A 56,434-nucleotide genomic window follows, 5' to 3' on the forward strand; every position below is an offset into this window, starting at 1 on the left:
CTGACGCCAGGTTGAGGCATGCCTCAATCTGACGGTAGCGAGTCGCAGGCGTTCGGATCGGCATCGGTTTCGTTCCCTGTCTTGGCACGCGCTTCGAAGCGTTGATAACACTCCAACCCGCAGAAGTGCTCGACGTATTCCGCGCCTTCCGGGGTGAAGGCGGCATCGAGCGGGATTTCCTTGCAGCACACGCAGCAACTGGTGGTGGTCGAGTCACTTGCATTCATGGTGGCACCCCTCCATTGACTGACGAAGACGGCGAATGCCGCCGCCGGCATTGGCTTCGCGAACAGGAAGCCTTGTCCTGTGTCGCAGTCCGCTTGTCGCAATAGATCAAGACTCGCCGATGTTTCCACGCCTTCAGCCACCACATCCATGCCCAGCCCGTGCGCAAGCTGAATCACGGTGTGCACGATGGTTTGGTCGCGGCGGTCGTTGGCGAGCCCGGCGACAAACGATTGGTCGATCTTGAGCGTGCTGATTGGGCAGCACTTCAGATGTTGCAGACAGGAATACCCCGTCCCGAAGTCATCGGCGGCGAAGCGCACACCGATCTGCCGCAAGGCGTCCAGGGCGGGGAAGATCGCCGGATCACCAAACGCGACCGATTCGGTCAGCTCGATTTCGAGATACTCGGCGGGCAACTCGGCATCAGCCAGCACGCCCTTTACCCACCCGTCGAAGTCCGGTCCCACTTGGCTCGCCGAAGCATTGACGGCCAGCCGGAACGGTCGCCATGCCAGCATTCGCCAGTCACGCATCTGGCGGCAGGCTTCGCCCAGCACCCAAGCGCCGATTTCAGGCATCAGGCCGGACGATTCGACCACGGGCAGGAACTGGCCCGGTGGCAATAGTCCAAGCGTCGGATGACGCCAGCGCAACAGGGCTTCCGCGCCGACAATCCCACCACTGCGCAGATCGACGACGGGCTGGTAGTGCAGTTCAAGCTGCCCGCGCTCGACCGCTTGGGCCAGTTCCGGCGTCGTCCATCCATCCGGCCGGAAAGCGCTCATTCTCTTTCCCNNTTCCCTGAATGCCCGCAACGCCCGCGACAGGGACAGAAGGAACAGGCCGGTTAAACCGAGCGCCGCGATGACCCAATGCTCGCCGAGGAAAGCACCGGCGGTTGTGCCGGCCAGCACGACAGCGAGGATGGGCAGGTGGCAGGGGCAAGTCAGCACAGCCAGTCCGCCCCACAGGTAGCCGGTGATCGGTTTGTGCGTCTCGGACGGCAAGCGCTCGGGGTTGTTCATGGCAGACTCTCCGCGTGCTGTGCCGGCTCGGTCGGCAGGGTGGCCAACTGCACTTCCAGATCGGCCAACGCTTCGCGCCGACGCTCGACGAACTGACGCAGCAGGGCAAGCTGCGCGGCCGCTTCGTCGCCGTCCGCCGCATCCAGCGCCCGGCACAGCCGCGCCAGCGCGTCGAGGCCGATGCCCGCCTCGAAGGCCGCCCGCACGAAGCACAGCCGTTGCAAGGCGGCGTCATCGAACAAGCCGTAGCCGCCTGGTGTGCACGCCACCGGGCGCAGCAATCCGCGCAGCAGGTAGTCGCGCACGATATGCACGCTCACCCCGGCATCAAGAGCCAGCCGGGACACCGGGTAGGCGTTCATTGAACACCTCCTTTTTCTCACCCGGCGCAGCAGGAAAGCTGCTTCACATCCTTGTTGAAGGTCTGCGCCGCGAGCTTCAACCCCTCGACCATCGTCAGGTAGGGGAACAACTGGTCGGCCAGTTCCTGCACCGTCATGCGGTTGCGAATGGCCAGAGCCGCCGTCTGGATCAGTTCACCCGCTTCCGGCGCGACCGCCTGTACGCCGATCAGCCGATGGCTGCCTTCCTCGATAACCAACTTGATGAAGCCGCGTGTGTCGAAGTTGGCGAGCGCACGCGGCACGTTGTCCAAGGTCAAGGTGCGGCTGTCGGTCTCGATCCCGTCGTGGTGGGCTTCCGCCTCGCTGTAGCCCACGGTCGCCACTTGCGGATCGGTGAACACCACGGCCGGCATTGCGGTCGGGTCGAGCGCCGCATCGCCGCCGGTCATGTTGATCGCGGCACGGGTGCCGGCCCCTGCCGCCACATAGACGAACTGCGGCTGGTCGGTGCAGTCGCCGGCCGCGTAGATGTTCGGGTTGCTCGTGCGCATGCCTTGGTCGATGACGATGGCACCTTGCGCATTGACAGTGACCCCCGCTGCGTCCAGCGCGAGGCTGCGCGTGTTCGGTGTCCGACCGGTGGCAACCAGCAGTTTGTCGGCGCGCAATTCACCGTGCGTGGTGGTCAGCACGAATTCACCGTCCATATGGGCGACCTGGCTGGCTTGCGTGTGCTCCAGCACCTCGATGCCCTCGGCACGGAAAGCGGCTGTCACCGCCTCGCCGATGGCCGGGTCTTCACGGAAGAACAAGGTATTGCGCGCCAGGACCGTGACCTTGCTGCCCAGCCGGGCAAAGGCTTGCGCCAGCTCCAGCGCCACCACCGACGAGCCGATTACGGCAAGGCGTTCGGGAATGGTGTCGCTCGCCAGGGCCTCGGTGGAAGTCCAGTAGGGTGACTCTTTCAACCCCGGAATCGGCGGGACCGCCGGGCTGGCACCCGTGGCGACCAGGCAGCGGTCGAACATCACGACGCGCTCGCCACCCTCGTTCAAACGGACGGTAAGGCTCTGGTCGTCCTTGAAGCGCGCCTCACCGTGCACAACGGTGATGGCCGGATTACCGCCCAGGATGCCTTCGTACTTGGCGTGCCGCAGTTCGTCGACGCGGGCCTGCTGCTGGGCCAGCAGCTTACTGCGGTCAATCGTAGGCACAGTTGCCGCAATACCGCCATCGAACGGGCTTTCCCGGCGCAGATGGGCGATGTGGGCGGCGCGGATCATGATCTTGGACGGCACACAGCCGACATTGACGCAGGTGCCGCCGATGGTGCCGCGCTCGATCAGCGTGACCTGCGCGCCTTGCTCGACGGCCTTCAGCGCCGCCGCCATCGCGGCTCCACCGCTGCCAATGACCGCTACCTGCACCGGGGGCTCGTTGCCACTGTGCTTTTCGGCGGCGGCCATCCATCCCCGCACCTTGTCGAGCAGTCCGACGCGGTTGTCCGCCAGTGGCGCATCGGCTAGCGTTGCCTTGTAGCCCAGTCCGGCCACGGCGGCAGTCAGCGCGTCCGGCGATGTGCCCGGCACGATGGCGAGTTGCGCTGTGCCCTTCGGATAGGACACCAGCGCCGACTGCACGCCTGGCACTTTTTCCAGCGCTTCCTTGACGTGCGCCGCGCACGAGTCGCAAGTCATGCCGGTGATTTTTAGATGGGTCATGCAACAGATCCTTTATCGTTTGTGGCGCCAGACAATGACGTCCGTTGTGCTGCGGTGCCGTTTTCAGTGACTCACTGCTTGACGCTGGACGGATAGCCCGCGTCTGCGGTTGCCTTGGTCAGCTTCTGCACGCTGGTCTTGGCATCGTCGAAGGTGACGACCGCTTGGCGTGTCTCGAAAGTCACGTCAACTTTGCTGACGCCTTCGACCTTGGAAATCGCCTTCTTGACAGTGATCGGGCAGGCGGAGCAGGTCATGCCCGGTACGGACAGCGTGACGGTCTGGGTGGCGGCCCAGACGGGGGCAACAACGGCGGCGAGGGCGAGGGAGGCAAACAGTTTCTTCATGGTGAACTCCGATCAGTAGAAAAATGGCATGACGTAGGGAAATCCGAGCGCGACCAGAACCAGCGCGGCCACGATCCAGAAAATGAGCTTGTAAGTAGCTCGCACTTGGGGAATCGCGCAGACCTCACCCGGTTTGCAGGCCGCTGCCTGCCGGTAGATGCGCCGCCAGGCGAAGAACAACGCCACCAGCGCCACGCCGATAAAGATGGGGCGATAGGGTTCCAACACCGCCAAGTTGCCGATCCAAGCGCCGCTGAACCCCAAGGCGATCAGAACCAACGGCCCGAGGCAGCAAGCCGAGGCGAGGATGGCGGCAAGCCCTCCAGTGAAGAGCGCGCCGCGCCCGGTTTTTGGTTCAGACATGCGCTTGTCCTTTCGAATTGAAATTGGATAGCGTAACCTTACTTCCGTACTCATGTACGGAGTCAAGCGATATGGAAAACAATTTGGAGAACCTGACCATTGGCGTTTTCGCCAAGGCGGCCGGGGTCAATGTGGAGACCATCCGTTTCTATCAGCGCAAGGGCTTGTTGCTGGAGCCTGACAAGCCCTATGGCAGCATCCGCCGCTATGGCGAGGCGGATGTAACGCGGGTGCGCTTCGTGAAATCAGCCCAGCGGCTGGGCTTCAGCCTGGATGAGATCGCCGAGCTGCTGCGGCTGGAGGATGGCACCCATTGCGAGGAAGCCAGCAGTCTGGCCGAGCACAAGCTCAAGGACGTGCGCGAGAAAATGGCTGACCTGGCGCGCATGGAGGCCGTGCTGTCTGAGTTGGTGTGCGCCTGCCATGCGCGAAGGGGGAACGTTTCCTGCCCGCTGATCGCGTCACTACAGGGTGGAGCAAGCTTGGCAGGTTCGGCTATGCCTTAGCGTGCTTTATTTTCCGTTTTCTGAGACGACCCCTTAGAAAGCCTAGTCAAAGAGCTGTCACGAGAACACCGTTAGCTTAGCGTACGATTTTTTCCGAATTCTGCGGTTCCCCCTCCAAGAGGTGCTGCGGCAGAACAGCGAGCTTATGACTCGCTTGAGCCCGACCAAAAGCCGGCATAGCAGTGCGACGGAGAAGCCTTCTGCCGGCAAACCTGATGAACCCAAGTAAGGATGCCCGGAAGGCGACCTTGAAAAATGGACTTACAGGGAAGTGAACACAGCATGAAAACGTCTACAAAGTTGATCCTGATCGGCACGTTCCTCATCGTCGGATATGGGCAGCAGAGGTACGAAAAGACAGCTGACCAGGCTGCGTATGAGGCGGAGTGCGCGGCGATAGCGGCTAACCCAAATCACCCCGCATCGCCGTGCGTGACTCCGAAGCGACCCGATCACCCGTTACCTGCACGCGGGTAGCGAATTGGAAACCCTTGTTGATGGAGGTTTTTATGACTCGTTCAGCAGCAATCATTGAACGGTTGACGACCGAAGAAGCCGAGCATCCCGGGCTCCCGCATTACGACTGCAAACCTGATGTATCGTGCTGGCCACTACAACCTGATGACGTCAAAACCGCGGGGTATTGGAAGAAGGAAGGTCGACGCGTCCCCAAGGGGGCGGATCCAGTTGCATTTGTGATCAGTGGCCAAGGCAGCTCTTTCCATGGGATCAAGCTGCTTACCCGCTGGATGCCCGCCTATCACCATAACCAGACTCTGCCGGTGAAGGCCAAGGCTAAGGCTGAATGATGAAAAAGGGGCCGCGCAATCGGCCCTCGGGGTTTCAGGCACTGACCGACCCCTCCTCCCTCCCTCCCCTCCTCTTACCAGCCCCGAGCTGGACCCGAAATTCAACTACCTAAGTTGATATCAACTGCGTTTGCACCAGGTGTCCGTGGTGAAATCTATTTGCTCTTTGCGTACGTACGTACGTATGTTATTCTTTGTTTTGAAGCGTTCCTGCTTCCCCGGCGGCTACCGGGTTGAATTTCTCTAGGAGTGCAGAAGATGAATCCTGTGCAAATGGGCTTGAGTTTTGATGAAACTGTCGCTGAAGCTGCTTTCGGCGGTAGCGAGAGCTGGTGCTCGCCTGAATATACCCATGATGCCTATAAGGCGATGCTTGACACTGCAGCTGCCCGATTGCATGACGTACCCGCCGAAGTCCGACCGCTGTTCGAGCAGAGCATCGAATCATGTCTTCAAGCATTGCTTCAGGAAAAGCGCTGCGGTACCGACACCGTTCAAACTGGCTCGTTTATGTGGCGATCGGCATTGCCTGTGTCCATGGACCAATGGGCGGATTTGTCATTCCTTGCAGACGCTGGTGGTGTGAATGGTTGCCGTTTCAAGCAGCGCCGCGCACCGCGCTCGCAAACCTTGGGCATCCATGTTCCTGGCGTCGGCTCAATAGTCGTGCAGGCCTGGCTGAAAAGCGCTGAACAGCGTTGCTGGTGTGAGTTCGTACCGTGGGAGTCGAGTTTCTTTCGGGCCAGTCATCGTGACGTTGTCCACCTGCATAAGCTTGACTCTCACCGCTGGGATGGTGCTGTTTGCCCTGCAGCGTTCGCAGAGGCGGGCGACAAGGTCCCGACTGTTCCAACGGTGAAGGTTAATGGCCGACAATTTGTGATCATGGGCGCTTCATATTCCCGTGAGTTTCGGGATAGCCATGGTTGGACGTTCGTTCGGCATTGTGACTGGCCGATGCAGACTTACAGCTATGCGGAGCTGTGCAAATTGTGGGATGCAGGTGTCCTGGAGCGAGGCGATTGCCGCGGCTTAATGGCCAAGGTGCAGGGGGAGCTGTGTGTAATGGCTGAGATGGTCATGCTCTACGACGATAAAGTCTTGCCGTAAGCAGAGCGAAGCCCGGTCGGCGGCTACCGGTTCCGGGCTTCTACCAGAAATGAACTCGTCTAGGAGCGTCTGGGTTCGCACATGATAACGACTGCAACCAGGTACCTCAACCGACCCTATTACGCTAGATGGGAACGTGGTGCGCGTTTCTACGAGCTGCGGATCCTCGTCGATCTGATTGGTCACACCGTGGCAATGCGGAACTGGGGAATCTCTGGAGAGCACGGTGTCGGTGAAATACGAACCGTATTGGCCTCGGATGAGGCCTGCACAAAACTGATACACAGGGTGAGTCGGCAGCTGCACAAGCGTTGCTATCTACCTGTGTACAATGGCGGGAACGCGTAATGATCGAGATGAAGATGGCCGATATGGCAGCGGAAGATGATAAGCCTCTCAAGAGAGGTCGAAAAGCGAACGTAGTACCCTACGTACAGACCGACATGTTCCAGGCGAACATTGTTGAATGGCCAGTTAAGGATGACCTGGCCAGCATGGAGTTTCCGCTTTTCAGCTTGTCGACCAAACCAGATACGAGCGTTCGTGAGTACAGCCAGCCCGGAACGAACAAGCGGGTACGCATCATCCCGCCAGTGATCGGTGCCGCCACCGTTTTCGACAAAGACCTATTGCTGTTCCTCGGATCGCAGATCATCGAGGCACGCAAAGCAGGGATGCCAATTTCCAAGCGCGTTAAGTTCGACACATACGATTTTTTGACAGGTACATCCCGCGATCCTGGTGGAAACGCGTATTCGAACGTCCTGGACATGCTTCGGCGATTAAAAGGGACTCAGCTCGAAACCAATATCGTTACTGGTGGTCAAGAGCAGACCAAGGGATTTGGCTGGATCGAGGACTACACCGTCACCAAGACCGCATCCAATGGCAAAGGCGTGTTGGAATGCGAAGTCGTGCTGTCAGAGTGGATCTACAACGCCTTCCTGCATTTTGAAGTGATGAGCATTGATCGGCGCTACTTTGGGCTGCGGATGCCTCTTGAACGGCGGTTATATGAACTCGCTCGTAAGCACTTGGGTAGCAAGATGATTTGGGCCGCGGACATTGTTGCGCTGCAGCAAAAATGTGGCTCAAAACAGAGCCTCACCCATTACAGAGCGGAGATCCGCAAGATTATTCAGCGAGACCTGTTGCCGGACTATCACATGGGGTTGGATACCAGTGTGAAGCCTCATCGGATCGTGTTCTACACGCGCGATGAGCAATCGCTCCTCGAGGAGCTGGCTGCCAAAGGGGAATTGGATTGGTTCGCTGCGCTTGAAAAGCGAGACATGGAGGGTTGAATGCCGGCGCGATCTAGGCTTGAGCAATACGATCATTTGATGGGGGAACGGACTGACCAGGCCATTGCTGAATTAGCTGACTGCAGCACGGAAGCTGTTCGGCGGCGCAGGCTCAAGATTGGCAAAGAACGATTTGCCCTCGCCGAGTCCACCCCCCCTGCCCTTCTCAAGTATCAATATCTTCTAGCAAAGCGCCCTGTGGCTGAAATCGCCGAGCTCGCTGGCGTATCGGCCTACTTCGTCATCAAGCGTATGAAGCAACTGGAGAAGCCCACCTTCAAGCGATCAGCAATCGCTAACTTCGACCATTTGCAGGGGGCGATGTCTGACCAGGCCTTGGCTGATCTTGCTGGCTGCTCAAAAGAGTGCGCACGGAGGCGTCGGCTCCAGCTAAATGTCTCAGCAAACCGCGACACCCGATAGAAAAACTAGCCGAGTCGTCGTATATCGCCGACAAATAGTGTTGTATGCGTACGTACATACGTATAGTGTGTGTAAGGAAACCCACCGAGTTGTGCCTGGCGGCTACCAGGCTAACCAAGCGTCTAGGAGCAATATCATGAAGCGCATTTCGCTATGGTCCGTTGATCGCGACGATACCCTCCACATCGATGATGAAATCAAAAAACTGGAAGAAGCCCATTCAGTAATGATCTCCGCGAATCGTGCCCTAGTAGAGGGCGATGATTTGGGCCTTACTCGTTTGGGATTCGATAGTGACCACATCGACGATCTGAAAGTGCGTCATTCCGAGGGTAAACCAGGCTTTCCTGCATATGTCTTGCGCAACCTCCAGGACACTATCCAACAGCTGTCCGACTTGAAGCGTGGCGCCAATGACGGCCGCGGTGCGAGGTTGGTTGAGCAGCAGTAAGGGGCTTAAATGATGCGTACGCATTGTACGTGCGTACGTATCTATAAATAAGCAAACGGTTTATCATTGTCGCGACTTCAATCCATATGGGGGCCTGTTCATGGCATCACGTAAAGACGCTGCGCCAGCACCTTCGCAACCTAAGCGGAGCGCCAAAACGATCACCATGCGCGACGACTACCATGAGCGCCTTCGCAAGCAGGCATTCGAACAAAACACTGCTATGTCATTCCTGATCGAGCAGGCACTTGAGATGATGTGGGGCATCGAGTCAACTCCACCCACGAAGTAACCCCTCAAAGCGGGTTCGCAATGAGCCCTGCTTAGCGCCTTTTTGCCACAAATCCCCTCCCCCTCCCCTTTCAGATGCTCTCAGCCTTCGCTTGCTGCGGCGTAGGCGCCTGCGCGAGTGCTTGGGCCGCTCATATCGTTGCTACTAGCAACACAATCGGCCAAAAGATTCAGGTTATCAGGCTAAAAAATGAAAATAACCTGAATTCCACGGTTTACAACAGGAGTTCAGGATCTATACTGAATGCAACAGCAAAACGGAGAAGTGCTATGAACTCGAATGTGGAAATGGTCGAAGATGTTGCAACCTACGTGGATTTCAATGAGTTGTTTTTCACGCCCCGTTTCGCCGCGGACTGCTTTGGCCTTACGACTCGGCGCCTGAAAGACATCGAAGAATCGAACAACATCGAGATCCGTCGTGTGCCGCGCGGAACCGTGACCTCCCGGGTTTATACGCCATCGGACCTTTTCGATTTGGCAGCACTTCGCCGTGAACTTGGTCACTTGAAGGGCTTGGCGCGCCAGGTGGTCATGTCCACCTACATCTCGAAGGGTGGCACCAACAAAACCACCACAGCGGTCGGCCAGGCCATTACCTGTTCTCTCGCCGGGTTGCGCGTTCTTTTGGTCGACAATGATCCCCAGGGTGATACGTCGAGCATGCTCGGCTACGACCCGGACGCTACTCCAGAAGATCTGCAGGAGCTTGGAATTCCTGCTGACCGCATCGTTGATGGTCACCTCGGCCACTTGATCAGCCCAATGCTTCGCATGCGTTCGTTCCAACCCAAAACGCTTGATGAAGTCATCAAGAAACCCTTTGGTGAAAATGGCCCCCACCTGATCCCAGCCGACGCATCGCTAGAAGACCTGGGCGTGGCGTTGGACGCAGCCAATAATTCGGATATGTGGTACGCGAAGTGGGTTGAAGATGGTAAAGCCGGCAAGATTTCAGGCTGCGACCTATCGCAATACGACGTCATCATTTTCGATAACGCCCCCGCAGGCTCGCGCCTGACCAAGAACTCGGTAGCGGCAAGCGATCTGCTCATGAGCCCAGTTCGAATGGACAAATTCTCATTCAAGGCGATCTTGCGACTGCATGACTGGTGCGCTGGTTTCGCACGCGAATACGGTTTCGCCCCTGAACTGGTAGCTGTGCCGACCATGTTTGCAAAGGGGCGTCCTCGGATGTTGAACAACCTGTACAGACTGAACCAGCTTTTCCCAGGTCGCGTGACAGAGGAAAAGATTTATCACTCTGCAGACTATGTGAACTCCCTCGATGACGGTGTCCCCCTGATGTTCTGGAAGGGTGCTAATCGGGACACCATCGACAACGCTCGCGCAGTGCATGCCGAGGTTCTGGAGAAGATCCGCCGTGTTGCTGCTCAGCCCCAAGAGTGAGTGTTGCTACTAGCAACAGGGCTCATATTCTCAAAGGTGTTGCTACTAGCAACACGCAACGATTTTGTTGCTAGTAGCAACAGCAGATTGGAGTGTTGCTAGTAGCAACACAGGAGGGTGATTAATGAAATCCACCGACTACCCAGGCAAGCCAAGCACGGCAATGGCATCACTGCGCAAGCCTACGGAAATGCCGCCAACCACAGGTAGCCGTGGCAGCAGGGCGGCGATGCTCCAGCAGGCCATGGGATCTGAGCATGAGACTGATAACAAGCATCTCATTGCTCAAGGCGCTCAAGAAGGTCAACTCATACTCAAGGACGAATGGCTCGAGGAGGTCCTGGTTGAGCAGATCGATCCCTCGCCGTATCAGCCAAGGATGTTCTTCGATCAAGCCAAGCTTGAAGAGCTCGCTGGCTCGATTGACTCTGTGGGCCTGGGTAAACCGATTACAATCCGGCCTGTAGGGGAGCGTTTCGAGCTTATCGGCGGTGAATGCCGATGGCGGGCTCACAAAATGCTGGGTCGCGACAAAATCATGGCTCATGTAAAGCCAATGTCAGACGACATGGCGATGCTTTTGGCAATCACCGACAACCTCCAAAATGAGCTCACTGATTACGAAAAAGCTGTGAGTTATCAGCGATACATGCTGAAAGGCGCTGATAAAAGCCAGCGGGCATTGGCTCGACGCCTTGGTGTAGATCACACAGTCGTGAACCGCTGCCTTGACCTTATTCAGCTGCCCGAACAGATCAAGGAAATTCTGGACACCAAACCCCACTTGATTACAGCGAACTATGCGAAAAAGTTTGTAGAGCATTCAAAGGCGGATGTGAACATCGTCCATCGCATTGTGATTCAAATGGCCGAGAAGGGGACTGGCCAGGAGGCCGCGCTTCGCATGATTGGGCAGAAGCTTGCTGCTTGTAGCGGTCCTAAGCCCATGATGGCAGAACCTCGGAAGCTGCAAGGGGTTGGCTCAGTTCGTTTGAATGGGCGCAAGCTTGAATTCAAGATCGATAAGGAAGTGGACCCTCAGAAAATCATGGACAAGCTCGCAGCTTTCCTTGATTCGATTGATGCTTCTGAATTTGCGACACAAGGCACGCGAAATTGAGCATGGCCAAGCCCGCCCCGATCGGGGTGGGTTCAATCAGCTAACGGAGCGAAACGCATGGGAATGCCTAGTGAACCACATCACGTCAGGTACGTTCTGAGCCTGGCTAGGCAATGTCCGTTTCCAGACTGGCTCTTGCTAGAGCTGCCAAGCGGCGAGTGGGGTGCATTCTGGCAAGCAGGGCTTGATGGAACATGGGCGACCGCTGTGTGGGAGGGGGATTTTACCGCGTGCTCGTTGGTGCATGCTGATAGACAAGTAGTGCTTAGCCACATGGAAAAGTACCAGACAATGTAACTCGGGCCAGCGTGGCATACTCGCATTAATATCATTGAATGCGTACGTACGTACGTGTAAAATGTTCTTGTGTTAGACATCCTGCAGGCGAGGCGGCTACCTCCCCTGCAGGCCCACCAGTCTAGGAGCAAGAGCATGAATGGTTTTTCTCCCGTCCGATCTTCCCCAAGCAGTGCCCCAGAGCATCAGCGCTCACTCACACCAATTCCAGTGAGCCAATTTGTGACCCCATATGCTTCAGTTCTTCAGCAAATGTCGGAGGAGGGCGTTCATCGCCTATTCACAGCCCCTTTGGCAAGAGAGGTTATCCGACTCAGCGCCAAGGCTCGGACTCACGGCATGCTGTCCCTGGACGATGCTGCTGATGTCATCAGCACCTGGAGACAAGAGGCTGTGTCTCAAGGTTCGACGGGCGATAACAGCGATAAAGTTGTGCTGTCGCTGTTTGATAAGAGCGGGCAATGGTCTGACCCTTGGGTTGAGGCCGGCTACCAGGTATACCGGTTTGATATTCAAGACAACCCAGAGCTGGGTGACGTCAGCAAATTCGACGTTGAGTTCTTCATGGAGTACTTCGGCGACTTCGAAGGGGCAGAGGTGTACGCGATCATCGCAGCTTGCCCTTGCACTGATTTTGCGAACTCAGGGGCAAGGCACTTTGCAGCCAAGGATCTCGATGGGCGCACTGCGGCCTCAATAGAGCTGGTTCATCAGACTCTGCGACTGGTCGAGTATTATCGGCCGTCGATCTGGGCGATTGAAAATCCAGTAGGTCGAATCGAGAAGCTAGCTGGTCTTCCACCGTGGCGCCTCAGCTTCAACCCCTGCGATCTCGGCGAGCCTTACACGAAGAAAACCCTCATATGGGGCCGCTTCAACGCAGACTTACCCGTTGCACCTGTCCATCCCACCGAGGGCTCAAAAATGCACACGCAGTACGGTGGGAGCAGCCTGGCCACGAAGAATGCACGTAGCGTGACACCAGCAGGATTTGCTTACGCCTTCTTCATGGCCAACAACGCCTATCACCATCCAGCCTTGGAAATTGCCGGGAAATATGACCGCATCGATCCTCGGCTCCTATCGATGGCCATTGAGAACGGTTTGAAGCTTCAAGATCTCTCCAACCTCTTGGACGATGCCTACTATGACTGCGATGACGATGCCGTGACCAAGCTGTTGAGTGACCTTCTGGTCGAAAAGTCCTTTTCGGTGGTCGAGTCCACCGGGCAATTGGCAATGCTGATCTAGGTAGACGCCTGATCCGCCTAGTGCGCCGGGCGGATCTTTCCAAGTGTTGCTAGTAGCAACAGCTGAATGTTGCTACTAGCAACAGCCTGAATGGCTGTTTTTACAGAGTGCGAAAGGGCAGGGCACAGGCCTTTTTTTGTATGCTATATTCTGTATTCAAGACATTATACGGAATTAGCAATATGTCACTTGAAACCTTCAACCACGACGAATTGCTCCAGGAAGTGAAATTGATCCTGGATGGCTCTCATCCCACCTACAAAGGCAGAGAAGGTGCCGGCCGGTTCCTGCGGGGTGTAGGCCGAGACTTCAATTCGGAAGAGTTTGCCAAAGATCTCGACCAGCACCGGGACGATTACGCCCAGCGGTTCGGACTGGACACACCCCAAATCGAATGGATCGCGCAACAGGTGAGGGCTGGGTGTGAAACCCCGGATCGTCCTCGCCGCCGTATGCGCTGAGATGTGCTTTGCAACCATTTCGAAACCCATGAAGGAGGTGCCTCGTGCTTCTACCTTTTGAGCTTGACCCGCAGATCATTCATCACATCATCTACAGCCAGGCCGGTTCCATCGGCAAGGCAGTGATCGAGTTGATCATGAACTCGGTTGACGCAAAGGCCACCACGGTGAGGCTCACCATGACCAAGGCTGGATTCGATTGCGTCGACGACGGTACCGGTTTTGCGAGCCGTGAGGATGTTGTGCGCTACTTCGGCCGATTCGGCACGCCGCATCAAGAAGGCGATGCGACTTACGGGCGGTTCCGTCTGGGGCGCGGCCAAATCATGGCGCATGCCAGGACTGAGTGGGTATCCAATCGCTGGTCGATGCAGGTTGATACTCGGGTCATGGGGTACAGCTACGAGCTTGAGGATCTCCAGGAACCGTCTAACGGGTGCAGTATCACCGGCACCTGGTACGAAGCCCTCAATGACCTTGAGCTGATGTCTGCGGTGCAGGAGATACGCGATTTGGTTCGTTACACGCCCATTAGCGTTGAGCTGAACGGGCGTGTCATTACGCGCAATCCGGCAAGTGAAAAATGGGATTTCGAGGACGACTTTGCTTACTACCGGGCCAAAGAAGAAGGCCCCGTCTCGATCTACAACCAAGGTGTGCTGATTCGACATGATTCTTCTCATGTCTGGGGAGCTGGAGGCCTGATCGTCTCGAAAAAGGCTATCAACCTTAACGTTTCCCGCACAGAAATCCTGCGCAAAACCTGCCCCGTATGGAAACCGATCGCCAAAGAGTTCAGGCGCCTGGCCGAGGCTGTATCGGCAAAGCTAGGGGATCACCGTAAGACCGAAGCCCGTCGGGAAAAATCGGCGCGATCGTTGCTCAGCGGTGACGAGAATATCTGTGAAGTGTTTGCAAAGGAGGAGGTGATCACGCTGCTCCCTGGCAAGCGGCACATCACGCTGATGGAGTTCCGACTCAAGGCATTCAACTGGCACAAGGGAACATACACCCTGATCGAGCATGGGGACGATATTCCCAAGGGCGAGGCTATTGCTCGTGAAGGTCTGATTCAAATTGTCCACCCTAAGACCTTGGAACGGTTCGGCTGCCACAATCACATCGATTTCGAGGAAGCGCTTGATCGCGCCCTTTGCAACGTCAGTGAGGCAGCACAGGCCTTCGAAGAACGCGGCGAACGTGCTCCATGGTTCTGGCGTGGAAAAGCGCTCGATGCGCCATCTCTGGCCGCATATTCCACGTTCCGAAATGCCTTCATCGAAAGAACGCAGATCGTTGACGACCGCCAAACGCTGGACAAGGAGACGCGCAGAGCGTGGACAGCGCTGCGGTGGTGCCTCCAGCACTATGCCGGCGCATGTATTGGGGCAGAACGATACAGGGATGGAACCCTTCGCCACGGCGAAAAGCGGATGCAAATCCTGCTGGGTGAATCGAACACTGCTGAGGCTTGGACAGATGGGCGAACCTACTTGGCTATCGGTAGCGATATTGTCAAACGGCTCAATAGCAAGCCACTAGAGACAGTTGCTTACATCTTCGGCCTGGTCGAACACGAAGTTGCTCACCAGGGCGACAGCATCGCATGTGGCCATGATGAGGCCTTCTATCAGCGTTACCACGATATCTCGATCCGAATGGCCCCCGAGCGTCAGCGGTTCATGCACAAATGGCTCATGAAATACACCATGAGCTTGGAGCGGGAAGGGCAGAAAAGCCGGGGCAGGGCATGGAGCGAGCGATATCTCGTCGACCGAGTAGGCAGCGGCCGTATGAAGCGCGGACTTTCCCCGGTCATTGAGGACGTGTCGGCAGATCCTATTGTCACCGAAGCCGTTCCAGAGCAAAGCATGGCGTTGCTGAATATCATCAACGCTTCATTGGTTCAGACAGGTGCATGCCCCGAGCCGCCGAACTGGGAGGCGGTTCGGGAGCAGGCGCGCATCGATCAACAGGCTGTTACTGAGCGTGCGCGTGATGCGCATGAAAAACGAAAAGCGGAAGACGCCGAGTTGGAGCGCTACATCAACAGCGTTGAAGACGACGCCGCCGCCGATGTGCAAAAACTCCTCGAGCTCGAAGCGGCAGAATTCCCCCAGGGCGTCCTGGCTTATCTGGTCAGTTCCATGGTGTATGGAGGGTACTCTGATGACGACATCAAACGCGCTTGGGCAAACAAGGAATGGGAACAGCAAGATCACCCAGGTGAGTATTACCACGAAGACTTCGACCCAGACGAACCTATCGATCCGGAGCTTGAAGCCGCTATGGAAGCAGAATTCGAACGCGAAATGGCGAAGGAAAAGCCGATCGCGGACGAGCTATGGCGCGTCGACGAGGATTGCCGCGAGTTCGTCTATGAAGGTGAGAATTTCTGGTTGCTTGAGCGTAATGCCGCAGCTGCTGGATTCAGTCGCGTCGAGACTTATTTGAAATGGCGGCACCAAGAGTCCGAGGCCTAGCGCGCCAGGTGGCTTGCTGGCCGGTGCTATCCAGCGCGACAAGTCACCCCGTCTACCACCGGCTCTACCAACAGTAATTGGCACGAGGTCGTGTCGAGAAGAGGAGAGACATCATGGCTCGAGGAGTAAACAAAGTCATTCTGGTCGGCACCTGTGGCCAGGATCCCGAAGTCCGCTACCTGCCTAATGGCAACGCCGTCACCAACCTTAGCTTGGCTACCAGCGAGCAGTGGAATGACAAGCAGTCGGGCCAAAAGGTCGAGCGTACCGAGTGGCACCGTGTGTCGCTGTTCGGTAAGGTAGCCGAAATCGCCGGAGAATATCTGCGCAAGGGTTCGCAGGTTTATATAGAAGGCAAACTGCAGACCCGGGAGTGGGAAAAGGACGGCATCAAACGCTACACCACCGAGATCATTGTCGACATCAACGGCACCATGCAGCTGCTCGGTGGCCGTCCGCAAGGCCAACAGCAGGGCGGCGATCAGCATTACCAGGCTGGCCACCAGCAAACACCACGTCAGCCGCCGCGCCGGGCTCCCGACCAACCAGCACCCCAACCGGAGCCTGACTTTGATAACTTTGATGACGATTTGCCGTTCTAGCCTTTAGGGTCTGCCGTTTCGCATTTAACCTGGCCCCTATTCAACTATCCGTTGAATAATCGCTCAGGGGTTGGTAGAGTTTGTCTTGAGGACTGCAAACGCGCATTTCCGGGCTTGGCTGTCCAGTATTGGCCCCCCGGACTTTCGGCAGCAGTGAAACTGGTACTCACTGACGTAGGGACAATCGATAGGCCACCTTCGTATGGCTGCTTGACTCGATTGGATTCTGACCCAAGAGACACGGAAACGAGCCTCAAAGCTAAAGAATCGCTGCGACTATAGCCTCTCGAACCAAGAAGAAAGCGGCCCTCGGGCCGCTTTTTTCATGCCCGGTTTTTGGCAATGGTGCCAACCTGAATGCCCATGGGCTTGGTGCGCGGCGTCCAGGTGACCACTGAATAGTGAAACCCCAGGTTGCGATCCATCAGCGGCTCCAGCAGCAATGTCCCATCCTGCGTGCGCAGGATCGTGATGCGATTCATCGCCGCTCGAGGATGCGCGGAATCATGGTAAAGCTCTGCGCCCAGGACAATGAGATTCGCCACGAACAGCGGCACATCGTCAGCCTTGGTGCAGCCTCGACTGCGCAGCTCCTTTTTCTTGCCTTCCCAGATGTGCTTGACACCGTAGCCAGCGGCGGGCTGTCCGGGCCTCATCCGGTGCAGGCCGGCCTTCAGGTAGACGGAAGCTTCAGCAGCGCCCAGACGGACAATCTCCGGAATCACGCCGAACACATGGCCCCCATTCGGGTGCTCGATCAGCTGGTTCGGCTTGAGTTTAAGAATTCCTGTCACGCGGCCCCCGAGTCATTGTGGTGGCATATTACCTTCAAGCCTGTCTGTGCGGGCTTTGTTTTATCTCCCCCGCATGCCTTGAGGATGCTTTTTTTGTCACCGGCATCCGACCTTCCAAAGTTGGTCCCAGCTGGTCATATAACTGGGGCTTAGCAGAGCCCGGCGCATACCCCAGTCCGGCGTCAGCGGAACGGCAGCAGTGCGCAAGCAGTCATGCCCCCACCGACGATTGATCCGATCCATGGCAGCCATGAGTGCGTCGGAGCGCTCAGGCTGGCTCGGGCTGAAAAGGTCCTGCGTGAACTCCCCTCGCTTGCGCAGATCCATCAGCAAGACTTCGGCCTTGCTGTACGCGAAACCTGGCCGGTAGATCTGCTCGACCGCCTGCAGGGCGCATTTGGTCAACTGGCGTACATCGTCGGTAGGGTAGGGCGGTATGCACGTTGCCGCGTTCGCATACTTCGCCCCGTCCCCGTGAAACGAAGTCTGGATGCCTATCCGCATGGCCCCGCACAGCGAGCGCTGCATGCGCAGCTTCTCGGCGGCACGGTGTATGTATGTCGCCAAGGCCTCCTGTAGGCCTTTGAGCGTATGGACGCGCTGACCGAACATTTTGCTTGAGCAGATCGATTGCTTGGGCGCTACGGATTGCTCCAGGTCCATGCAGGACTCGCCCTGCAGCTCACGTATCGTACGTTCAAGCACTACGCTGTATTTGCGTCCCATGGCCCTGGCGTCCGCCCGGGAGAGCTCCCAAGCTGTGCTGATACCGTCGCTTGCGAGGTTTTCCCGCATGCGTCTGCCAATGCCCCATACCTCATCGACCGGCATGCGTCTGAGCAGCCATTCAACGGCTTCCGGCTTGCGCAGGTCGACGACGCCGCCAGTTCTTTCCCGCCAAACCTTTGAGGCGTGCTGCGCAGCCTTGGCTAGGGTCTTCGTGTGACCGATGCCAATGCCGACCGGCAGCGCTGTCCACTGCAGCACGCGGGTTTGAATGGCCCTGCCAACATCAGCGATCGGCTCAGGTAGCCCGTCCAGTCGAACAAACAGCTCATCGATGGAGTATCGCTCCCAGTCCGGCACCAACGACGCGATGGCGACACCGCATCGATGACTCAATTCCCCGTAGAGGGTGTAATTACTGCTGAACACGGCGACGCCATGCCGCTCCAGAAACGAGCGCACCTTGAAATAGGGATCTCCCATTTTCAGACCGAGCGCTTTCGCTTCAGGGGTACGTGCCACGATGCAGCCGTCCGAGTTGGACAATACGACGACTGGGCGCTGTCGCAGCTCTGGTCTGAAAATGCGTTCACAGCTGCAGTAGAACGAGTTGACGTCCACCAGGCCGAAGATAGGCTGATGATTAGTGTGCATGGGGCGTCAGGTCCCATGTCACGACGCCGAACACTTCAATGGTGCCATATTCGCTGGGAGCGATGCTCTTGTACGCTGGATTTGCCGACTCCAATACCCACCCTGCAGCTGACCTGGCCAGCCGCTTCACTAGAGGTTGATTGTCGACGTAAGCTAGTACGATATGGCCGGCAGTCGGAGAAATTGATCGGTCGACTACCAGGAGGCTACCATCGAAGATGCCGGCGTCGCGCATGCTGTCACCTTCAACCTGGACGATCCAGACGTGAGGAGCACGAATATTCATGCGCTCATCCAGGGACAGAGGGGCTTCGTAGTAGTCAGCCGCGGGGCTTGGGAAACCGCCCGCTGCAGTACCAGCCAAGACTTGGAGCAGCTGCGTCGACGGCGCCAGTGGATACGGCGTGAGGGCATTCATAAAAGACACCAGCAATTACTGTTTGCATATACAGTAATCCAGCAATCGCTGCGCGACTAGCGTCGGTTAGACAAAAGGCGTTTCCAGGAGCTGACAGTCCCTGAGATTTCCGCCTATAGTACCCTAACAGATATATGCTTTAGTTAGGGCAAAACTATGCAAGTGCTCGAAAAAGAAAGGCTGTTACAGATCTATGAAGAGGAGATAGAGGCCGCGTATGCCGAGCTTCTTGATGCGTTTATGAACATGCTGACGCTTGGGGTAGGGGATCCCAGGTCTATGGCTGGTCGATGCGGCGCACGGGTTGCTGCAGCGCACAAGCGGTGCAAGCGAGGATTAGTGTTTTCCGAGCTGGTGATTGCTCGTGATGCTGGCTTGGACATCACCCCTACAGTTGCTGAGCACGTGTGTGAACGGCTAATCGGCCGTGGGGTAGATTTCCGAAAGGCGCTAACTTTCTTTGGTACGCCTGGCCGTACCGCAGCGCAAAAATCTGGCGTGGTCCAGGAAGACATGGCCAGTATTGAAGCGCAGCTGTCTCCGCAGGTGAGTTTGCTCATATACGAGATGACGGTGATCCGTGAGCGCCACAAGGAAGAGTACGTCGACCGCGTCGAGGCCGCGGTCAAAGAGCTCCAAGGAAATTCAGGAGCCTAATAAATAGATGCGTTAGTTAGCCTAAAACATATATGTTTTAGGCTATAAATGGGCAACCGTCGCGCTAGGGAGGACAGGCTTCACACGATCAGTCTCTTGCGGCGCTGGGCGACAGCTTGTCTGGAGCAGCCTGCGCGGCGTGCAATCTCCGCGTTACTTGTGGTCGGGAGAAGATGATCGAAATCTTCCAGCTTTTGCCCTTGGCGGGGTTCGTAAATATCCACTTTCAATAGCCGTCGCCGGCGGCCAATTTCGTACGCAGTGACGCAGAATATTTTTGCCAGGGCTACGTCCGACATAGTGCCCAAGAGCGGGTCATAGGGTTTGCTGATCGTTTTGTCGTCCGCATATGGTGGGATGCCTTTATTGGCCCGACGGATCTGGACCGCATTAGTAGTCGTGCCCGCCAGGTAGGCCACAATGCGGTCGTAGCATTGGCCAAGAAGCCAGTCGTAGGGTTCGATCTTGGAATATTTGGGCATCGCTGCTTCCAGGCTGGATGTGACCGGTTGAAGTGCTTGAAGACGCGCACGGTAGCGCAGTAGAAGAAACTTAGCCTAATACATATATGTGTTAGCTATGCCGCCGCGCCATTGCCTTCACATAAAAGTATGTACATACGTACGTACGCATATTATCATTTGTGCATTCTCACCAGGTAATCGGAGGCTGGAATGTACGACGCAGTGATCGCCAAAGAAGCGTGCTCCCTTGGGCACGCTACACATTCCCATGAGCGCCACCATGCTGATCAATGATGGGCAGCACCGGCGCCTGGCTATCGAAATGGCACTGCGCAACGACGAGACGCTGCGCCATGAAACGGCGCCGGTACAGATTCACTTTGACCAAGGCCTGCAGCGCTCTCAACAGATCTTTGCTGACATCAACAGCAAGGCGGTGAAGCCGTCCAGCGCGATCAATGCGCTGTATGATCATCGCAATCCATACAACACCTGGCTCCAGGATCTCCTCACACAGCTTCCTGCGATCAAGCGCAAGATCGACTTCGAGAACGGTACTCCGGGCATGCGTTCGTCCAAGCTCTGGAGCCTGATTGCCTTCAAAAAATTCGTGACACTGCTTACGGGGCTCAGTGAGAAAACTATCACTGGCCTGAGTGATGATGAGCTAATGGACTGCGCCGATCTTGTGCGTGAGTTCCTCGAAGGTTGTGAGAAGTACATCCCCCAGTGGGGCAATATGGTTTCCGGCAAGATCGCTGCCTCGGATGTGCGTGAGAATTTCGTCATTGGACACGCGGTCTTCCTGGAGGCGCTTGGGACGTTCGGTCGTGAAGCGCTGTTTTACGGTACGCATCTATCGCCTCAAGAGAAGAGCGCCAAGGTCATTGATCCAGGCAAGGCCAAGTGGCATGTGTTGAGACCGCTCGAGGCGCTTCAACCGTCAAAGAGCGACGGCATGTGGGAGAATCGGTGCGTGGTATTGGGCAAAATGCAGAAGACGGTCGACGGGACCAAAGCCACTGCCGCTCAGCTGCTTTCGATTGCCAACATTCCTATGCCGGAATCGCTGGCCGAATTGCACCAGCGCATCATCAAGTGAGTACACCGCAGCGAGGCGCGTAGGCGCCTCGATCACACTTCAAGGAGATCGATATGTCTGTAGGAACTGAAAGGCTGATACCGGTTGGTACTGCGCTGGTGGCTGTAGTCGCTGCGGCTTTCACGCACGGTGTGCTGCAGTTGCTACCGGAAGTAAGCTTTGCCGCACACGCCTGGATGATGCTCGGGGTGCTGATTGCGGTCGGCATACTCGGGACAGGTCTCTGGTGCGAGACCCAGCCTGATGGTATTGGAATGATCACTGCCGTAGGTGTTCTACCGCTGGCAGTTGGGTCGATCTGGGGAGGGCTTTGGCCTGGGATGACAGAGTGGGGAGCGGTCGGCCTTGCGTTTCCAGGGCAGACGCCACCGGTTGCTTGGTGGGCCTCGAGCGCGGTGAAGTGGGTAGGGCTCGCAGCGATTCTGGGTGGCGGGTACTACTGGCTGTATCGGAAAAATTTCCACTAATCCCGGGATGGATTGTTCGCGGAGGAACTCATGGAACTTGAAATCAGCACCCTTCAGAAGACAGCCCAGAACTGGCGCGATAGCAACCAATGCAATCAGGGAGGAATCGTCCTGGTCTGGCAGGGGACCGTATACGGTTGGAAAAATGAGTTGCGCGACCCTCAGCATGAGCAGCCAGGCGCTATCGCAGTGGACCCTGCCGGTCAGGTGTTCATCGCTGAAGGGGGGGATGCCTACAACGGTGCCACGCACTGGTCGCCAGTATGAAGGAGCTCGAAGAAATGGAGAGGATGTGGCTCGCGGCCGATACCGCCAGGAAAGTTGCGATCCGTGCTGCGCTACGCGACCGGATGCTTTGGCGGGACCAGCTGGTCAATGTCGTTTGCGGTGCAATCAAGGCTGTTTGCATTACGGTTGCACTCGGAATGGTGATTGAGCGAATCGGCTTGCCTGGGGACATCTCTCAAACGTTCGCAATTTATGTTACCGGCCCGTTTCTGGCTTTCAATCCATGGGCAATCTTCTGGCGCAATCTGTTCCGTGAACGTGCGAACGCGGCGTTTGATGATGCCCTGGAGAATCCGCGTCAATATTTGACCTTGTAGGTCGGCGAATCCTCCGGCCGCTGGCCACGCCGATCGTAAAGGCGCGTCGTGCTGATATTGGAATGTCCCAGCCAGGTCTGGACCTTCGCGATATCAGCCTCGTGCTCCAAAGCATTGGTTGCGGCAGTAGCCCGCAGCCCATGCACACCAAGGCCAGCCACCGCAATGCCGGCCGTTTTGGCCCAAAACCCGATGATCGAATAAATACCGTTGGCCAGCAAACGCGCCCCTGGGGTCCGTCCGCGAACAGAGCGAAACAATGGGCCCGTGGTCCGCTCGCCATCCGCTTCCAGGTATTGGTGGATCCGCTCTGCAGCCACTGGATGGAGTGGCAGGTAGCGCACCTTGCGACCTTTGCCATGCACCTTCAAATGACGAACGCCGCGGCGTTCCTGCAGGTCGTCGACATCCAACATAGCTGCCTCCTCACGACGCAATCCGTGGTATAGGAGAACCGCCAGCAGGGCTCGATCGCGAAGCCCCTTCACGCTATCCAGATCTGGAGCATCAAGTAGTGCCTTGGCCTGGTCGTCGCCCAGCGCCGGCGTTTTACCTTCATTGCTTTCATTCGGAGGCCGCTTGACGCCATGGACGGGATTGCCTCCCGCCACAGCGTTGCTGTCCAGCAGGTGATCAAACAGGCTGGTCAACGCAGCAAGCTTTCGCCGGATGGTTGCGGCGGACAACACTCTGCGCTCGAGGTCAGCTCGCCAAGCTAGAACATGGGCGCGTTGAACCTCTCTGAACTGGTCCGGATGGACAATGCCCACGAAAGCGGTGAAATCGCCGATATCGATGCTGTAGGCACGGCGGGTCTGCGGGTTATCAATGTTGGCCAACCACTCGGTAGCAGCTGGCACCTCAGATAGAGCCAGGTACTGCGCTTCAGTGAGTTTGCCAGGCTGCCTGGTTATCTGAATGTCTTTCATCAACGCATCCGCCGTCGTCTATTAGGCGTGCTGGTATCTACAGGATCGACAGGCTTAGCGTTCAGTAATCGCTCCCACCGTTGAGTTTCCGCATCCATCTCATCTTCACCACGGATTTCAGCGGCAATGGAGCCACCAGACTTTGCCAAGGCGGATTTTGCCTTCGACCAAAAGCCTAGTGCAGATCCCCAGACATGAACCGGCACGATCGGAACCCGGTGCTGTTCATGAAGCACTTTTAAAGTGGCCAGGCCATGGCCATTTGCGCGGTGCTGATCGTCCACATCAATCTTGTGAACGTACACGCGGTCGAGGATCGGGTTCAAACCGTATTCGATACTACCCACGCGCGTAGCGCCGGCATAAATGCCGGCGTAAATGGTCGGAGACGGATAACCAAATTGGAGCGGGTGCGAACTCTCCCGTTCAGTCACTAACTGAACGGATTGTTCGAGCTTGGTCGTTTTTGGGGATTTCCGGCGCGTGTGTTCGAAAAAATCACGCAGAGGGTCAAACCAGTCCACAAAACCTCTCCCTGTCCAAAATTGGTGATAACGTATTTTATCACCAATTTATGAACGCGGGAGGAGGGAGGCTATGCAGCGCTCAAGCGCGCTTGAAATGCTTCCATTTCTTTCATTGTGCTGATGTCTGGCACAAGCCTTGGACACAGGTTGAGCTGGGCAGAGATGTAGGCCAGGGTCCGAACACGGTCAACCGAGGTGTTCATTGCTTTTGCTACTCGTTTGGCTGCACCTGGTCGATTCAGGGCGCAATGCGCGGCTTCCAAGATTTCGGCAAGCAGGTCTTCATCGAGCTGTCTAAGCATGTCTTTCAAGTCCATAGGGTCCATCCTTCAGTGATCGGGCATCAAATGCCCTACAGGGCGGCAATTTCCGCATTCATGACGCAGGCCAGATCCGGGCCCAGCTGACGACGAATACGAGCAATCGAGGTGTCACTAGGAGGCGCTTTATAGAAGGAGAATTCTGGTGAGTTCGAATGCTGCAGGACGATCAGATGAGTCTTGCCGAGACGTTTCAATCTCCGCAGCTGGGCAACTTCATCGATCATCTGGGTGATGGCCATGTCGAGCCATTCTGGCGTTTCAGTTGGCTCATCCATAGCGTGCCCTTGGAAGGTCAATTGAAGTTGGTAGCCTTGCGCTTTCAACTGCGCAACCAAGTTCGTTTGCTGAGCATAATCGATTTCAACCCGCGTCATGCCGCCATCGCCATTGTTGGATACAAGCCCAAGCATTTTTTTGTGGAGATACACTTTGCAGGACCACGCGAGGCCTCTGGAGGCCTCAGCTTCCTTGTAGCCCTTGATGTCCAGGCCGACACTGCGATACGCCTTGATGTTTGAGTACGCTTCCATAATTGACCTCCGTATTGACGTAGAGTCATTACACATCCTAATTCCGTATAGTATGTATCATACGGAATAAATGGGCCAAAAAAAATAATGGCCCACTTGTCATAGTACAAACCCCAGGGAAAGCAACGATAAGGCCAGCAATAGCCCCAGCAACAAGACCGACCTGATTGTAGGTTTTTGATATATGAATGTTGCTCCGAATAACTCAGCAGCGATAATGGGGAGTAGCCACCCGACGGGGGCATTGAGGATTATCGTGACGATATTGAAGAGTGGTCCCCTTGCCGAGCCAATTTGAGCCCAATAAGGAACCTGCCCGCTGCCAAGCACAAACCCGACAGTCATGCACAAGCCGGCAAAACAGAGAAGCGCGAATAAAACGAATCCCCAGGCTCTCCATCGAGCGGCATCAGCAACTTTCAGCGCAACAGCTTGACTAGCTTCGCTTACAGCAACGGACAATGTAGAGAGCGCCTTTTTTGTTTCTGCGTCTGCCATCTCGGCGAACAATGACTTATGCTTGTCAACTTGTTTGTCAACCTGCCTGGCAATCAGCTCTGGATACTTTGCATACATCGTGTCGTAGGACTGCAAGGCCATTAAGATTAGCCAGAGCGAATCATTATTATGCAGATTCAATGCATTTTTAACCCTATAGAGATCCTGCACCTCTTTATCAGAGGCTTGCCTCCCTAAGAGTTTCTCGAAAGCTACCTCAATATCATCCATTGATAACCTCCCCCATCACCTTATTCACATCGCGACGCCACCTGGTCAGTTCAGCGCGATTTCCGATTGGTAATTCTTTCAAAGCTTTTCCGATCGAAAGTCGTTTGCTGTACAAATCATCACTCACCCGATCGGCCAAGTCTGGCAGCATCAGTGACTTTCCGCCTGCGCCCTCGATGCTTTCCCTGATGTTTGAATTGTTGTAAAGCTCAAACTTGATTTCATCACCGAAGTAAGCATTTCGGATAACATGAGTAGTTGATCCTGGCAGCGCTTCTCGATATTCCTTGAGCAGTTCCAGACTGTCTCGCTGTCGGTTGATCACCCAGAGAGTGATGAGTTTCCGGTTCAGTTCACCGAGCGTGCTGTTCAACGTTTCTCCGTACGCAGCTACGCCTTTATTGTTCCGTGCTGCTGTGTTGACTACCACAACGTGATCGCGGAATTCGTCGCAGACGTTGACCAGGTCAATCCAGCCGTTTGCGTCGTCCAGATCAATCAGCCTGCACTCTATTTCGTCTTTATACATCTTCCAAACATCTGGATTGGAGGTATCCGATTCAATCAGCAAGACCTTGAATCCAGCTTGGATCAAAGTGTCAACCAAACCTATCGTAGTGAAGCTTTTGCCTACGCCTCCTTTGCCACCACCGCTGACGTAGATTTGACCAACCTGGGTAGTCGATTTTTCTTTCATAGGGTTGCTCCTCAAATGTCATCCGTATCTGTTTTCGGTTGGAAACCGGGATTCCCATCTCGTGTTACCCCGGTTGTTACCTGACGTACACCCTGAGCCGCCTTCGCGCCGGCCTGAGTGGATTTTTCTTTCCCGCCTTGGCGATCCTCGCCGGAAGACTTAACCCGGGCTTTTGGCGTGCGCCGGGTTTTGCCTTTCACAGAACCCCTCGCCCTAGTGAGATAGCTTTTCAGCGTTGTCTCAGAAATTTGCATTCCACCTGCAGTCAAAATTTCGGAAATCTTCGCCAGGCTGTAGCCGCGTGATTGCAGCTCTTTTATCGATCCTTGCATCATCTCGACTGCTTTCAGCTTTGAGACCGGCTTGTCCGGTTGTTCTACCTCTGGCAGGTTTTCGAGATCGCCCATGAGCTTCTCGATTTGCGAAATGGTGAATCCCATTTTGCCGTCCCCCTAACGTCCTCTATGCCCTGATTCTATGGGCATCCCTTGCGTAGTCAAGTTCCGTACGATAGCCTTGATACGAAACTAGGTCTACAGTTTTGGACAGGGTAGGGTTTGTACTCCCGCCATAAATGGCGTCCGTCCAACCGGCATCGCTGACAGTCGTTTCACTCCCTTGCGATGCCTACCACCCTGCTCAGGGCTGCGCCCCGAGACCCCTTGGAACACCTGAGGATCCTGCTTATGAGTACCAGTGAGCAAAGGCGTCGCACCGGTCGGCTACCACCTATCCGGTGCTTCGAGGATGAAGAGGAAATCGTCCGTGACAAGGCGAAGGACTGCGGCCAGAGCGTGGGTCAATTCATGCTCGCAGCTGCGCTTGGGAGACGTACCAGGTCTAAGGTGGAGGGGCATATCCTCAACGAACTGCGGAGGCTCGGAGGCCTCCAGAAACACTTGTTCAATGAAGGCGGTGGGAAGCTTTCAAAAGAGTACGCACAGATCCTGGTGGCGTTGAAAGCTGCTATCGAAAGGATCGGTTCGTAATGCTTGCGAAGGTTCCACCGAAACGGGCCGATGGGAGCTCAAGCTTCTCGGCGTTGGTCGACTACGCGACAGAACGTGACGAAGAAAAGGAGACACAAACGGATGAGCTCAATCCAGGCCACACCCGAAGAGACGACTCAATTCTTGAGTCTGCTCGAGAACATATCGAAAGAGCAGCAGACCGTTTGCGAGAGATTGGACGAATTGATGCTGCAACTCAAAATGCCATCCGAGAACGTGCTCGAAGTATTGGAATTGCTCTTGATTCCAATTGGCGTCGATATCAACAGGATCAACACCCAGTTCCAGTCCGCATTGACGAGCCTGGACCCATCACAGAACGAGGGGTAAGCGCTGATGGACATGAAAGCCGTCTTGCCGTTGCTCAGCACCATCTTGCAGCAGCAGCAAACCATCTCCGACAAGCTGTTAGAAATCATCCTGACTTTGCGGCAAGAGCAAGATCCCGTGGAGCCAACCTTGCGTTTCATGCTGCAGCCGCTCAAAGAAGGGATGCAGGAGATGAGCTCAATGCTATCGCCGAGCTCGAATCCGGACTCCTCCTCGGAGCACCAGTAAGGGAAGTTACACGTTCCGGTGTATCCTGCCAGCACAACTGCTTGAGCTTGGCGACAGCCGCGGCAGAAATGAAAGCAGTCGCGGCTCAAAATTCACGTGTTAAGGATCCTGTTTACCATGTCATCTTGAGCTGGCCGCAATCAGAGAAACCAACTGATGATCAAGCTTTCGATTGTGCTCTGCATGCAATGGATGCGGTCGGTATGGCGGAGCACCAGTATGTGTTTGCTATCCATCATGACACGGACAATGTTCACTTACACATGACGGTGAATCGGGTTCACCCCGATTCGTATAACGCGGTGTACCCGGATAGAGATTATTTTAAGCTCGATTATGCAATGCGAGAGCTTGAGCTTCGCTATGGTTGGACTCATGACAATGGTCCCTACAGTGTCAAAGACAAAAAGGGCTCGCCTGAAATTGCCTGGTCAGCGCCTAAACCCAAATTTCAAGGTAAACAGCCTACTCGTGCTGCGGATATGGAACGTCATCTTGACCAGGAAAGTCTGCACACTTATTCTCGCGGTGAACCTCGCGATGCAATTGCAACGCTTCTGAAAAAGAAAAGCCTTACCTGGCAGAAACTGCACGCGGAACTAGCGCGATTTGGGTTGGGGATCAAACCCAAAGGTCGCGGCATGGGTATTTATTCGCTTGAAGAACAGAGCTTGGTGCCTATCAAAGCAAGCGACATGCACGAGGCCTTGTCTAAGGCTCGATTGGAAAAGCGTCTTGGTGACTATGAGGAGCGTAAAGTTACACAAGAGCTGATGGCTCTTATGAGTTACGAAAAATTCGCAAGCCCACGACGGAATCCCGAAGATCGTCAGCAGCGCCGCACAGAGCGAGCTAATTTGCGCAGGGCACTACGTGCCCGATACGAAGCCTATCGGACAAAATTTGTATATCGCCGAGTTGATAAAGAGTGGGTCAAGCAACAATTCAAACGCGTACGCGATGACTCCAGACAGCAGCGCCTGGATATCAAATTGCGTATTAAAAATCCAAAGGATCGAAAAGCATTTTACAGTATCTTGGCGTTCGAGACACTAAGAGCTAGAGAGGAACTGAAAACTAAGATTTCAAAAATGCGCGCAGATTTAAAGAATGATCCTTCTAATAAAAGGCTCAGTTATCGTGAATGGGTTGAGCAAGAAGCAGCCACCGGTGATCCAGGGGCAATCAGTCAGCTGCGAGGTTTCACATATGGCGAGAAACGCGCAGCGAAGGCTGAAGGAGCTAACGGTTTCGAATTTGCCCGGGATCTCGATCCTAAATATCAGTCGATCGATGGAATGCTCGGTGTAGTTAGGAGAAACGGCACAGTCATTTACCGGCGGGCCGCTGGCGATCCGGGATTTGTAGACCTTGGCGGCCAGTTCAACTTCCCTGGCCAAGCGGTAGACAGTGAGCTGATCACCCGCGCCTTACGCGCGATGCCGAACACGGCACCACCTGGTCCGTTGCGGATCACCGGCAGTGCCGAATTTAAGCGCTCGCTGATCGAGGCTTTGGTCGATGAACGATACAGCGGTGCGCTAGCAGATCCAGAGCTCGAAAAATTGCTTCGTGAGCTCAAGGCCGAGCGGGACGCACAGCAGAGGTCAAGAAGCGGCCCGCGGGGGGGATAGTGTTTGCTTGTGCTCATTCCGTATTATAGTATCTATACGAAATCAACGGAGGGTTTGATAATGGCCAACACACGTTACCCACTGGCACTGGTTGCCTTGGCTCTTGCCCTTGGGGGCTGCGCATCGAAGAAACCGGACGAATCGGCCCAGCAGCTGATCGACCAACAGATCCTCGAAGCGTCGCAACGCATTGAGATGGCTCAGGCCGACCTATATCAGCAGGGCGCGATTAATAGCCGCGTGGTGATGCGCCTTCCGTCGACCATCGTGGACGACAAGCAGCGTGTGTCGCTCAAGTGGCAGGGCGATGCAGTCGAACTGTTAGCAGCCTTGGCTCGGGATCGTGGGCTTGAGTTCTCGTTCATGGGCGTGCGTATGCCGCTGCCGGTCGACATCGATGTAAACAAGGTGCCCTACAACACCTTGATGCTGATGATTCGCTCCCAAGTTGGCTACCGCGCCAATGTGACCCAGACGCCCGGGAAGTTGGAACTTCATTACAACCGGCCTCAGGCCTGAGCTGGAGGTACGCTATGAAGCGGATTTTCGCATTGTTGCCTCTGATGGTTTCGCTTGCTGTCCATGCGGGTGAAACCCCCGAGCTTGATGCCAGCGGGCAGACAAGCGCTCCAGTCGTTGAAACGGCACCGCCTGATCTCGACTCGTTGCTGAAACCACAGTCAAAAGCGACCACCAAGGTCACCGACATTCGCAATCAATTGCTGACCGACATGGGTAACACTGTCGGCTTCCGCGGCGGTATGGCAGCTCGAGCTCGTGAGCTGGTTGATGGCCTTAACGCACGATCGCCGTCACTCGATGCAATGTTCAAGTTCGCTCCCATGATCGCTAAGAACGGCACGCTTCCACCAGTTATCGTAGAAGCCCGGGACGTTGCTGCGTTCTCTCAAGACCAGGTCCGAACAGCGAATCGCGTCTACAAAATTGAGCGGGAGGAACGGTTTGTGAGTGTTCCCCCTACTTGGCGTGACTACCTCTATGTTGGCCTGCCTCTGAATGCCAGTGTTGAACTGCCCGACTTCGAAGCACGCCCTCAAGACAGTGACGAGGCTGAAATCTGGGAGGTAGCAGTCCGTAAAGGTTGGGACGATGGTTACAAACAAGCGGACGCTATCCTCGCCGCCAATTTCAATCGTTTGACCCGCGATTACCTCGGCATGCACCTCTATTCCTCTCTTCTGCAGAACGACATGATCAGCTCGACCAGCGTGGCTGAAAGCCAGCAGACTGTTACGGGTGATGGTAAGCAAATGATGCTTGGCGACAAATTGCGTCGCGTAACCGGCCGTGCGACGTTCGAGACTGATCCTAAAAAATGGCGCCCTACGGTCAAAACGCAGTACCGGCAGACCGGTGATGGTGCGACCAAGTGACGAGTCCAATATTCGATCCGTACAATTTCGAGGGCGACTTGTCTCCCGATAATTTCATGCGCTTTCTGAAGCTGTGTGCGGATCGGGGGGTGTCTGACATTCTCGTACAAGGCGGCGACTACATTTGGGTCGAGCTGCATGGACGGCAACTGAAAGCGTCAACGACGACAATCAAGCAAGGTCAGCTATCACCGTTGATGGCGTCGGCTTGGTCCGCTGAAATTGAAAGCATGATCAAGCAGGGTGATGAGGGTGTTGACCGTGCCTTGGAGCTGGCTGGAGAAGAGTTTGGGCTGGCTCGGGGTACCACGCTTCGCTTTCGGACCAACTTTGTTCAAGCGCGCATAGCCAGCATCGATGAGGCTTATTCGATCACCATGCGGGTGATTCCGTCGGATCTGCCTGATATCGATAAAATGGGAATCGAGCCCGACTTGATCCGGGGCTGCTACGCAGAAATGGGCCTGGTTCTGGTCTGCGGACCCACTGGGTCTGGAAAAACAACTTTCCTCGCGGGCCTGTACAAGAAGGCAGGGACAGAAATGCCCGACCGGAAAGTGATCACCTATGAGGACCCCATCGAGTATGTACTTGGTGGTCCGCACTGGTTGGGACCGCAACCGTCGCAATCGCAACTGCGTAGAGACATTGGCGACTTCCCGAAAGCACTTCGGAATGCCATGCGTCGTAAACCCAGTATCATCGGTATCGGTGAAGCTCGGGACCGCGAGACGATCGAGGCAATGACTGAGGCTGGGCTGACTGGTCACTTATGCTTTGCCACCATGCACACCGAGTCTGTTGCTGAGACGATCAACCGTGCAATTCAAACCTATCCACCTGACCAGCAAGCCGGTATGGCTTCACGCCTGGCCGGTGCCTTACGTGTCATTCTGGTTCAACGCCTGCTCAAAACCACGGACGGCAAGCGAGCTGCGATCCGTGAGTACCTGGTGTTCGATCGTGAGGTGCGCAATGAACTACAGTCCCTTCCTTACACGGACTGGGGCCGGTTCATTCGGGGTTTACTGGAGAAGGCCGAGGCCACCCTGGATGACAAAGCCTGGCGTTTGTTCCAAGCGGATCGCATTGATGCTGGCGAGTTCATCAGCCTGGCCGGCGCTAAAGAGTTCAAGAAACGCTGGGAGTTGGAGGGTCTAAACCATGGCATCTAGCTGGAGAGGCGCATCAATCTCACCCAAGGCCTTCGGCATACCCTGCGGGGCTTATCTGCCGTTGATGGCCTGTCTGTATGTAGGGCATAAACCGTGGGTATGGATCACCGCAGTGATGATCATCGTCTGCTTCGGCGTCATGGCTCATATTGGGTGGACCCTGGATGTTTGCTGGAACAAGTTCCTGGGCTTCATGCGCGGAGGTCGGATCGTGTCACGGCCGTGGTGGTACAGGAACCGATTCAGAGATTAGAAAAAAACCGCCCTGAGAGGCGGTTTTTTGATGTCAGTCGTTCAGCGTGCTCGAGGACCTCGGTCCCTGCTGGCTTGTGCAGCCAATGGTGCAGCGTCGGTACTGGCTGGCCCTGGAGGTTCTAACGTGATCCGGATACCGGGGTTGAGGCGGCAAGTCGCCTCCTTGATTGCCGACCAGTGTTTATGGGGGAGCACTCCTACCGTCAATGGCTTCTCACTGAAGGCCACCTTGGCAGGATAGGCAATTACCTTCATATGTTCCCAGTCCGGAGCGGCCGTCAGTGTGCTCAACAACTCGGGGCGTTGCTGCAGCAATAGATGAGGCTTCGCCAATTCAGTCTTTGTCGGGGTCAAGCCTTCGCAGACCAACCTTTCCCGCAGAAGATCCTGCAGATCATCCATCATGCTCCTGGACATTCTGGCAAACGACACAAAGTCGTGGTTGGCCAGGTCCTCCGGCTTCATCATGAGTGGATTCTGCTTGTGATCAAGCTCCACCAGGAAATCGATAACAGTAAAATGGAGTCGGTTTTTGTCAGCGTACGCCCGAGCCGCCATAAAGCCGTCCTGCTTGCTCTGATACCCGTACAGTGCCGGGAACACGTCCCCAGGTTGCCCGTTGAGTAGCGCGCCGCAGTCCTTCAAGGCGATCGCCCGCGGCGCTGGGCCAGCGTAGAAGTAAACGCTGGAGAGCTCGATAATGTGCGAGTCTGTTTTCTCAGTCGTGCTCACCAATGCCACCTTTTGACCAACCCTGAATCAAGACCCTTTCCACCTTCTGTCGTTCACCTACCTTACTTACGACATCCTGCATCACGCGTTTGCACTGTTTAGGTGTCAAATCCATGCGCTTCAAGGCCTCAACCCACTTCATGACCGGCCGACCGGGCTTGCCATCATGAAGCATCAAGCGGTAAACCGAGGGTGGCGATCTACCAATAAGGGTGGCAAACGTATCTCGATCTTGAGGCGAATCTTGCAGTCCTAAATAGTCGTAAAAATCCTTGATATCCAACGGCGGTTGCACCGGTGAAGACTCAGGATGCGTTCTGTAGAGAAAAAGCAGCATAGCCACCACGGGGTCGTTGATCTGCTCAGCCGACTTATCCGGGCCTGTTAGCTCTTCCCACTTCGCTTTCTGCAGGCCAAAGGCGTCTGCAGCAGCAACCTTGGTCAGACCGTTCTCGATCCGCCATCTCTCCAAATCCGTCCCACAAATTGGCTGAATTTCATCAGTTCCAAAGGACATTTGATCCCCTCAAATGTAGCAGACGTAGCCCTCCTGGGCCTTAGGGCGCGGAGCTTCCCATTCCGCTGAATTTTGAATAATATACACAATACGAAATTTCAGCAGTCACGGTCCAGCCCAGAGCGACGCGCTTAACCCAACTTTACCCAGCCCCTCCACGGGGGGCTCAGGGCAACGGACTACCCCACCATCCGGAAGGAGGCAGGATTGCCATGAGCGAAGTAAGCGAAGCCTTGATGCAAGAGTTCCGCCAAGCTGTCTACGAGCGATTGAATTCGCCGCAGGCAACGGAGGCCTCTCCCCGTGAAGCGATCGAACGTCGTGCTAAGGCGTACCAAGCCTGGCTAAATAGCCAACCTTCCGAAGAAGAGGCTGCGGCCGTCCCTACTGCGTTGGTCAGACATTGGGTTGCTGCAGACCTGTCGTCATGGCGCTCAATTGACGCCAAGAATACAGCTGAAGCAGCAACTACCGTTTATCAGAATATTTTCGCATACGATACATATGCGGAATTGCTAAAGGAACTAGACCAGGCCCTTTACAGCGAAATTATTTCGCATTTGAGGGGGCATGAAGCATTCGGTAACGGTTTTGGCCGTGGAAACCCTGATTTAGATCAAGAAAGTGTTGATCAGGATCCAAAAATCCAGATTAGCGAGCTCTTGAAGGAGATCACCTACAAGGAGCGGCGCGATGGCAGCGTCCTCTATTCCCTGCATGACAGACCTATTTTCATCGACCATGGGCAGCAAATCCTCATGGTGGCTGAAGCAAAAGATGATGAGATGGCCATTCTCGCCGGCCTCTACATGGCGAAACAGAAGTTCGGTGGGTCTATCGAGCTCACTGGCAGTGAAGAGTTTAAGCGCCGGGCGATCGCGGTTCTGATCAAGCATGAGGTTCCGGTAGAACTCAATAACCCCGCACAAGAAGCTATTCGCCGCGAACTGCTCGGCTTGCCACCCATTGCAGCTGTACCAGACAAAGCCGCCGCGCAAACTGAAACGCCGAAACCGACCGAGGCAACCGCTGAGAAGGTGGGCACCTCCAGCGAAGAAACGGCATCACCTGCAGAACCGGCCGCAAATGATCCTACACCTGTGAATGCCCGTGAGGGTGTGATCGTAGATTTCGGCCCGGCGCCGTATCTTTTCGACAAGAAGCAAAGCAAAAGCTTCTACGTGAAGTTGCGCAATAGCGACGGAGAAGAGCGTGTTACCTGGGGGGTAGATCTGGCCCGAGTGTTCCGCGAGAACGAAATCGCAGCAGGCGATACCGTCACGTTGAATAACTTGGGTCGTAAGCAGGTGACGGTAGAGGTGCCGGTACGTGGCAGCGATGGCCGTGTCGAGCGTTACGAAGAAAAAACGGTTCATCGTAATGAGTGGGAAGCCGTTCTGCTTGCTAAAGCTGATCGTGAGCAGGCCCCCCCAGTCGAACCGTTGGCAGCTGAGTCCCTCACAGTTGCTGGACGCGATGCGAGATTCGTTGAGTCAATCGGTCTGCCTACAGGTGATATCAATGACTACCCTGATTTGCTGCCGTATCGGGCCGAGGATCACGCTATGGCAGTCATGTGGGAGCATGACAGCTCTCCGGAAGGACTGCGGACAATCGAAAGCTGCATGGCCGAGGCAAAATATCGCGCCGCGTTCCAAGCCAAGCTGGACAGTGAGCTCGGCAAGCTCAATACGCACTTCCGCGGGCAGATGGAAGCATCAGAGGGTTACGCCATAGCTAGAGAGCTGCTGGCAGACGCTGATAAGCAGTACGGGCCACTGCCCGAGCCTGGCAGCAATGAGTTTGACCGGATGTACCAGTTAGAGAATTGCTGGGATCCAGATGAAGTCATCGAAGCAATTGAACAGATAGATGCTGCTTATCTGGCCTCACTGAAAAATCATCAAGGCACAGATATCCCCCCTCGCTCCTCGACGGATTCAATTCCGACAGAAGTTTTGGAGTCGTTCACGCTGGATAGCTACAGCCAGTATCCCTATGACTCAGATACGACGCCTTCAGCTAGGTGGGAATTGCTGAACAGCGAGGCTGCTAAGCACGGCTACACCGCGAAAATTGGTCTAGTGAACGAATCGGAAAGGGTCGATGGTGTCACGTACTCCATTGCCTATTTCGACCGTGAAGGGCAACCGACCGGTATCCACACTGAATTGTGCGGGACGGGCAAGCTCGAGAGCGCTCCTGCAACCTTCCTTAATGGTCAGCGCATCCCCCAGCCAATGATCAACGATCCAGGCGCGGATATCGCCGTGCTTGCTGGTGCTATCTCCGAGTACGAGAAGTCCAGAACTCTGGACTGTACAGGAGAAGCTCCACAGGCTGCTGATGAAGTAGAACTGGGGGATTTAGCTGCAGCAGCGGTCGAGCAGCGACATTTCCAGGCAACTGAGGGAGTGCCATTTGGGGACTCCGATCTGCAACAGGCTGAGAACCTTGTTGCGGTAAACGCCGCCGCCTGGTGGCGAGATCAGTCTGAGGCCATCAGTACCTGGAGCAAGTCGCTGGAAGAGCTTGAGCACGATCTGGCCGCTCTTGGGCCAGAGCCTGCGACCGATCAGTACTACTGGTTCGACAAAACAGGCCGTCCTGTGCCGGCACCAGTGAACGAGTACGACTGGATCATGGCGAAAGCCTTTATCAAGGATGAGCATACCCCCGAATCCCAGATTGAAGGCTTTGGCGCTGGCCTTCAAGGCAGGTCGAGCAACTCCGGTGTACCCGGGGACATTACCGGCGCTTCAACCAGTGACTCAACCACTCCTCAGGAGGTTGGTATGGCAAACGCTGACAGCAATACGGGACAGAAACTCATCCTTCGCGGTGTGACCAAGCTGGATAACGATCAGTACGACACCACAGTGCTCCTGTACCAGGGCAGTGGGGATTACCTACAGGGATACGTGAAGGTCAACGGTGAGAAGCACCAGGTCCTTGCGTTCATCAATGAGCGTAACCCCGACCCAGGTACCGGTGAGATCAAGCCTAACTTTATCACCCTGTCCCAGCCGAACAACGATGGAAGCGACCAGAAGTGGACGCAGATCGGCTTCGGGAACGCGGTTAATCGCCGCGGCGACGGGAAAGCCGTTTACTTCGATGAGGTGCTTTTCAACGTTGATAACCAGATCCTCAAGGCAAAGGTTACCAAGCACGTTGATGAGGATATGCACCGCAAGCTGGGTTTCCTCGAGCAACGTAAAGAGCGGGAGAAATCAAGCGCTTCCCCAAAGCCCGAGGCTCTGACGGAGCCCGTCAAGCAACAGCCCAGCCCGGCGCAACCCGCTGTTAAATCCCGGGCACGAGCTTGATGCTCCTGGCCGTTGAATGTTCTTGGAGGACTGGTATGAAGACACTGACCCGCGCGTTACTCGTTGTGCTGCTCATGAGCTCGGCTGTGACAGCCCATGCTGCCACCTGCCGTAGCGGAGAAGCCGCGGTGCGTGGTGGTGAGGCCGGCCTGGCTCGAGATCAGGACGCGGCCGACACCAACCAAACGGCTGCTCAGACATCGTCAGACATTTTGGGCAAATGTGTCGGGGGGATCACCGGCATATTCAGCACCACCTCTTTCCCTGATCTGTCTGCCATCTGGCAAATGATCAAGGACAAGGTTTGCTCGATCGCCAGCTCCTCAGTAAACGGTGTGATTTCCGAGGTGAATGGACAGATCAACGGAGTCATGAGCGAGGTTAACGGGGCCGTAACTGATGCTGTCAATCAAACGGGCGTCAACGATACCGGCCTTGGCACCGTTGTCGGTAGCGGCGATACGCATATCAGCAACCCTGTAGAGGTCGGACACACCAGTGACGCGGCCGATTCGTCGACAAATTGGAATGAGGTTTGGAAATAAAAACCATCGAGCCCGCGGATTCGCGGGCTTTTGGTTTTCGGAGTGAAGAGTTACGGCCGGCGCGGCGGCGCTTAAGGAGGATCGGCCATGAGCGAAGTTTTTGTCAGCACGGTTCATCCGGCTATCGGAAGGTTGTACTGGGTATTCACATCCAATGCTGATTGCAATTACCCCGATCATTACAGCTTGACCGACTGGAGTGAGCTTGCGACTCGGTTTCCAAAAGGATGGCGAGATCATGACTACTACCACTGGCTGCATCGATCACATATCTCGAAGGTTTTCGAACCGGATGGTATGCGTACGGCCAAGTCATCTACCCAGCCCTGCAAAGCCAAGACATGGTGTGCACTTACATTTAAGTGGGCACCAGTTCTAGCCTTTTAAGCGGGTATTTCATGCAGCCAACACGCCGTTCCTATTCCAAATCCTTCAAAGCTCAGGTCATTCAAGAGTGTGCCCAGCCCGGTGCTTCGATTGCCAGCATCGCACTCAGCCATAACCTCAACGCAAACCTCGTCCACAAATGGATTCGCCTGCAAGCGCAGAAAAGCACGGCGCTGCAACCTGCATTTATTCCGTTACCCGTGCCGCTGGCAGGGGCGAAATCCCACACATCATCATCGAATATTTGCGTTGAAATACAGCACCCGCGTGGCACCGTCACAGTGAACTGGCCCACTGAAAATGCTGCTGCCTGCGCGACCTTTCTTCGAGACCTTCTGCGATGATTCGCATCGACTCCATCTGGCTCGCCACCGAGCCGATGGACATGCGCGCTGGTACCGAAACGGCATTAGCCAAGGTGATTGCGGTGTTCGGTGCGGCGCAGCCGCACTGTGCTTATCTTTTCGCCAACCGCCGCGCCAATCGCATGAAAGTGCTGGTGCATGACGGCTTCGGCATATGGCTGGCGGCGCGCCGGTTGAGCCAGGGCAAGTTCCACTGGCCAAGCATTCGTCATGGCTCTGAAATGCAGTTGGACACCGAGCAACTCCAAGCCTTGGTATTGGGCCTGCCATGGCAACGAGCAGGTTCCGGCGGCTCGATCACACTGCTTTAACGGCTGCCATTAGCCTATCGGTCTATCGCCGCGAAGCGCCTGCTCTGGCAAAATTCGGCGCATGACTTCTTCTCCCAATCTCGACCAAATGACTCCCGACCAACTGCGTGCCTTAGCTGCGCAATTGCTCTCGCAAGTCGAAACAATGGGTAAGACGGTCGAAACCATGGGCAAGAAGATCAACCGCGATCAGACGGTGATCGAGAAGCTGACCTTCGAAATTGCGCAGCTCAAGCGCTTGAAATTTGCCAAGCGCAGCGAGCAGATGAATCCTGAGCAGGCCAGTTTGCTCGATGACCTGATCGATACAGATATCGCAGCGATTGAAGCAGAGCTTCAGGCCTTGCAAACAGTGCCAGCGGCGACCGAGAAAAAGCAGAAGCCCAAGCGCACTGCATTGCCGGCTGAGTTTCCACGCACACTGATCCATCACGAACCTGACAACACTCACTGCCCATGCGGCTGCGCGCTGAAACGCATCGGTGAAGATGTCAGTGAGAAGTTGGATTACACACCGGGCGTGTTCACCGTCGAGCGTCATGTACGTGGCAAATGGGTCTGCGATGACTGCGAAACGCTTATCCAGGCACCGGTTCCGGCTCAGATCATCGACAAGGGCATCCCAACCGCTGGGCTGCTGGCCCACGTCATGATTGCCAAGTTTGCTGACCATTTACCGCTTTACCGTCAGGAATCGATCTTCGGTCGAGCGGGCCTGGCGATTCCACGCTCAACCTTGGCCGAATGGGTTGGCGTGACTGGGGTTCAGTTGCAGCCGCTGGTCGATGCGCTGCGCGAAGTGGTACTCGGGCAGCAGATTATTCATGCCGATGAAACACCCGTGCAAATGCTCATGCCGGGAACAAAGAAAACCCACCGTTCCTATGTTTGGGCCTACGCCACCAGCCAGTTCTCGGATGTGGCAGCGGTGGTTTATGACTTCAGCCCCAGCCGTGCCGGAGAGCATGCTCGCAACTTCCTGCAAGGCTGGAGGGGCAAGCTGGTCTGTGACGATTTTGGCGGTTACAAAGCCAGCTTCGAACTCGGCGTGACCGAAATCGGCTGCATGGCCCATGCACGGCGCAAATTCTTCGAGCTGCACGCTACGAATAAAAGCACGCTTGCTGAGCAAGCCCTGCGCTATATCCAGTTGTTGTACGAAATCGAGAGCGAAGTCCGCGATCTGGAGCCGGATTTACGGCGGCGAATACGGAAAGAAAAAGCCGTCCCGGTAATGGACATGCTACATGTCTGGATGAGCGCCCAGCGCGACCTTGTGCCCGAAGGCTCAGCCATCAGCAAAGCACTCGATTACAGCCTGAAACGCTGGGCAGCGCTGTCGCGCTACCTCGATGACGGGGCTGTACCCATAGACAACAATTGGGCAGAGAACCAGATCCGACCATGGGCTCTTGGACGCAAGAACTGGCTCTTCGCAGGGTCGCTACGCAGCGGAAAACGGGCGGCGGCGATCATGAGTTTGATCCAGTCTGCGCGGCTCAACGGTCATGATCCGTATGCCTATTTGAAGGACGTGCTCACACGCCTGCCGACGCAGCGGGCGAGTGAAATCGATCATTTGCTGCCGCATATTTGGCAACCGGTCTAATTGCGTAAGACGTGATGCTCGGATGCAAACGTTCAGTTGCGCCCAGTAAGCAGCGATGATGTCATATTGGACAAGCACGCTTATCGTGAGAAATTGGAACAGCCTTACGAGGTTGTGCCCGATACAGTTACATCAGAGCTCTTCCTTTGCCTCGGCGAACTGGCGCACGGCGTCGACTACTTGCCGTGCTCCGCTCTGAATTTCCTCTATCACAAAGCCGGCTTGGCTGACCAAATCGACGCCTTGATCGACCTTTTGGCGACTAGCCTGCATGCTCTCCACAGCATCCTGCGCTAGTTCATGGTTGCGCTTCACAACATCGACGATTTCCACGGTGGCCTGCGCCGTGCGGGCTGCAAGGTTTCGTACTTCATCGGCGACCACCGCAAAACCTCGGCCTTGTTCACCCGCCCTTGCAGCTTCGATAGCAGCATTTAGAGCAAGTAGGTTGGTCTGCTCGGCGATACCTCGGATGGTCTGCACGATGCTGCGGATCATCTCTGACTGCTGATTGACTGCAGTGATGCCTTCAGCCGCTCGTGAGAGCTCGGCTGCTATGCCTTGTACCACCTCGACCGTTTCACTAATGACCTTGGCACCATGGCGAGCGCTTCTGTCCGTCTGCTGGGATATATTGTAGGCGAGCGTGGCTGCATCGGATTCTGCCTGCTGCTGGCGCACTTGGGACGTAATATCACGGGCAAACTTAACTACTTTGTAAAGCCGGCCACTGGCATCGAATACCGGGTTGTAGGTTGCGCTCAGCCAGACGGTATCGCCATGCCGGTTGAGTCGCTGGAAGCGTCCAGAGAAGAACTCACCACGGTTCAGTCGCTCCCAGAAATCGCGGTATTCAGGAGAGTCCGCTTCACCTCGTGTGCAGAACATGCGGTGGTGCTTTCCCCGAATCTCATCCAGGCGATAGCCCATGGCCTGCTCGAAGTTTTCGTTGGCGTCGAGAACCTCACCTTTCAAGTTAAAGGAAATCGCAGCCATCGAGCGACTGATGGCCTGAACCATGCTGCTCTGCTCCTGCTCACGGATCACCTGAGTAGTAATGTCGGTGGCCAGCTTCAGCACGCCTTCGACGCGACCATCGGCGCCTCGGATAGGGTTGTAGCTGGCTTCGAGCCAGACCTCCAGGCCTTGCTTATTACGCCTCAGGAAACGTTCACGTATGTACTCGCCACCAGCCAGGCGCTGCCAGAACTTACGATAGTCGGCACTCGCCTGGTAATCAGGAAAACAGAAAATACGATGGTGCTGTCCGACGATCTCCTCCAGTCGGTAGCCCATGGTGGTAAGAAGGTTCTCATTGGCACCTATGATGGTGCCATCGGGTTTAAATTCAATTGTTGCCGTCGAACGGTCAACGGCCACGGCCCTTGCTTCTGCGGCCTGAAGCTTTTGCAGAGCCTCAGCCAAGGTCTGCTTGATTGCCTTGTTGAACATTGATTAGCCTTAGAGTGAATTTTACTATCGGACGAATGAGGAGAAGCCGTAAATCCCAATTCGAATGTTTAACTGATGCTTAAATCAGGTGATGTAGCGGGTCTGCAAATTGCACCAGCAAGCACCAACTTGAATCTATGGCTTGTGCAGTATCACGCTAGAGTCTTGGTCGCGCTTAAGCTTTCCAGCATCCTCTCTGCGCTCATCGGCTTGCCCAGCAGGTAACCTTGCAAAATGTCGCAACCCAACTCGGTAAGCATCTGTTGTTGTTCAGCGGTTTCCACACCCTCTGCAACGATCCTCAGCCCCAGCGTTTTACCGAGCGCTACTATGGCCGAAACGATAGCCGCGTCATCGTTACACTTAGCCAGCTCGGTGATAAAACCTCGGTCGATCTTCAGTTCGTTGGCTGGTAGGCGCTTAAGATAAAGCAGGCTGGAATAACCGGTACCAAAGTCGTCGATGGAGATATTCACGCCCAATGCTGCCAATTGATCAAGAGCAATCAAAGCAGCTTCAGCGTCCCGCATCGCCGTAGATTCGGTAACTTCCAGTGTCAGGAAACGGGGGGGCAGGCCACTGCTTTGCAGGGCATTGCGCACGACATCAACGAGCTTTGCATGGGCCAGTTGTACCGTCGAAATGTTGACCGCAATACTCCATTCGTCTTTACCTTCGCCTAACGCTTGCCATTCGGCCATCTGCCGGCACGCCTCATGGATTACCCAGCTACCGATTGGCACGATCAATCCAGTACGCTCTGCCAAGGGCAGGAAACGGACGGGCGGCACCAAGCCAAAACCTGGCTTGTTCCAACGCAGTAAAGCTTCAACGCCGATCATAGGGCCATTTGGGGCGAGCATCTTCGGCTGGAAGTGCAGGATAAATTCATTCCGATCCAGTGCGCACCGCAGATCCTGTTGCATTTCCAACTGCAGGTGAGCGTTAACGTTCATAGCTTTTTCAAAGAAGCAGTAGCCATCGCGGCCCTGCTCCTTGGCGTGGTACATAGCCGCATCGGCATTGACCATCAGCTCATGCTCGGTTAGGCCATTTTCTGGGAATATAGCGATACCGATGCTAGCGGACACATGCACTGTCTGCCGCCCAAGTACGTAAGGTAATCGAATATTTTCCACCAAGCGTTGCGCCAACATCGCAGCGTCTTCAGGTTCGCCGGGATCGATAAGCAGAACGAACTCGTCGCCTCCGAGGCGAGCCACCGTATCTTCGCCGCGTTTGGCGTCGTTGATTCGCTTTGCTACTTGCAGAAGCAACTGGTCGCCAGTGTGATGACCGTAAGTATCGTTAACAGCTTTGAAACCATCCAGATCCATGAAGAGTACGGCAAAGTGGCTCTTCTGCCTGATGGCTTTATGAATCGCTTGCTGAAGACGGTCGTTTAGGAGGATACGGTTAGGGAGGCGAGTAAGATTGTCGTGAAGAGCTAGCTGCACCAGTTCACTGTTTGCGAGGTCAAGGGAGCTGGCAAGTATGCTGGTGCGGACGTCAAGCATTGATACGATCAAGGCAATAGCGCAGACAGCCAGCGTGATCAGAATCACCAAAACCATTAGCCAGTTGCTATCAATGCCTGCATTGACCGCTCCGCACACGCTCCCGATAGGAAATTGGGCAGCCGCCATTCCGGTATAGTGCATTCCAACAATGGCACACCCCATAATTAACGAGGCGCCGATGCGTGTACGATTGATGTACTGACCTTCGCCACGCAGGCGGAAAGCGATCCACAAAGCCACGCCCGAAGCAAGGATAGCAATCAGCACCGATAGCGCGAACAAAGACGGAACGTATTCCACTACAGGATTCATCAGCAGCGCCGCCATTCCAACGTAGTGCATGGATGCAATTCCGATACCCATGAGCACCGCACCAAGCAGCAAACGCGGCAGTGGCATTTCCGTCTGGCATGCTAGCCACAAAGCAAAGGCGGAGGAGGCGATGGCGATCAACAACGATAAGCCAGTCAGCGTCGGGTCGTAACCCAGCTCGATGGGCAGTTGGAAGGCCAACATGCCAATAAAATGCATCGACCAGAGGCCCGTGCCCATGGCGGAAGATCCACCGGCAAGCCAAAGTGCCGATGCTTTGCCTTCGGTACGGGTGACTCGACCAGTCATGTCCAGCGCGGTATAAGACGCCAGGATCGCTACGGCGAAGGAAAACAGCACATACACGCTGTTATAGCTGCTTACTAGCATTGAAACCCCGAAGGTTGAATTTGGCTCCTCTGGGCCATCGGCGGCACGAGCAGTTTCTGAAGAGTACGCTTCATCCTATCGTCAAAAATTTTACAAAAAAAAGCGTCATGCCAGCCTTGCGACTTCCACGGGCACGCTTACGGCTGAATGCGATGCTGGCAATTGTAGTGCCGTGCTGGGCACCCATATTGAATGACCTGGGCTTTGAAGGCCTTGGAATAGGAACCGAGTGTTGGCTGCATGAAATACCCGTTTAAAAGGCTAGATCTGGTGCTCACTTAAATTTGAGTGCACACGATGTCTTGGCTTTGCGGGGCTGGGTAGATGACATGGCCGGACGGTTACACCGGATGACCCCTACAGCGACTATGTCGAGTACGAGGACGAAGAAGCTGGGTGTCTGGAGCAGCGGCTTTCGGGATTGCTTGCTCGCCTACAGACCAAAAGCGGGCAGACAGTTGAGGAATTCAGGCACTGGATGTTTAGTGCAGTTTGGGTAGACGTCCCTGCGCTACGCATTGTTGAGAGCTGAATGGCGGGCGCAAATGATCAGTATGAAAAAGGGCGCCATGGGCGCCCTTTTTCATTACGCTCGCATTTTACTCCGTCCGGGAGCTGCGGAACCTTGTAGGAGGACCGATTTTGGCTCCCACTTCGACTGATAGGAGTCGTCAGCTTGCATCAGTTTCAGTTCCCGAAGCACATCCCGAGCATCCTCGCGCAGGTAGTCAAGCCGAGTCTGCTGCAGGAACGGCTTCGCCTTCTCTTGGATCGCTTTGTTGAGCTCTGACAGCTCGCGTCCCCGCGTCGACTCGGCCTCATCCCTCCAGCCTTCCAGGCGCTCCAGGAAGTTGTCCAATCGGCTGATGAACCCGCTGATGCTGAATTTGTCGTCAACGCGATACACCAGGTTGTCCGGCTCGTATGAGTCCCGACCGGTGACGGTGAAGTGGATTTTCTGCCGCTCGCATGACACTTGAATTTCGAAACCTCGATAGCTTCCTACGGGCACAAGCTCTGCGCGCTGGAACGTGTCTTCAGACCGCCGCTCGACGGCCCGCTTCATGGCGGTGGCGAATACCGCGGCCAGTCTTTCCTTGTCCGCGTCTTTGTAGGGTCTGCCATTCGCCGAGAACTCGAATTCAGGTTTGGTGCCGGCATCGCGCCGCTGGATCTCACTTGACCAACGGGCGATTGCCCGATCGGCACGTGAGTCGGCGTCACGCAGCCACGCAATGCGGCTGTCGAGCGAGTGCTGGCCACGTTTGAAGTTGGAAAACAATGCTTCCACCTTCTTGAGGTCTGCAGCGATTTGCACCTGCTGGAAGATCAGAGGATTACCGGTGGCCGCGGCTTTCATCTCGGCGGCGTTGGCTGCCTCGCTGGCCACATCCTCGATCACACGCTGGAGGCTGTCCCCCTTGCGGAATTGTTCGATGCCAGCTGCCTTGAATTCGATGGTCTGCCACATGCGGCTATCGTAGGTCTGTTTCGTTGCGTAGCGCAGAATCTCGATCTCGAATCCGTCAGGATCCATCTCATAGAAGAGGTTACCTTGCCGCTCGATGCGACCATCGCGTTGCTCCAGGTCGCTTGGGCGCCATGGTGCATCCAGGTGGTGGAGAGCGACCAGGCGGCGTTGGACATTCATGCCGGCACCCATCTTCGCTGTTGACCCCAGAATGATCCTGACCTCGCCGGCATTCATCTCCGCAAAGAGCTTGGCTTTCTGCAGATCTGTGTTGGCCTCATGGATGTAGCGAATCTGGTTCGCCGGGATCCCGCGAGCGAGGAGCTTTGATCGAATGTCGTCGTATACGCTGAACGAGCTGGCACCTGCCAGAATATCGTCCATAGAGATCGAGGCTTCTCCTTCTTCTTCGTCCTCTGAGCTCACAGCAGCCTGTTCTGGGCGTTTTGGACCTTTTGGCGTGGATAGGTCACAGAAAATCAGTTGCGTGCCTTTACGGTCGTCCCAGTCCTGCCAAATGCGGAATGCTTGATCGACACACGCATTCACTTTGCTACCTGCGAAATCCCCAGCGCCGGGATCGATGAGTCGGAAATCCAACCCCGCTTTGCGCGCGTCGTTGGTGATCTTCAAAGGATTGTCGAGGCGTGGGTCTTTCGGCAAATGCTCCATGCGATGGATGATCGATCCATCGTTCCAAGTCTTGAACGTCGATCCATCCGCTTTAAGCAGCGGATTACCCTCTGCGTCGATCGCCTCTTGCTGAATGCCCATGTACCAAGCTTGAGCCTCCGATCGATCCACAATCACGTTCTGCGGGCGACCGCCTTTCAGCTTCGGTACTGGGAATCGGGTACCGCGGGCCTCGGCCTGGTCCTGTAGATCCTTGCGTGTGATTACATCAGCGAAGGTTCGATACATCGCCGTCAGCTCGGGAACGTTCTGGAACTTTGCAAAACGCGAGTTGAGCTTGTAGTTGACGCCGGTAGCGTCAAGCTCCCAGCCGGTTACAACCTGGCCGAATGTCGAAGCCCAGGCATCAAAATGAATGATGCCCCGGGCCTTCATTTCATCGTACTGGAGGTATCGTTGTACGGTGTAGAGCTCAGCGATCGTGTTGCTCAATGGGGTACCCGTGGCCAGAAACACGCCTCGGCCGTCGTTCCGTTGCTGCAGGTAGCGACACTTGACGAAAAGATCGAATGCTTTTTCCGATCCTGCCAGATTACCCAGCCCCGATACCCTGCTGAGCGAGGTCGTGATGAACAGGTTTTTGAATTCCTGCGCCTCATCTACAACCAAGGCGTCAACACCCAGATCGGCAAAGCTGACAGCCTGGTCTTTAGAACCGGTGTCGGCTTTCTTTTCCAGTCGCTCGGTCATCCGCTCTTTCGCCTTTTCCATCTCCTTGATGGTCACGCGATCGCCCTGGCTGCTCTTGAGGTCCAAAATGGCGTCAGTGAGATCCTGGATTTGCTCCTGCAGCAGCTCCTCGAGCGTCTCCGGGGGCATGCCAATTTTTTTGAACGAGCTGTGAGCCACCACCACAGCATCCCAATCCCCGGTAGCGATTCGGGCAAAGAGTCGCTCCCGGTTTTCTTTCTTGAAATCCGTCTTCTCAGCAACCAGCACGTTGGCGTTAGGGTAGAGGTCGTAGAAGGCATCCTTCCACTGCAGTAGAAGATGATTCGGTACCAACACCATTGGCTTTCGGAAAAGCCCCATCCGCTTGCTCTCCATCACGGTTCCGACACACACCAGCGTCTTACCGGCGCCGACTACGTGATCGAACAGTGCTGTGCCGTCCTGAATTCCGCGCCAAATTGCGTCCTTCTGGTGCGGACGGAGCGTGATGTCCAGCGAGGTGCCGGGCAGCTGCAGGTGTGAGCCGTCGTAGCGGCTGGGAATATTGGTGTTGAACCGATCGTTGTAGAGTCGCGAGAGGGATTCACGACGATCCTGATCCTCCCAGATCCAGTCGGTGAACGCAGCGCGGATCTCGTCCGCCTTTTGGTTGGCTGCAGCGGTCTGAGTTTCATCAACCTGCATGATCGGATGGCCATGATCGTCCTTTCCGACCTCCACTTTCACTTGGATCGGGCGGTTCGTTAAAACCGCCTCTACCAGCTTGTTTGCGGGGTACGCTTCGGTGCCCCAGGTGACGCGCATGGTGGTGTTATCCCCCTCGGAGATGTTCACCATCCACTTGCCCAAGGCCTCCTGGTAGTCGATGCGCCGGCGTACATCCCCCATCAGGTGTACGACGAAATCATCGATTGTTTTCGCCGGTACCCAAGTCGAACCCAGCTGCACGGAAATGTCGATCGGCTCGATGTCTGCTGGCTGTATCGGACGCAGCGCCTCGACGTTCTCCAAGAACTTTGGATCGTGTTCCGCGGCTCGAAGCGCTCCCCTGAGTTTCGCTTTCACGTTCCCGGTCAGGTACTGATCGGCTGTTTCCCAGCGATCCTTGCCCGGATTGAAGTAGACAAGTCCCTTCAGGTCACGAAGGAGTTCAGGCTCACTCAGACCGCACAAGCGGATCATGCGCTCGAGGTCTACACGGCCCACCTGGTTCATGCTGACAACCAGTGCATCCTTAGCGGATTCGACGTGCCGAATTTCTTCGCGTGGGCTCATCACGCGGCGCGAGAAGATTGCGGCTTTATCAGCTGTGGGATTGCGCGCCGGCACTCCGTGCTTGCGTGCCATGTCAGCCGATACGCCGCGATCGTAGTTGCTCTCAAGCGCATTGAGCAGAGGGTATTCAGGATCCTCCCCCATCGCCAGGCGGTTGGCTTGGCTACTCAGGTGGCCAAATCGACGGACGTACTTGTCGTACAGTCCATTCAAACGGCCGCGCAAGGTTTCCAGATCTTGAGGGTCAACGGACTGCTCAGCATTCATCAACGCGCGCAGAGCGTCACGTACCTCAATCATGCCGCGAATTCGTTGGCCTGCCCGCTCGGTTTTCGGGGTAATGAACTGGTAGTCGTGGGCTGCAAGCTGATCTGGCAAGCGACGGGCCAAACGGTCGTCAGCGGTCACAAAGTAGGAACCCACTTTGGTATTCGCTGGCAGGTCGACCTCGGGTTTACCTAATTGGCCATCAGTTTCATGATCAAGAGGCTCGCCTGTGAAGGTGCGGATAACACCTGCAGGCAACGATTGAAGTCGGGCGCTGATCGCCGCGCTCAGGTCCTGGCCTGGCTCCGCCATCAAATCAGCGGCATCGCGGCGCATCTTCCCGGTGAGGGCCATCCGGCCGGCCATCTGCTCGGGATTGTCGATGAAATACTGGTTGATCGTGATTGGCTCACCCGATTCGCGATCTCGTATTTCACCGACATCTACCCAGCGGCGCTCCGGTTGGTCTCCGGGGAGTGCCTTCTGGAAGAACACGATATCCGTCGTTACTTCGGTCAGGGCATTCTCTTTGAACGCCGTGTTGGGTAGACGAATAGCGCCCAGGAAGTGGGCCGTATCTGCGATATGTTCACGCGCCTTGCTATTGGCGGCATCGAGGAAATACCGACTGACAACGGCTCCCATCACACCACCAGGTTTGAGCGTATTGAGCGATTTAGCCAGGAAGTAGTTGTGGATCGAGAAACCAGCCAATTCGCGGTGGTGCGGGTCATACAACGATTGCGAACCGAAGGGCGGGTTCGCCACGCAGGCATCGAAGTATGCGCTTGGGATAGCCACATCCTGCAGACCGCGATTGATGAAGGTGGATGATGGATAAAGATGAGCGCCGATCTGCGCTGTCAGAGGGTCAAGCTCGATGGCGGTGATGCGACTGTTGCTCCGCATTTCTGTCGGCATCAGGCCGATGAAATTGCCAATGCCGGCAGCTGGTTCCAGAACCTTGCCACCTTTGAACCCTAGTCGCTCCAGACCCTCGTAAATGCCGTCGATTACGGTGGTTGAGGTGTAGTGCGCGTCCTGGGTGGAGCGCCTGGCCCTCTCGTACTCATCTTGGCTGAGCAGTGAGGCCAGTTCCTGGTACTCGGCACGCCAAGCATCATTTCGATGATCGAAAGCCTGCGGCAGTCCACCCCATCCTACATATCTGACCAGCGTGGATTGTTCGTCTGGGGTGGCGCCACGGCCTTCCTTGTGCAGCACCTGCAGCAGTTGAATGGCAGCGACGTTATCGCGGAATTTCGATTTTGGACCGCCAGAGCCCAGTGAATCAGCACCGGTAATCGCATAGTCAGAGGGGGCTACAGGTCCGTTTTGATCTCCAACATTTGCAAGATCTCGTGCTCGGTCAGACCCTGCTTGCTGTCCGCTGGCAGGCTGTTGATGGCCGTCAATTCCAGGGCTTGCTGCTCCAATAGCCGGCTGAGCAGTTGCAGCTCGCCCTGAAGCTCCATCGCCTTGAGGCGTTCCGGGCTGTTCAGCGCCCAGCGATCCAGAATCTTCCAGCCTTGGAGACTGAACGACGGCGACTGGCGGATCGATGCGAGTGTCTGTTGGCTCAGGACTCGTGCGGAGATTTCCAGGGGCTGTGTTTGGTTGGTGATCATAATGGCGGTCTCCTTGGTCTTCGTCGGAATCGAGGCCGGCTTGCAGGTCCTCGATGGTATTTACCGTCTCTTGAAAAGCGAAATCGAACGTCATCTGCCCCTGATTCTCTGGGGTCTGCCGCCGTTTTCTAGGCATTGCCGTCGCCTCCTATTCCAGTTTGTATAATAGTCATTATACAAACTACTGAAGACACGACAATGTGCGTTTCTAACTCACTGTTTTTAAAAGGTACTGTTAGTAGCCCGGCTTCGGCCTTTTCAGGAAATCTCCCTGGCTAAGATCGGTCGGGTACTTGTGACGGTACTCCGATCGGATGCCATCCAGCTCAGCATGCTCGCTCGGGGCAGCTCGCCGTACAAGCATCTTTCCCTCGATCACTTCCAGGTTGTAACTGAAACCGCGAATCTCCTCGGGAGTCCAGACGCGCTCGCGTTCTTGAGTGATGCGCAGTCGGCCAGCTGCTGGAGTGCAATCCACCTCAGAGAGGCGACGCGCATACAACTCGGTACCGTTGCGGCTAAACACCTGCAGCGTATGGACTAGGTTATCTGATTCTAGCCGTTCGACGGTTACAGGCAGGCCTGCGTAGGCCTGATCATGCTTATCTCGATTCGACCAACGACCAAATCCGTTGGCTTCTCGCTGCAGCTCGTAGCGCATATGAATGCTCATGCGGCTGACGAGGGGATCTACTGCCAATACACGGGCTTCGACCCGATAGCCAGCGGTGTGAAGGCGAGAGCACAGCCTGGCGAGACTATCGGGATCCCGCATGGTCCCGTCGATCAAGAGATTCCGCCGATTCTTGATCGCCAAATTGGTGAGCTTTACCGACCATGCGCCGGCGTCCGGATGAGTACGATCGGCGGCCAATCGATCGTTCTGCCGCATCAGCTGCAGGTATTGCGGATGGTGCTTGCGCAGCTCATCAGCATCAACCTTGATGGTGTTACCACCGAACTCATCCAGTGCTTTGCTGCTGAGTCCGGCCTTGCCTGCACCAGGTTGTCCCCCGAGAAGAACGGCGGTTGGATGGTTGACAGGTTTGGTAGTGGAGAGCGCCAGGAGGGCGATGTCGTCAAAAATGGCATCGTGGTCTTCGGGGGACAGTCGGAATTGCGACTGGTCGTCCTTGGGAAACGTCATTTGCTGTCGGTGTCCTTCCTTGATACCAGCAGCGATTGCCTGAGCTTCAATGCGCAGCTCGCTGATAGTAAGCCTACCGTCTGAAAGTCCGACGGCCTTCAACATGCCTTGTAGGGCATTGCGGGTGCGGTCCCATGCTTTTCCGAGGAATGAACGCTCCTCCTCCGCGACAAATGCGAAGACCTCTTCTGCACGATGGATGCCGGGGAGTTTGGCGTAGTGCTGATCCACGTACGCCCAAATATGGGCTAGTGAAGGTTCGCCGCGCGTTTCAAGAACGCGATCCAGGAATTCCCGCTTTTCTTCGGGATTGAAGGTGTTAAGCCCATAATGCCCGAGGAGCTCGTGGCGCAGCGCTCGTCGCACGGCCCCTTCATCACCCATATTGGAAGCGGCAAGGGTAAAGATGGCTCTTGCTGGGTGGTAGGCTGCGTCAATTCGGTATCCGATTTTTTCTCTTGCGGCGTCGGGTCCATAAATTTCCTCCTGCGTGGCCTTGATAATAGCAGTCACACCTATGTGACCACGATATTCGGCCATGAATCGATCCACTATCGCCTGGGCCTGAGCAACGGTAAGGCCAACGTGATCGGGAGATGCCATGAGGTATCCCCTTCAAACCGAAGCTTTGACAATCGGCCCGTAGCGCTCTATTGCGTGCGCTACCGCCAAATTGTCGTCAATGCGAAGCCGGGAGCGCTCGACTACGAGCTCAGCTTGCTCGGCCCTCAGCTGATCAATCAGGGCCTGGTTCGGTTCGTCCTTGCTGCGCTCGTTGTGAATGTCGCGAGCTTTGAGGGCGATCATGTTGCCAATGGTTTCCATCGCGGCTTCAAAGGCCGCAAGCTGGTGATCCGTCCACTGTGCCGGCATGGAATTGTCCTTCTTTTTTGGTGTGAAGGCCTTGGTGATCAAGGCGAGGCCAAGTATCAAAAATATCGCAGACTGAAGCCAATCGGCTGTGGTACTGAGTTCATTGAGTCGAGAGTTGATCGCCATGGCCAGGCCCACTAAGGCACTCAAAGCACCTACAAATAACCGCATGATTCGATTATTCATCGCTTCCCCTTGCGGCGATGTCTTTGACCAAGGACAGCTCGAAGCAGTCATTCAACACGGTCATCAGTTGTTCCGCAGTAGGCGCGCTTTGGCAGCGGAACAGCACGATGGCCAACTCTTTAAGGCCATGGGCTCGGTTGATGCTATTGACCGCCAAGGCACGTAAATCATCGGTGTCATAGACGTTCGCCAATGCCACCCCCTCCGCGCCTGTGATACCTGCCGTGCGATCGATGGAGGTCTCAACCGACGGCGGCAAAGCAGGTTTGTGATCCGCATCCACCAGCATCAGGGAGACGATAAATGGCACCGACATTCCTGCAGGATTTTTGGCGAAGTAGGCCGGGACGACCTTCATTTCAGTCTCGTTGAACATTTGATTCCCTACCGTTTGACGTCGAGCGCCAGGAATGGCCCTTTGAAGCCAACCTGCTCGTCTACTGAACTGAACGCTGCTATCCCTTTGGCTCGTTCTTTGAGCCACCGATCAAACAGCTTGCGAGCTTGCTTGTCATCGACACGAACCAATTTTCCGTCCTCAGCAAAGAACACTGGCATGCGGAACGTATTGCTGTCGTCTACCGAAATGGCCATCTCATACCACTGATTCTGACCCTCGGTGACTTTAATAAATTGGGTGTGCATCCCCTGGATAACTTCCCTGTGTTCGCCAGGCTCTTTTGATGCCCCTGACTCCTGGTTGCAGCCAGCCAATAGGATCATCAGCAGGATCGGCAATGTGCGGCGAATCATGAACGATCTCCTTCAGCCCACCCTGGCGGGTAGGCTGGATAAGTGATTGAAGCCTCGAGGATTGACGATGTTTCGGGAGCCATGGCCCATGCGTAATAGCCAGTGCCCTCAAAATAGAGCACGGGTTGTCCCCCGAGCTGGCCTATGACGCTGGACCCGGCGGCATAGGATTTGGGCAAGTCGCCCAAACCCAACGTTGGCAGGTTGAGTGATGCGTGCAGCACCTCCTCGTGTTTGTAGAGGCTTCGCGCGGCGGCATCTCCCCAAGCGCTATTGTCCCGGGCGATGGTTCTGAACCTCATCCACTCCAGCGCAGGTAGCGCTCGCATGTGCTGCAGCACCAGATCCTGGAAACCCTTTTCGTGGGCCAGCAGCTGCCGGTCATGTTCGTTCAGGAAATCGGTGATCATTCAGCCCACCTTCTTGCCGAAGTCGAATTCGACTTTCCAGCTATCCCGGTTGAGTTTGAGGTAAGCGGTGAATGGGCGCTTTTCACGGTTGAGAAATCCAGAGAGCTTCTCCGTAATCCCGCTCTTGAACAGCGCATCCGCTTCAGAAGCACTCAGCGGCCTACTGGCGATCACTGCACCGACTTTGAACTGGCACGCTTTGCATTCAAAGTGACCTGGTACCGCTGCAATCTCACCTGAGCAGCGTGGGCACTCAAGCTTGTTGGACGACATCGCCGGCACAGCTGGAGCTGGACGATCTGGGGTGCTGGGTGCTGAGTCGAACACGAACGTCGTTTTTCCTGTGCCGGTGTCCAGCCTCAGCTTCGCGGAAAACTTGGACTGCTTTTGACGACTCACGAAGCCCTTGATGACAGGTGTTTCACCCTTCACCAACAACAGTTCGACCTGGCCTGGAGTGAGAGTCTTTCCTGATACCTCGTGCCAAAGCACGAACTCGCAGCTGGAACATACGGTACGCTTGCCCCGGTTTTGCAATGCGCTCTTGCAGTTAGGACAGGGAACGCCTTCGCCAGCTGCGGGCGGGAGGGGCGTGATAGAGGCGTCCTTGGCCGTGGCTACAACGTCACGAACGAATTCCTCGGCGTAGCGCATGAAGTCGCTCAGGCTCATCGCTCCATCAGCGACTTGATCCAGCGAGCGCTTGAAGGCACCGGCTTGTGCGGGGTCTTTAACGCGCATGGGCAGAGCGTCAATCAAGCTCCTGGCTTCAGGGCTGGTCATGAGCTTTTTGCCCTTTCCCCCCGCCGGCACAAACAGGCTACGTCGCTTCATGTCGGCGATGATGCCTGCACGAGTGGCAGTAGTACCTATCCCCTCACCCTCTTTGAGCCGCTTTTTCAACTCCACATCGTCTACGTATCGATGCAAGTTTTTCATTGCATCGAGGAGCATGTTGTCGTCAAAGCGCGGTGGCGCAGTAGTCACCTTGCCTGTTGCACTTACTTCCAGCCACTGCAACAGATCGCCGATCTGCACATTAGGGAGTTCACCCTCGGGCCCTTCATCTTCGGCGGGCGCACCATCCAGCGGTGGGGGTTCCTTGTAAACAGCTTTCCAACCTTGCTCGGTTGGGCAGACACCAGTTGCGGCGAACACCTCACCAACCTGAACGCGAATGCGCAACACCATCGACCGATACCGGTAATCGGCTGCAAACTGGGCAAGATACGCCCGCACCACCATGTCGTACACGTTCCGCTCAGGCTCCGACCAGTCAGCCACATTGACTGGATTTTCCGGGATTGAAGGGATGATGCCGTGATGCGGGGTGGGTTCCCCCGTGGGAGTACGCATTTTCGCATCATTGAAGGCTGCTGATTTGCGGTATGGGTCCAGCTCACGAGCAATGGCCTGCAGATCTGGCCGCAGCTGTATGATGCCGGCGATCACGCAGGGCGCCTCGGCATGATGGGCTTCAGAAAGGAAGCGCACATCGGTACGAGGATATGTCATGACCTTGTAGGTGTCGTAGAGCTTTTGCGCGGCCTCCATTACCTCGTCACCGGTGTAGCCGAAGCGGCTGAAACCTTCCATTTGCAATTCATTCATGGACAAGGGAAGTGGGGGCTCCTTCTTCTTGTCGGTGACCGAGTGCTCGATGACTGAGGCTTCCCCGGGCACACCATCCTGCAGGCGTGCAAGGAGGGATTTAGCAACCCCTTCGTCGACCAGGCGACCGGATTCATCCAGGCCAGCCTGGTCATCCTGTGGCATCCAGCGGCCGCGGATTGAAATCCCAGCTTCGGCTGTGAAAACGGCAGTGATGTCTTGATAAGGGACAGGCTTGAAAGACTCGATCGCTCGGTCCCGCTCGCGGACGACGTACAGCAGAGGGCTTTGCACGCTACCAACGGGCAGCAATCCTTGGTGGCCCATGTCGCGCCCTCGAAGGGTCATCGCCCTTGTACCGTTCATGCCCAAAAGCCAGTCATAACGGCTCCGAGCAAGCCCCCACAACCGCCATCCACTGAACAGCGGGTCAGAGTTGTCACGCATATTGGCGAGTGCTTCGCGGACCTTGCTGGGGTTGTAGTCGTTGATCAACACCCGTTTAACAGGCTTGCGGCAGCGATAGTACTCAAGCGCCTCGTCGACCAGACTTTGTCCCTCGCTATCCGGATCGCCAAGGTGGTACACAACGTCACACCAGGCCAGAAGCTCTTTCAGCTTGCTGAGCCGGGGCCGTTTGCGAGGATCAGGCAGAATTTTCCATTGTTGTTCTGGTGGAATAATTGGCAGATCTTCCATCCGCCAAATTTTCCGACCCTTGCCGGTAGTAGGCAGATCGTCCGGCAAATAGTCATCAGGCGTCGCCTGTTGGAAGGCATGTCCATCCAGCCATACGCACCAGTCGTTACCATGTTTCGTCCAGCCTGCCCCACGATCAGAAGAGTGTCCATTGAGCACAGGGAATACACCCTGCGATAGCTGGGATTCTTTCTCAGCGATCCAAAGAATTTTTTCCATCAACCCTCCTTACCCTTAAGTCTGGAGCCGTCTGGACCTACCCAGCGACTGGTATGGTTTGCCTTGCCTTGATTCCGTAGAATAGCTATCATACGGAAAATCATAAACCATCACGGGTTATTACGGAAGGATTGCCTAATGGTTCCAATTCCCGCTCCACCGCCTGATGTCGCCCAAGACCTGGTACCTGCCTGCATGGTGCAGGCTGCTCGGGATTACAGCCTGCCATTGCGTGGCCTAATCGCTGTATGGCTTACCGAGAGCGGCAGCGGTGAACCGTTGAAGAGCGTGAACAAGAACGGGACGGTCGATCACGGGCCCTTCCAGATCAACACGGTTTGGGCAAACCGCCTGCAAAGCGAGTTCGGCGTCCCGCCCGAACTCATCACGAGCGATTTCTGCTGGGCGGCAAGGGCCGGCGCTTACATCCTGCGGTACGAAATTAATCAGGCCGGTGGGAGTTTTTGGGACGGTGTTGGGCACTACCACTCAAGAACTCCGAAATTCAAATATCCCTATATACAGCGCGTATATAACAACTCATTGAGATTCTAGGAGGGAATATGGCGCGCCATAACCAGGGTGAGTCTGATGGTATGGGAGTTGTGTGGTTGGTGATGATCGCACTTCCTGTTGTGTTTGGCTGGATGTGCTGGTCTCGCTGGCACGGCACGATCAGCTACTGGGGGTTGAAATGGGCTTGGCACCAACTTGGTGTGTTTGATTGGTCATTTATGCCAGATCAAATTCGCCTGTGGCGATACGAAGCGGCCCAGCTTGCGATGAACCCCTCGCAAGTAAAGTTTGCTGACTTGCTGCGTCTGCTCAATATTTCCGGGTACTTTTTCATTTTCATCCCCGTCATAT

59 protein-coding genes and 2 pseudogenes (1 of these 61 cut by a window edge) are annotated in these 56,434 nt (G+C 55.6%); 30 read left to right on the top strand and 31 right to left on the bottom strand.

Annotation, left to right across the window (positions count from 1 at the left end; all coding sequences use genetic code 11):
- Positions 1-23: 23 nt before the first annotated feature.
- From G1E_RS05085 to merT, 6 genes and pseudogenes are all read right to left on the bottom strand, one after another.
- A complete protein-coding gene (locus tag G1E_RS05085) occupies positions 24-1,013 on the bottom strand; it encodes a DUF3330 domain-containing protein (protein ID WP_012314201.1) in 990 nt (329 codons plus the stop codon).
- Between the two features lie 24 nt (positions 1,014-1,037).
- Positions 1,038-1,253, bottom strand: a pseudogene (gene merE, locus G1E_RS29175) (broad-spectrum mercury transporter MerE); the annotation flags it as partial.
- Positions 1,250-1,615, bottom strand: a complete 366-nt coding sequence (gene merD / locus G1E_RS05090) for a mercury resistance co-regulator MerD (protein ID WP_032488411.1) — start codon at positions 1,613-1,615, stop codon at positions 1,250-1,252. The pseudogene merE and the gene merD, both read right to left, overlap by 4 nt.
- A 17-nt stretch (positions 1,616-1,632) precedes the next feature.
- Entirely contained in the window at positions 1,633-3,318 is a 1,686-nt protein-coding gene (gene merA / locus G1E_RS05095; protein ID WP_047149680.1) for a mercury(II) reductase, read from the bottom strand.
- A 71-nt stretch (positions 3,319-3,389) separates the two neighbouring features.
- A complete protein-coding gene (gene merP / locus G1E_RS05100) occupies positions 3,390-3,665 on the bottom strand; it encodes a mercury resistance system periplasmic binding protein MerP (RefSeq protein ID WP_003131987.1) in 276 nt (91 codons plus the stop codon).
- 12 nt (positions 3,666-3,677) lie between these two features.
- Positions 3,678-4,028 (bottom strand): mercuric ion transporter MerT, encoded by a 351-nt coding sequence (gene merT, locus G1E_RS05105; RefSeq protein WP_003131974.1) that lies wholly within the window; start codon positions 4,026-4,028, stop codon positions 3,678-3,680.
- A gap of 71 nt (positions 4,029-4,099) precedes the next feature.
- Here merT and G1E_RS05110 point away from each other — a divergent pair, with 71 nt between their 5' ends.
- The 10 genes from G1E_RS05110 to G1E_RS05160 all read left to right on the top strand — a co-directional run bounded on the left by G1E_RS05110 (position 4,100) and on the right by G1E_RS05160 (position 13,000).
- Positions 4,100-4,534: a mercury resistance transcriptional regulator MerR gene (locus G1E_RS05110; protein WP_003131969.1), complete on the top strand. Its 435-nt coding sequence runs from the start codon at positions 4,100-4,102 to the stop codon at positions 4,532-4,534.
- A gap of 509 nt (positions 4,535-5,043) precedes the next feature.
- Positions 5,044-5,343 carry a hypothetical protein gene (locus G1E_RS05120; RefSeq protein ID WP_023662976.1) on the top strand — a complete coding sequence of 100 codons (300 nt, stop codon included), beginning with the start codon at positions 5,044-5,046 and terminating at the stop codon, positions 5,341-5,343.
- Between the two features lie 258 nt (positions 5,344-5,601).
- Positions 5,602-6,453 (top strand): hypothetical protein, encoded by an 852-nt coding sequence (locus tag G1E_RS05125; RefSeq protein ID WP_023662975.1) that lies wholly within the window; start codon positions 5,602-5,604, stop codon positions 6,451-6,453.
- Positions 6,454-6,800: 347 nt separating this feature from the next.
- On the top strand, positions 6,801-7,757 hold the full coding sequence (locus G1E_RS05135; protein ID WP_009682532.1) for a replication initiator protein A: 957 nt from the start codon (positions 6,801-6,803) through the stop codon (positions 7,755-7,757).
- Positions 7,758-8,180 (top strand): hypothetical protein, encoded by a 423-nt coding sequence (locus tag G1E_RS05140; RefSeq protein WP_009682531.1) that lies wholly within the window; start codon positions 7,758-7,760, stop codon positions 8,178-8,180. It begins immediately after the preceding gene.
- Positions 8,181-8,316: 136 nt separating this feature from the next.
- Complete coding sequence (locus G1E_RS05145) at positions 8,317-8,631, top strand: hypothetical protein (RefSeq protein ID WP_009682530.1); 315 nt, start codon at positions 8,317-8,319, stop codon at positions 8,629-8,631.
- A 100-nt stretch (positions 8,632-8,731) separates the two neighbouring features.
- Positions 8,732-8,923, top strand: a complete 192-nt coding sequence (locus tag G1E_RS28230; RefSeq protein WP_125854362.1) for a hypothetical protein — start codon at positions 8,732-8,734, stop codon at positions 8,921-8,923.
- Between the two features lie 269 nt (positions 8,924-9,192).
- Positions 9,193-10,332: a ParA family protein gene (locus tag G1E_RS05150; protein ID WP_009682528.1), complete on the top strand. Its 1,140-nt coding sequence runs from the start codon at positions 9,193-9,195 to the stop codon at positions 10,330-10,332.
- 124 nt (positions 10,333-10,456) lie between these two features.
- Positions 10,457-11,452: a ParB/RepB/Spo0J family partition protein gene (locus G1E_RS05155; protein WP_009682527.1), complete on the top strand. Its 996-nt coding sequence runs from the start codon at positions 10,457-10,459 to the stop codon at positions 11,450-11,452.
- Positions 11,453-12,088: 636 nt separating this feature from the next.
- The gene (locus G1E_RS05160) at positions 12,089-13,000 is read left to right on the top strand and encodes a DNA cytosine methyltransferase (protein ID WP_228393790.1); all 912 of its coding nucleotides are present in this window, start codon (positions 12,089-12,091) and stop codon (positions 12,998-13,000) included.
- A 185-nt stretch (positions 13,001-13,185) separates the two neighbouring features.
- Here G1E_RS05160 and G1E_RS05165 read toward each other — a convergent pair whose 3' ends face one another.
- Positions 13,186-13,491, bottom strand: coding sequence for a hypothetical protein (locus G1E_RS05165; protein WP_009682525.1), 306 nt, complete (start codon positions 13,489-13,491; stop codon positions 13,186-13,188).
- A gap of 14 nt (positions 13,492-13,505) precedes the next feature.
- On the opposite strand from G1E_RS05165, the gene G1E_RS05170 reads away from it, so the two are divergent.
- Together G1E_RS05170 and G1E_RS05175 are read left to right on the top strand one after the other, a co-directional pair.
- Positions 13,506-15,944: an ATP-binding protein gene (locus tag G1E_RS05170; RefSeq protein WP_009682524.1), complete on the top strand. Its 2,439-nt coding sequence runs from the start codon at positions 13,506-13,508 to the stop codon at positions 15,942-15,944.
- A gap of 113 nt (positions 15,945-16,057) precedes the next feature.
- On the top strand, positions 16,058-16,546 hold the full coding sequence (locus G1E_RS05175; protein WP_009682523.1) for a single-stranded DNA-binding protein: 489 nt from the start codon (positions 16,058-16,060) through the stop codon (positions 16,544-16,546).
- A 323-nt stretch (positions 16,547-16,869) separates the two neighbouring features.
- Here the strand turns inward: G1E_RS05175 and G1E_RS05180 are convergent, their stop codons facing one another.
- The 3 genes from G1E_RS05180 to G1E_RS05190 form a co-directional block, all read right to left on the bottom strand.
- Positions 16,870-17,340, bottom strand: coding sequence for a hypothetical protein (locus G1E_RS05180; RefSeq protein ID WP_009682522.1), 471 nt, complete (start codon positions 17,338-17,340; stop codon positions 16,870-16,872).
- A gap of 96 nt (positions 17,341-17,436) precedes the next feature.
- Positions 17,437-18,720, bottom strand: coding sequence for a Y-family DNA polymerase (locus G1E_RS05185; protein ID WP_009682521.1), 1,284 nt, complete (start codon positions 18,718-18,720; stop codon positions 17,437-17,439).
- Entirely contained in the window at positions 18,710-19,138 is a 429-nt protein-coding gene (locus G1E_RS05190; RefSeq protein ID WP_009682520.1) for a LexA family transcriptional regulator, read from the bottom strand. The genes G1E_RS05185 and G1E_RS05190 overlap by 11 nt, the downstream gene beginning before the upstream one ends.
- Positions 19,139-19,294: 156 nt before the next feature.
- Between G1E_RS05190 and G1E_RS05195 the strand changes: the two genes are divergently transcribed.
- Positions 19,295-19,795: a hypothetical protein gene (locus G1E_RS05195; RefSeq protein WP_009682519.1), complete on the top strand. Its 501-nt coding sequence runs from the start codon at positions 19,295-19,297 to the stop codon at positions 19,793-19,795.
- Between the two features lie 80 nt (positions 19,796-19,875).
- Here G1E_RS05195 and G1E_RS05200 read toward each other — a convergent pair whose 3' ends face one another.
- Positions 19,876-20,277, bottom strand: coding sequence for an AsnC family protein (locus G1E_RS05200; RefSeq protein ID WP_009682518.1), 402 nt, complete (start codon positions 20,275-20,277; stop codon positions 19,876-19,878).
- 229 nt (positions 20,278-20,506) lie between these two features.
- Between G1E_RS05200 and G1E_RS05205 the strand changes: the two genes are divergently transcribed.
- Genes G1E_RS05205 through G1E_RS05220 form a run of 4 tightly spaced genes read left to right on the top strand, consistent with a single transcriptional unit; the run spans position 20,507 to position 22,433 of the window.
- Complete coding sequence (locus G1E_RS05205) at positions 20,507-21,361, top strand: DNA sulfur modification protein DndB (RefSeq protein WP_255751494.1); 855 nt, start codon at positions 20,507-20,509, stop codon at positions 21,359-21,361.
- A gap of 53 nt (positions 21,362-21,414) precedes the next feature.
- Positions 21,415-21,828, top strand: a complete 414-nt coding sequence (locus tag G1E_RS27030; protein ID WP_009682516.1) for a hypothetical protein — start codon at positions 21,415-21,417, stop codon at positions 21,826-21,828.
- Between the two features lie 30 nt (positions 21,829-21,858).
- Complete coding sequence (locus G1E_RS05215; protein WP_009682515.1) at positions 21,859-22,095, top strand: hypothetical protein; 237 nt, start codon at positions 21,859-21,861, stop codon at positions 22,093-22,095.
- Entirely contained in the window at positions 22,092-22,433 is a 342-nt protein-coding gene (locus G1E_RS05220) for a hypothetical protein (protein WP_125854363.1), read from the top strand. Before G1E_RS05215 ends, G1E_RS05220 begins: the two co-directional genes overlap by 4 nt.
- Here the strand turns inward: G1E_RS05220 and G1E_RS05225 are convergent.
- The 7 genes from G1E_RS05225 to G1E_RS05255 form a co-directional block, all read right to left on the bottom strand.
- Positions 22,415-23,362 (bottom strand): tyrosine-type recombinase/integrase, encoded by a 948-nt coding sequence (locus G1E_RS05225; RefSeq protein ID WP_009682513.1) that lies wholly within the window; start codon positions 23,360-23,362, stop codon positions 22,415-22,417. The two genes, G1E_RS05220 and G1E_RS05225, sit on opposite strands and share 19 nt — an antisense overlap.
- Positions 23,362-23,886, bottom strand: coding sequence for a hypothetical protein (locus G1E_RS05230; protein WP_009682512.1), 525 nt, complete (start codon positions 23,884-23,886; stop codon positions 23,362-23,364). The genes G1E_RS05225 and G1E_RS05230 overlap by 1 nt, the downstream gene beginning before the upstream one ends.
- Positions 23,887-23,957: 71 nt before the next feature.
- Entirely contained in the window at positions 23,958-24,206 is a 249-nt protein-coding gene (locus G1E_RS05235) for a hypothetical protein (RefSeq protein WP_009682511.1), read from the bottom strand.
- A gap of 35 nt (positions 24,207-24,241) precedes the next feature.
- Positions 24,242-24,742 (bottom strand): hypothetical protein, encoded by a 501-nt coding sequence (locus tag G1E_RS05240; protein WP_009682510.1) that lies wholly within the window; start codon positions 24,740-24,742, stop codon positions 24,242-24,244.
- Between the two features lie 99 nt (positions 24,743-24,841).
- Positions 24,842-25,471 (bottom strand): hypothetical protein, encoded by a 630-nt coding sequence (locus G1E_RS05245; RefSeq protein ID WP_009682509.1) that lies wholly within the window; start codon positions 25,469-25,471, stop codon positions 24,842-24,844.
- Positions 25,464-26,168 carry a protein mobD gene (locus G1E_RS05250; RefSeq protein ID WP_009682508.1) on the bottom strand — a complete coding sequence of 235 codons (705 nt, stop codon included), beginning with the start codon at positions 26,166-26,168 and terminating at the stop codon, positions 25,464-25,466. Before G1E_RS05250 ends, G1E_RS05245 begins: the two co-directional genes overlap by 8 nt.
- 11 nt (positions 26,169-26,179) lie before the next feature.
- On the bottom strand, positions 26,180-26,608 hold the full coding sequence (locus G1E_RS05255; protein WP_009682507.1) for a hypothetical protein: 429 nt from the start codon (positions 26,606-26,608) through the stop codon (positions 26,180-26,182).
- A gap of 246 nt (positions 26,609-26,854) precedes the next feature.
- Between G1E_RS05255 and mobA the strand changes: the two genes are divergently transcribed.
- The 6 genes from mobA to icmT are packed head-to-tail and all read left to right on the top strand — an operon-like array spanning position 26,855 to position 32,192.
- On the top strand, positions 26,855-27,157 hold the full coding sequence (gene mobA / locus G1E_RS05260) for a plasmid mobilization protein MobA (protein ID WP_009682506.1): 303 nt from the start codon (positions 26,855-26,857) through the stop codon (positions 27,155-27,157).
- Positions 27,157-29,370: a TraI/MobA(P) family conjugative relaxase gene (gene traI, locus G1E_RS05275; protein ID WP_193936644.1), complete on the top strand. Its 2,214-nt coding sequence runs from the start codon at positions 27,157-27,159 to the stop codon at positions 29,368-29,370. Before mobA ends, traI begins: the two co-directional genes overlap by 1 nt.
- A gap of 60 nt (positions 29,371-29,430) precedes the next feature.
- The gene (locus G1E_RS05280; RefSeq protein WP_009682502.1) at positions 29,431-29,889 is read left to right on the top strand and encodes a DotD/TraH family lipoprotein; all 459 of its coding nucleotides are present in this window, start codon (positions 29,431-29,433) and stop codon (positions 29,887-29,889) included.
- Between the two features lie 14 nt (positions 29,890-29,903).
- On the top strand, positions 29,904-30,764 hold the full coding sequence (locus G1E_RS05285; protein WP_009682501.1) for a type IV secretory system conjugative DNA transfer family protein: 861 nt from the start codon (positions 29,904-29,906) through the stop codon (positions 30,762-30,764).
- Positions 30,761-31,939 (top strand): plasmid transfer ATPase TraJ, encoded by a 1,179-nt coding sequence (gene traJ / locus G1E_RS05290; protein ID WP_009682500.1) that lies wholly within the window; start codon positions 30,761-30,763, stop codon positions 31,937-31,939. The genes G1E_RS05285 and traJ overlap by 4 nt, the downstream gene beginning before the upstream one ends.
- Positions 31,929-32,192 (top strand): IcmT/TraK family protein, encoded by a 264-nt coding sequence (gene icmT / locus G1E_RS28940; protein WP_033690317.1) that lies wholly within the window; start codon positions 31,929-31,931, stop codon positions 32,190-32,192. Before traJ ends, icmT begins: the two co-directional genes overlap by 11 nt.
- 41 nt (positions 32,193-32,233) lie before the next feature.
- Here the strand turns inward: icmT and G1E_RS05300 are convergent, their stop codons facing one another.
- Together G1E_RS05300 and G1E_RS05305 are read right to left on the bottom strand one after the other, a co-directional pair.
- Positions 32,234-32,926, bottom strand: coding sequence for a hypothetical protein (locus G1E_RS05300; protein WP_009682498.1), 693 nt, complete (start codon positions 32,924-32,926; stop codon positions 32,234-32,236).
- Entirely contained in the window at positions 32,913-33,443 is a 531-nt protein-coding gene (locus G1E_RS05305; RefSeq protein WP_009682497.1) for a hypothetical protein, read from the bottom strand. Before G1E_RS05305 ends, G1E_RS05300 begins: the two co-directional genes overlap by 14 nt.
- Before the next feature lie 212 nt (positions 33,444-33,655).
- Between G1E_RS05305 and G1E_RS05310 the strand changes: the two genes are divergently transcribed.
- The 5 genes from G1E_RS05310 (at position 33,656) to G1E_RS05325 (ending at position 39,989) form a co-directional block, all read left to right on the top strand.
- A complete protein-coding gene (locus G1E_RS05310) occupies positions 33,656-36,772 on the top strand; it encodes an LPD7 domain-containing protein (RefSeq protein ID WP_009682496.1) in 3,117 nt (1,038 codons plus the stop codon).
- Between the two features lie 35 nt (positions 36,773-36,807).
- A complete protein-coding gene (locus G1E_RS05315; protein WP_009682495.1) occupies positions 36,808-37,317 on the top strand; it encodes a hypothetical protein in 510 nt (169 codons plus the stop codon).
- A 398-nt stretch (positions 37,318-37,715) separates the two neighbouring features.
- Positions 37,716-38,048 carry a transposase gene (locus G1E_RS27290; RefSeq protein ID WP_009682494.1) on the top strand — a complete coding sequence of 111 codons (333 nt, stop codon included), beginning with the start codon at positions 37,716-37,718 and terminating at the stop codon, positions 38,046-38,048.
- Positions 38,045-38,380, top strand: a complete 336-nt coding sequence (gene tnpB / locus G1E_RS29180; RefSeq protein ID WP_009682493.1) for an IS66 family insertion sequence element accessory protein TnpB — start codon at positions 38,045-38,047, stop codon at positions 38,378-38,380. Before G1E_RS27290 ends, tnpB begins: the two co-directional genes overlap by 4 nt.
- Before the next feature lie 61 nt (positions 38,381-38,441).
- A complete protein-coding gene (locus tag G1E_RS05325) occupies positions 38,442-39,989 on the top strand; it encodes an IS66 family transposase (RefSeq protein WP_034128274.1) in 1,548 nt (515 codons plus the stop codon).
- Between the two features lie 132 nt (positions 39,990-40,121).
- On the opposite strand, the gene G1E_RS30135 is transcribed toward G1E_RS05325, so the two are convergent.
- From G1E_RS30135 to G1E_RS05370, 11 genes and pseudogenes are all read right to left on the bottom strand, one after another.
- Entirely contained in the window at positions 40,122-40,670 is a 549-nt protein-coding gene (locus tag G1E_RS30135; protein ID WP_230633870.1) for a methyl-accepting chemotaxis protein, read from the bottom strand.
- Positions 40,665-41,441: pseudogene (locus G1E_RS30140) on the bottom strand (PAS domain-containing protein); the annotation flags it as partial. The pseudogene G1E_RS30140 and the gene G1E_RS30135, both read right to left, overlap by 6 nt.
- A gap of 152 nt (positions 41,442-41,593) precedes the next feature.
- Positions 41,594-43,663 carry a bifunctional diguanylate cyclase/phosphodiesterase gene (locus G1E_RS05335; RefSeq protein ID WP_033690316.1) on the bottom strand — a complete coding sequence of 690 codons (2,070 nt, stop codon included), beginning with the start codon at positions 43,661-43,663 and terminating at the stop codon, positions 41,594-41,596.
- Positions 43,664-44,249: 586 nt separating this feature from the next.
- Entirely contained in the window at positions 44,250-49,265 is a 5,016-nt protein-coding gene (locus G1E_RS05340) for a DEAD/DEAH box helicase family protein (protein ID WP_023662969.1), read from the bottom strand.
- Positions 49,266-49,363: 98 nt separating this feature from the next.
- Entirely contained in the window at positions 49,364-49,669 is a 306-nt protein-coding gene (locus G1E_RS27295; protein ID WP_009682487.1) for a hypothetical protein, read from the bottom strand.
- A gap of 235 nt (positions 49,670-49,904) precedes the next feature.
- Entirely contained in the window at positions 49,905-51,356 is a 1,452-nt protein-coding gene (locus tag G1E_RS05345) for a zeta toxin family protein (RefSeq protein WP_228393789.1), read from the bottom strand.
- A 75-nt stretch (positions 51,357-51,431) separates the two neighbouring features.
- Entirely contained in the window at positions 51,432-51,875 is a 444-nt protein-coding gene (locus G1E_RS28950) for a hypothetical protein (RefSeq protein WP_197884355.1), read from the bottom strand.
- Positions 51,868-52,251 carry a hypothetical protein gene (locus tag G1E_RS05355; RefSeq protein ID WP_009682483.1) on the bottom strand — a complete coding sequence of 128 codons (384 nt, stop codon included), beginning with the start codon at positions 52,249-52,251 and terminating at the stop codon, positions 51,868-51,870. The genes G1E_RS28950 and G1E_RS05355 overlap by 8 nt, the downstream gene beginning before the upstream one ends.
- Positions 52,252-52,259: 8 nt before the next feature.
- Positions 52,260-52,628: a hypothetical protein gene (locus tag G1E_RS05360; protein WP_009682482.1), complete on the bottom strand. Its 369-nt coding sequence runs from the start codon at positions 52,626-52,628 to the stop codon at positions 52,260-52,262.
- The gene (locus G1E_RS05365) at positions 52,625-53,038 is read right to left on the bottom strand and encodes a hypothetical protein (protein WP_009682481.1); all 414 of its coding nucleotides are present in this window, start codon (positions 53,036-53,038) and stop codon (positions 52,625-52,627) included. Before G1E_RS05365 ends, G1E_RS05360 begins: the two co-directional genes overlap by 4 nt.
- Complete coding sequence (locus tag G1E_RS05370; RefSeq protein ID WP_009682480.1) at positions 53,039-55,567, bottom strand: type IA DNA topoisomerase; 2,529 nt, start codon at positions 55,565-55,567, stop codon at positions 53,039-53,041.
- A gap of 138 nt (positions 55,568-55,705) precedes the next feature.
- Here G1E_RS05370 and G1E_RS05375 point away from each other — a divergent pair, with 138 nt between their 5' ends.
- Both G1E_RS05375 and G1E_RS05380 read left to right on the top strand, forming a co-directional pair.
- A complete protein-coding gene (locus tag G1E_RS05375) occupies positions 55,706-56,122 on the top strand; it encodes a lytic transglycosylase domain-containing protein (protein ID WP_023662967.1) in 417 nt (138 codons plus the stop codon).
- A gap of 8 nt (positions 56,123-56,130) precedes the next feature.
- On the top strand, positions 56,131-56,434 hold the start of the coding sequence (locus G1E_RS05380; RefSeq protein ID WP_009682478.1) for a hypothetical protein. Its footprint extends 830 nt past the window's final position; only the first 304 of its 1,134 coding nucleotides appear in the window; the start codon lies at positions 56,131-56,133; its stop codon lies beyond the right edge, outside the window.

Origin of the sequence: Pseudomonas sp. TJI-51, from assembly GCF_000190455.2 — a bacterium.
Lineage (GTDB): Bacteria > Pseudomonadota > Gammaproteobacteria > Pseudomonadales > Pseudomonadaceae > Aquipseudomonas > Aquipseudomonas juntendi.

What these genes read in the sequence shown, in the direction of transcription:
- G1E_RS05085 (WP_012314201.1), bottom strand. Translation starts at nt 1,013, where the DNA reads ATGAGCGCTTTCCGGCCGGATGGATGGACGACGCCGGAACTGGCCCAA.
- merD (WP_032488411.1), bottom strand. Translation starts at nt 1,615, where the DNA reads ATGAACGCCTACCCGGTGTCCCGGCTGGCTCTTGATGCCGGGGTGAGC.
- merA (WP_047149680.1), bottom strand. Translation starts at nt 3,318, where the DNA reads ATGACCCATCTAAAAATCACCGGCATGACTTGCGACTCGTGCGCGGCG.
- merP (WP_003131987.1), bottom strand. Translation starts at nt 3,665, where the DNA reads ATGAAGAAACTGTTTGCCTCCCTCGCCCTCGCCGCCGTTGTTGCCCCC.
- merT (WP_003131974.1), bottom strand. Translation starts at nt 4,028, where the DNA reads ATGTCTGAACCAAAAACCGGGCGCGGCGCGCTCTTCACTGGAGGGCTT.
- G1E_RS05110 (WP_003131969.1), top strand. Translation starts at nt 4,100, where the DNA reads ATGGAAAACAATTTGGAGAACCTGACCATTGGCGTTTTCGCCAAGGCG.
- G1E_RS05120 (WP_023662976.1), top strand. Translation starts at nt 5,044, where the DNA reads ATGACTCGTTCAGCAGCAATCATTGAACGGTTGACGACCGAAGAAGCC.
- G1E_RS05125 (WP_023662975.1), top strand. Translation starts at nt 5,602, where the DNA reads ATGAATCCTGTGCAAATGGGCTTGAGTTTTGATGAAACTGTCGCTGAA.
- G1E_RS05135 (WP_009682532.1), top strand. Translation starts at nt 6,801, where the DNA reads ATGATCGAGATGAAGATGGCCGATATGGCAGCGGAAGATGATAAGCCT.
- G1E_RS05140 (WP_009682531.1), top strand. Translation starts at nt 7,758, where the DNA reads ATGCCGGCGCGATCTAGGCTTGAGCAATACGATCATTTGATGGGGGAA.
- G1E_RS05145 (WP_009682530.1), top strand. Translation starts at nt 8,317, where the DNA reads ATGAAGCGCATTTCGCTATGGTCCGTTGATCGCGACGATACCCTCCAC.
- G1E_RS28230 (WP_125854362.1), top strand. Translation starts at nt 8,732, where the DNA reads ATGGCATCACGTAAAGACGCTGCGCCAGCACCTTCGCAACCTAAGCGG.
- G1E_RS05150 (WP_009682528.1), top strand. Translation starts at nt 9,193, where the DNA reads ATGAACTCGAATGTGGAAATGGTCGAAGATGTTGCAACCTACGTGGAT.
- G1E_RS05155 (WP_009682527.1), top strand. Translation starts at nt 10,457, where the DNA reads ATGAAATCCACCGACTACCCAGGCAAGCCAAGCACGGCAATGGCATCA.
- G1E_RS05160 (WP_228393790.1), top strand. Translation starts at nt 12,089, where the DNA reads ATGCTGTCCCTGGACGATGCTGCTGATGTCATCAGCACCTGGAGACAA.
- G1E_RS05165 (WP_009682525.1), bottom strand. Translation starts at nt 13,491, where the DNA reads ATGGGTTTCGAAATGGTTGCAAAGCACATCTCAGCGCATACGGCGGCG.
- G1E_RS05175 (WP_009682523.1), top strand. Translation starts at nt 16,058, where the DNA reads ATGGCTCGAGGAGTAAACAAAGTCATTCTGGTCGGCACCTGTGGCCAG.
- G1E_RS05185 (WP_009682521.1), bottom strand. Translation starts at nt 18,720, where the DNA reads ATGCACACTAATCATCAGCCTATCTTCGGCCTGGTGGACGTCAACTCG.
- G1E_RS05190 (WP_009682520.1), bottom strand. Translation starts at nt 19,138, where the DNA reads ATGAATGCCCTCACGCCGTATCCACTGGCGCCGTCGACGCAGCTGCTC.
- G1E_RS05195 (WP_009682519.1), top strand. Translation starts at nt 19,295, where the DNA reads ATGCAAGTGCTCGAAAAAGAAAGGCTGTTACAGATCTATGAAGAGGAG.
- G1E_RS05200 (WP_009682518.1), bottom strand. Translation starts at nt 20,277, where the DNA reads ATGCCCAAATATTCCAAGATCGAACCCTACGACTGGCTTCTTGGCCAA.
- G1E_RS27030 (WP_009682516.1), top strand. Translation starts at nt 21,415, where the DNA reads ATGTCTGTAGGAACTGAAAGGCTGATACCGGTTGGTACTGCGCTGGTG.
- G1E_RS05215 (WP_009682515.1), top strand. Translation starts at nt 21,859, where the DNA reads ATGGAACTTGAAATCAGCACCCTTCAGAAGACAGCCCAGAACTGGCGC.
- G1E_RS05220 (WP_125854363.1), top strand. Translation starts at nt 22,092, where the DNA reads ATGAAGGAGCTCGAAGAAATGGAGAGGATGTGGCTCGCGGCCGATACC.
- G1E_RS05225 (WP_009682513.1), bottom strand. Translation starts at nt 23,362, where the DNA reads ATGAAAGACATTCAGATAACCAGGCAGCCTGGCAAACTCACTGAAGCG.
- G1E_RS05235 (WP_009682511.1), bottom strand. Translation starts at nt 24,206, where the DNA reads ATGGACTTGAAAGACATGCTTAGACAGCTCGATGAAGACCTGCTTGCC.
- G1E_RS05240 (WP_009682510.1), bottom strand. Translation starts at nt 24,742, where the DNA reads ATGGAAGCGTACTCAAACATCAAGGCGTATCGCAGTGTCGGCCTGGAC.
- G1E_RS05245 (WP_009682509.1), bottom strand. Translation starts at nt 25,471, where the DNA reads ATGGATGATATTGAGGTAGCTTTCGAGAAACTCTTAGGGAGGCAAGCC.
- G1E_RS05250 (WP_009682508.1), bottom strand. Translation starts at nt 26,168, where the DNA reads ATGAAAGAAAAATCGACTACCCAGGTTGGTCAAATCTACGTCAGCGGT.
- G1E_RS05255 (WP_009682507.1), bottom strand. Translation starts at nt 26,608, where the DNA reads ATGGGATTCACCATTTCGCAAATCGAGAAGCTCATGGGCGATCTCGAA.
- mobA (WP_009682506.1), top strand. Translation starts at nt 26,855, where the DNA reads ATGAGTACCAGTGAGCAAAGGCGTCGCACCGGTCGGCTACCACCTATC.
- traI (WP_193936644.1), top strand. Translation starts at nt 27,157, where the DNA reads ATGCTTGCGAAGGTTCCACCGAAACGGGCCGATGGGAGCTCAAGCTTC.
- G1E_RS05280 (WP_009682502.1), top strand. Translation starts at nt 29,431, where the DNA reads ATGGCCAACACACGTTACCCACTGGCACTGGTTGCCTTGGCTCTTGCC.
- G1E_RS05285 (WP_009682501.1), top strand. Translation starts at nt 29,904, where the DNA reads ATGAAGCGGATTTTCGCATTGTTGCCTCTGATGGTTTCGCTTGCTGTC.
- icmT (WP_033690317.1), top strand. Translation starts at nt 31,929, where the DNA reads ATGGCATCTAGCTGGAGAGGCGCATCAATCTCACCCAAGGCCTTCGGC.
- G1E_RS05305 (WP_009682497.1), bottom strand. Translation starts at nt 33,443, where the DNA reads ATGTCCTTTGGAACTGATGAAATTCAGCCAATTTGTGGGACGGATTTG.
- G1E_RS05310 (WP_009682496.1), top strand. Translation starts at nt 33,656, where the DNA reads ATGAGCGAAGTAAGCGAAGCCTTGATGCAAGAGTTCCGCCAAGCTGTC.
- G1E_RS05315 (WP_009682495.1), top strand. Translation starts at nt 36,808, where the DNA reads ATGAAGACACTGACCCGCGCGTTACTCGTTGTGCTGCTCATGAGCTCG.
- G1E_RS27290 (WP_009682494.1), top strand. Translation starts at nt 37,716, where the DNA reads ATGCAGCCAACACGCCGTTCCTATTCCAAATCCTTCAAAGCTCAGGTC.
- tnpB (WP_009682493.1), top strand. Translation starts at nt 38,045, where the DNA reads ATGATTCGCATCGACTCCATCTGGCTCGCCACCGAGCCGATGGACATG.
- G1E_RS05325 (WP_034128274.1), top strand. Translation starts at nt 38,442, where the DNA reads ATGACTTCTTCTCCCAATCTCGACCAAATGACTCCCGACCAACTGCGT.
- G1E_RS05335 (WP_033690316.1), bottom strand. Translation starts at nt 43,663, where the DNA reads ATGCTAGTAAGCAGCTATAACAGCGTGTATGTGCTGTTTTCCTTCGCC.
- G1E_RS27295 (WP_009682487.1), bottom strand. Translation starts at nt 49,669, where the DNA reads ATGATCACCAACCAAACACAGCCCCTGGAAATCTCCGCACGAGTCCTG.
- G1E_RS05345 (WP_228393789.1), bottom strand. Translation starts at nt 51,356, where the DNA reads ATGGCCGAATATCGTGGTCACATAGGTGTGACTGCTATTATCAAGGCC.
- G1E_RS28950 (WP_197884355.1), bottom strand. Translation starts at nt 51,875, where the DNA reads ATGAATAATCGAATCATGCGGTTATTTGTAGGTGCTTTGAGTGCCTTA.
- G1E_RS05355 (WP_009682483.1), bottom strand. Translation starts at nt 52,251, where the DNA reads ATGTTCAACGAGACTGAAATGAAGGTCGTCCCGGCCTACTTCGCCAAA.
- G1E_RS05360 (WP_009682482.1), bottom strand. Translation starts at nt 52,628, where the DNA reads ATGATTCGCCGCACATTGCCGATCCTGCTGATGATCCTATTGGCTGGC.
- G1E_RS05365 (WP_009682481.1), bottom strand. Translation starts at nt 53,038, where the DNA reads ATGATCACCGATTTCCTGAACGAACATGACCGGCAGCTGCTGGCCCAC.
- G1E_RS05370 (WP_009682480.1), bottom strand. Translation starts at nt 55,567, where the DNA reads ATGGAAAAAATTCTTTGGATCGCTGAGAAAGAATCCCAGCTATCGCAG.
- G1E_RS05375 (WP_023662967.1), top strand. Translation starts at nt 55,706, where the DNA reads ATGGTTCCAATTCCCGCTCCACCGCCTGATGTCGCCCAAGACCTGGTA.